Annotated in this window: 51 protein-coding genes and 3 pseudogenes (1 of these 54 cut by a window edge); 25 read left to right on the top strand and 29 right to left on the bottom strand. The window is 70.8% G+C overall.

Features of this window, described 5'->3' with window-relative positions; genetic code table 11:
- Positions 1-28 precede the first annotated feature (28 nt).
- Both SGFS_RS47770 and SGFS_RS47765 read right to left on the bottom strand, forming a co-directional pair.
- Positions 29-349 (bottom strand): hypothetical protein, encoded by a 321-nt coding sequence (locus SGFS_RS47770; RefSeq protein ID WP_286258946.1) that lies wholly within the window; start codon positions 347-349, stop codon positions 29-31.
- Entirely contained in the window at positions 346-1,794 is a 1,449-nt protein-coding gene (locus SGFS_RS47765; protein WP_286258945.1) for a dihydrolipoyl dehydrogenase family protein, read from the bottom strand. Before SGFS_RS47765 ends, SGFS_RS47770 begins: the two co-directional genes overlap by 4 nt.
- Before the next feature lie 126 nt (positions 1,795-1,920).
- Between SGFS_RS47765 and trxA the strand changes: the two genes are divergently transcribed.
- Positions 1,921-2,307: a thioredoxin gene (trxA, locus tag SGFS_RS47760; RefSeq protein WP_286258944.1), complete on the top strand. Its 387-nt coding sequence runs from the start codon at positions 1,921-1,923 to the stop codon at positions 2,305-2,307.
- Positions 2,308-2,371: 64 nt separating this feature from the next.
- On the opposite strand, the gene SGFS_RS47755 is transcribed toward trxA, so the two are convergent.
- The 3 genes from SGFS_RS47755 to SGFS_RS47745 form a co-directional block, all read right to left on the bottom strand.
- A complete protein-coding gene (locus tag SGFS_RS47755; protein WP_286260404.1) occupies positions 2,372-3,817 on the bottom strand; it encodes a benzaldehyde dehydrogenase in 1,446 nt (481 codons plus the stop codon).
- Positions 3,818-3,907: 90 nt separating this feature from the next.
- On the bottom strand, positions 3,908-5,086 hold the full coding sequence (locus SGFS_RS47750) for a 4-hydroxybenzoate 3-monooxygenase (RefSeq protein ID WP_286258943.1): 1,179 nt from the start codon (positions 5,084-5,086) through the stop codon (positions 3,908-3,910).
- 97 nt (positions 5,087-5,183) lie between these two features.
- Positions 5,184-6,227, bottom strand: a complete 1,044-nt coding sequence (locus SGFS_RS47745; RefSeq protein ID WP_286258942.1) for a LacI family DNA-binding transcriptional regulator — start codon at positions 6,225-6,227, stop codon at positions 5,184-5,186.
- Between the two features lie 918 nt (positions 6,228-7,145).
- On the opposite strand from SGFS_RS47745, the pseudogene SGFS_RS51580 reads away from it, so the two are divergent.
- The 5 genes and pseudogenes from SGFS_RS51580 to SGFS_RS47715 form a co-directional block, all read left to right on the top strand.
- Positions 7,146-7,241: pseudogene (locus SGFS_RS51580) on the top strand (hypothetical protein); the annotation flags it as partial.
- 327 nt (positions 7,242-7,568) lie between these two features.
- The gene (locus SGFS_RS47730) at positions 7,569-9,026 is read left to right on the top strand and encodes an amidase (RefSeq protein ID WP_434028246.1); all 1,458 of its coding nucleotides are present in this window, start codon (positions 7,569-7,571) and stop codon (positions 9,024-9,026) included.
- Positions 9,023-9,250: a hypothetical protein gene (locus SGFS_RS47725; RefSeq protein ID WP_286258940.1), complete on the top strand. Its 228-nt coding sequence runs from the start codon at positions 9,023-9,025 to the stop codon at positions 9,248-9,250. Before SGFS_RS47730 ends, SGFS_RS47725 begins: the two co-directional genes overlap by 4 nt.
- 133 nt (positions 9,251-9,383) lie before the next feature.
- Positions 9,384-10,787: a flotillin family protein gene (locus SGFS_RS47720; protein ID WP_286258939.1), complete on the top strand. Its 1,404-nt coding sequence runs from the start codon at positions 9,384-9,386 to the stop codon at positions 10,785-10,787.
- Positions 10,788-10,902: 115 nt separating this feature from the next.
- On the top strand, positions 10,903-11,349 hold the full coding sequence (locus SGFS_RS47715; protein ID WP_286258938.1) for a type II toxin-antitoxin system PemK/MazF family toxin: 447 nt from the start codon (positions 10,903-10,905) through the stop codon (positions 11,347-11,349).
- On the opposite strand, the gene SGFS_RS47710 is transcribed toward SGFS_RS47715, so the two are convergent.
- Complete coding sequence (locus tag SGFS_RS47710; protein ID WP_286258937.1) at positions 11,303-12,157, bottom strand: TIGR02452 family protein; 855 nt, start codon at positions 12,155-12,157, stop codon at positions 11,303-11,305. The genes SGFS_RS47715 and SGFS_RS47710 overlap by 47 nt on opposite strands.
- A gap of 312 nt (positions 12,158-12,469) precedes the next feature.
- Here SGFS_RS47710 and egtA point away from each other — a divergent pair, with 312 nt between their 5' ends.
- From egtA to SGFS_RS47685, 5 genes are all read left to right on the top strand, one after another.
- Entirely contained in the window at positions 12,470-13,744 is a 1,275-nt protein-coding gene (egtA, locus tag SGFS_RS47705; RefSeq protein WP_286258936.1) for an ergothioneine biosynthesis glutamate--cysteine ligase EgtA, read from the top strand.
- The gene (egtB, locus tag SGFS_RS47700; RefSeq protein WP_286258935.1) at positions 13,741-15,087 is read left to right on the top strand and encodes an ergothioneine biosynthesis protein EgtB; all 1,347 of its coding nucleotides are present in this window, start codon (positions 13,741-13,743) and stop codon (positions 15,085-15,087) included. Before egtA ends, egtB begins: the two co-directional genes overlap by 4 nt.
- On the top strand, positions 15,087-15,995 hold the full coding sequence (gene egtC / locus SGFS_RS47695) for an ergothioneine biosynthesis protein EgtC (protein ID WP_286258934.1): 909 nt from the start codon (positions 15,087-15,089) through the stop codon (positions 15,993-15,995). Before egtB ends, egtC begins: the two co-directional genes overlap by 1 nt.
- Positions 15,992-16,957, top strand: a complete 966-nt coding sequence (egtD, locus tag SGFS_RS47690; protein ID WP_286258933.1) for an L-histidine N(alpha)-methyltransferase — start codon at positions 15,992-15,994, stop codon at positions 16,955-16,957. The genes egtC and egtD overlap by 4 nt, the downstream gene beginning before the upstream one ends.
- 202 nt (positions 16,958-17,159) lie before the next feature.
- Positions 17,160-17,375 (top strand): dodecin, encoded by a 216-nt coding sequence (locus SGFS_RS47685; RefSeq protein ID WP_286258932.1) that lies wholly within the window; start codon positions 17,160-17,162, stop codon positions 17,373-17,375.
- Positions 17,376-17,396: 21 nt separating this feature from the next.
- Here SGFS_RS47685 and SGFS_RS47680 read toward each other — a convergent pair whose 3' ends face one another.
- Positions 17,397-17,885, bottom strand: a complete 489-nt coding sequence (locus SGFS_RS47680) for a phosphatase domain-containing protein (RefSeq protein ID WP_286258930.1) — start codon at positions 17,883-17,885, stop codon at positions 17,397-17,399.
- A gap of 128 nt (positions 17,886-18,013) precedes the next feature.
- Here SGFS_RS47680 and SGFS_RS47675 point away from each other — a divergent pair, with 128 nt between their 5' ends.
- The gene (locus tag SGFS_RS47675) at positions 18,014-19,120 is read left to right on the top strand and encodes an NAD(P)/FAD-dependent oxidoreductase (protein WP_286258929.1); all 1,107 of its coding nucleotides are present in this window, start codon (positions 18,014-18,016) and stop codon (positions 19,118-19,120) included.
- Between the two features lie 93 nt (positions 19,121-19,213).
- On the opposite strand, the gene SGFS_RS47670 is transcribed toward SGFS_RS47675, so the two are convergent.
- From SGFS_RS47670 to SGFS_RS47655, 4 genes are read right to left on the bottom strand one after another with little or no spacing between them, the layout of a single operon-like run.
- Entirely contained in the window at positions 19,214-19,882 is a 669-nt protein-coding gene (locus tag SGFS_RS47670) for a response regulator (protein ID WP_286258928.1), read from the bottom strand.
- 58 nt (positions 19,883-19,940) lie between these two features.
- The gene (locus SGFS_RS47665; protein ID WP_286258927.1) at positions 19,941-21,302 is read right to left on the bottom strand and encodes a sensor histidine kinase; all 1,362 of its coding nucleotides are present in this window, start codon (positions 21,300-21,302) and stop codon (positions 19,941-19,943) included.
- A 35-nt stretch (positions 21,303-21,337) separates the two neighbouring features.
- Entirely contained in the window at positions 21,338-22,165 is an 828-nt protein-coding gene (locus tag SGFS_RS47660) for an ABC transporter permease (RefSeq protein ID WP_286258926.1), read from the bottom strand.
- Positions 22,162-23,106 carry an ABC transporter ATP-binding protein gene (locus tag SGFS_RS47655; RefSeq protein ID WP_286258925.1) on the bottom strand — a complete coding sequence of 315 codons (945 nt, stop codon included), beginning with the start codon at positions 23,104-23,106 and terminating at the stop codon, positions 22,162-22,164. Before SGFS_RS47655 ends, SGFS_RS47660 begins: the two co-directional genes overlap by 4 nt.
- Positions 23,107-23,402: 296 nt before the next feature.
- On the opposite strand from SGFS_RS47655, the gene SGFS_RS47650 reads away from it, so the two are divergent.
- The gene (locus SGFS_RS47650; protein WP_286258924.1) at positions 23,403-24,011 is read left to right on the top strand and encodes a TetR/AcrR family transcriptional regulator; all 609 of its coding nucleotides are present in this window, start codon (positions 23,403-23,405) and stop codon (positions 24,009-24,011) included.
- An 87-nt stretch (positions 24,012-24,098) separates the two neighbouring features.
- Here the strand turns inward: SGFS_RS47650 and SGFS_RS47645 are convergent, their stop codons facing one another.
- Entirely contained in the window at positions 24,099-24,617 is a 519-nt protein-coding gene (locus SGFS_RS47645; RefSeq protein WP_286258923.1) for a MarR family winged helix-turn-helix transcriptional regulator, read from the bottom strand.
- Positions 24,618-24,768: 151 nt separating this feature from the next.
- Between SGFS_RS47645 and SGFS_RS47640 the strand changes: the two genes are divergently transcribed.
- The gene (locus SGFS_RS47640; protein WP_286258922.1) at positions 24,769-25,713 is read left to right on the top strand and encodes an alpha/beta hydrolase; all 945 of its coding nucleotides are present in this window, start codon (positions 24,769-24,771) and stop codon (positions 25,711-25,713) included.
- Positions 25,714-26,015: 302 nt separating this feature from the next.
- On the opposite strand, the pseudogene SGFS_RS47635 reads toward SGFS_RS47640, so the two are convergent.
- From SGFS_RS47635 to SGFS_RS47595, 9 genes and pseudogenes are all read right to left on the bottom strand, one after another.
- Positions 26,016-26,358: pseudogene (locus SGFS_RS47635) on the bottom strand (MFS transporter); the annotation flags it as partial.
- 154 nt (positions 26,359-26,512) lie between these two features.
- Complete coding sequence (locus tag SGFS_RS47630) at positions 26,513-27,463, bottom strand: catechol 2,3-dioxygenase (protein WP_286258921.1); 951 nt, start codon at positions 27,461-27,463, stop codon at positions 26,513-26,515.
- Between the two features lie 10 nt (positions 27,464-27,473).
- Positions 27,474-28,562, bottom strand: coding sequence for a 4-oxalomesaconate tautomerase (locus SGFS_RS47625; protein ID WP_286258919.1), 1,089 nt, complete (start codon positions 28,560-28,562; stop codon positions 27,474-27,476).
- Positions 28,559-29,269, bottom strand: a complete 711-nt coding sequence (locus SGFS_RS47620; protein ID WP_286258918.1) for a 4-carboxy-4-hydroxy-2-oxoadipate aldolase/oxaloacetate decarboxylase — start codon at positions 29,267-29,269, stop codon at positions 28,559-28,561. The genes SGFS_RS47625 and SGFS_RS47620 overlap by 4 nt, the downstream gene beginning before the upstream one ends.
- The gene (locus SGFS_RS47615; RefSeq protein ID WP_286258917.1) at positions 29,269-30,024 is read right to left on the bottom strand and encodes a PIG-L deacetylase family protein; all 756 of its coding nucleotides are present in this window, start codon (positions 30,022-30,024) and stop codon (positions 29,269-29,271) included. The genes SGFS_RS47620 and SGFS_RS47615 overlap by 1 nt, the downstream gene beginning before the upstream one ends.
- A gap of 81 nt (positions 30,025-30,105) precedes the next feature.
- A complete protein-coding gene (locus SGFS_RS47610) occupies positions 30,106-30,756 on the bottom strand; it encodes a GntR family transcriptional regulator (RefSeq protein ID WP_286258916.1) in 651 nt (216 codons plus the stop codon).
- A 109-nt stretch (positions 30,757-30,865) separates the two neighbouring features.
- Positions 30,866-32,476, bottom strand: a complete 1,611-nt coding sequence (locus tag SGFS_RS47605) for a CocE/NonD family hydrolase (RefSeq protein WP_286258915.1) — start codon at positions 32,474-32,476, stop codon at positions 30,866-30,868.
- Positions 32,473-33,111: a TetR/AcrR family transcriptional regulator gene (locus SGFS_RS47600; protein WP_286258914.1), complete on the bottom strand. Its 639-nt coding sequence runs from the start codon at positions 33,109-33,111 to the stop codon at positions 32,473-32,475. Before SGFS_RS47600 ends, SGFS_RS47605 begins: the two co-directional genes overlap by 4 nt.
- Before the next feature lie 102 nt (positions 33,112-33,213).
- Positions 33,214-34,125 (bottom strand): EamA family transporter, encoded by a 912-nt coding sequence (locus SGFS_RS47595; protein WP_286258912.1) that lies wholly within the window; start codon positions 34,123-34,125, stop codon positions 33,214-33,216.
- A gap of 68 nt (positions 34,126-34,193) precedes the next feature.
- Between SGFS_RS47595 and SGFS_RS47590 the strand changes: the two genes are divergently transcribed.
- Positions 34,194-35,129 (top strand): LysR family transcriptional regulator, encoded by a 936-nt coding sequence (locus tag SGFS_RS47590; protein WP_286258911.1) that lies wholly within the window; start codon positions 34,194-34,196, stop codon positions 35,127-35,129.
- 79 nt (positions 35,130-35,208) lie between these two features.
- Here the strand turns inward: SGFS_RS47590 and SGFS_RS47585 are convergent, their stop codons facing one another.
- Together SGFS_RS47585 and SGFS_RS47580 are read right to left on the bottom strand one after the other, a co-directional pair.
- A complete protein-coding gene (locus SGFS_RS47585; RefSeq protein WP_286258910.1) occupies positions 35,209-36,372 on the bottom strand; it encodes an NAD(P)/FAD-dependent oxidoreductase in 1,164 nt (387 codons plus the stop codon).
- Positions 36,369-36,566, bottom strand: coding sequence for a ferredoxin (locus tag SGFS_RS47580; RefSeq protein ID WP_286258909.1), 198 nt, complete (start codon positions 36,564-36,566; stop codon positions 36,369-36,371). Before SGFS_RS47580 ends, SGFS_RS47585 begins: the two co-directional genes overlap by 4 nt.
- Positions 36,567-36,620: 54 nt before the next feature.
- On the opposite strand from SGFS_RS47580, the gene SGFS_RS47575 reads away from it, so the two are divergent.
- Positions 36,621-36,851, top strand: coding sequence for a hypothetical protein (locus SGFS_RS47575; RefSeq protein WP_286258908.1), 231 nt, complete (start codon positions 36,621-36,623; stop codon positions 36,849-36,851).
- A gap of 301 nt (positions 36,852-37,152) precedes the next feature.
- On the opposite strand, the gene SGFS_RS47570 is transcribed toward SGFS_RS47575, so the two are convergent.
- Complete coding sequence (locus SGFS_RS47570) at positions 37,153-37,872, bottom strand: response regulator transcription factor (protein WP_286260402.1); 720 nt, start codon at positions 37,870-37,872, stop codon at positions 37,153-37,155.
- A 133-nt stretch (positions 37,873-38,005) separates the two neighbouring features.
- Complete coding sequence (locus SGFS_RS47565; protein ID WP_286258907.1) at positions 38,006-38,527, bottom strand: MarR family winged helix-turn-helix transcriptional regulator; 522 nt, start codon at positions 38,525-38,527, stop codon at positions 38,006-38,008.
- A 398-nt stretch (positions 38,528-38,925) separates the two neighbouring features.
- Here SGFS_RS47565 and SGFS_RS47560 point away from each other — a divergent pair, with 398 nt between their 5' ends.
- Entirely contained in the window at positions 38,926-39,885 is a 960-nt protein-coding gene (locus SGFS_RS47560; protein WP_286258906.1) for an SGNH/GDSL hydrolase family protein, read from the top strand.
- Positions 39,886-40,019: 134 nt separating this feature from the next.
- Entirely contained in the window at positions 40,020-41,072 is a 1,053-nt protein-coding gene (locus tag SGFS_RS47555; protein WP_286258904.1) for a zinc-dependent alcohol dehydrogenase, read from the top strand.
- Positions 41,073-41,144: 72 nt separating this feature from the next.
- Here the strand turns inward: SGFS_RS47555 and SGFS_RS47550 are convergent, their stop codons facing one another.
- The 4 genes from SGFS_RS47550 to SGFS_RS47535 all read right to left on the bottom strand — a co-directional run bounded on the left by SGFS_RS47550 (position 41,145) and on the right by SGFS_RS47535 (position 45,357).
- Complete coding sequence (locus tag SGFS_RS47550) at positions 41,145-41,789, bottom strand: response regulator (protein ID WP_286258903.1); 645 nt, start codon at positions 41,787-41,789, stop codon at positions 41,145-41,147.
- A gap of 94 nt (positions 41,790-41,883) precedes the next feature.
- Positions 41,884-43,071, bottom strand: coding sequence for a sensor histidine kinase (locus SGFS_RS47545; RefSeq protein ID WP_286258902.1), 1,188 nt, complete (start codon positions 43,069-43,071; stop codon positions 41,884-41,886).
- A 145-nt stretch (positions 43,072-43,216) separates the two neighbouring features.
- Positions 43,217-44,662, bottom strand: a complete 1,446-nt coding sequence (locus SGFS_RS47540; protein WP_286258901.1) for a sensor histidine kinase — start codon at positions 44,660-44,662, stop codon at positions 43,217-43,219.
- Positions 44,659-45,357 carry a response regulator transcription factor gene (locus SGFS_RS47535; RefSeq protein WP_286258899.1) on the bottom strand — a complete coding sequence of 233 codons (699 nt, stop codon included), beginning with the start codon at positions 45,355-45,357 and terminating at the stop codon, positions 44,659-44,661. The genes SGFS_RS47540 and SGFS_RS47535 overlap by 4 nt, the downstream gene beginning before the upstream one ends.
- Before the next feature lie 149 nt (positions 45,358-45,506).
- Between SGFS_RS47535 and SGFS_RS47530 the strand changes: the two genes are divergently transcribed.
- From SGFS_RS47530 to SGFS_RS47500, 7 genes and pseudogenes are all read left to right on the top strand, one after another.
- Positions 45,507-46,850, top strand: a complete 1,344-nt coding sequence (locus SGFS_RS47530; RefSeq protein WP_434028160.1) for a ferredoxin reductase family protein — start codon at positions 45,507-45,509, stop codon at positions 46,848-46,850.
- Positions 46,851-46,863: 13 nt separating this feature from the next.
- Positions 46,864-47,613, top strand: a complete 750-nt coding sequence (locus SGFS_RS47525) for an FMN-binding protein (protein ID WP_286258897.1) — start codon at positions 46,864-46,866, stop codon at positions 47,611-47,613.
- A gap of 2 nt (positions 47,614-47,615) precedes the next feature.
- Positions 47,616-48,338 carry an FAD:protein FMN transferase gene (locus SGFS_RS47520; RefSeq protein ID WP_286258896.1) on the top strand — a complete coding sequence of 241 codons (723 nt, stop codon included), beginning with the start codon at positions 47,616-47,618 and terminating at the stop codon, positions 48,336-48,338.
- A 168-nt stretch (positions 48,339-48,506) separates the two neighbouring features.
- Positions 48,507-49,709: pseudogene (locus SGFS_RS47515) on the top strand (SulP family inorganic anion transporter); the annotation flags it as partial.
- Between the two features lie 153 nt (positions 49,710-49,862).
- Complete coding sequence (locus SGFS_RS47510; RefSeq protein ID WP_286260401.1) at positions 49,863-50,258, top strand: STAS domain-containing protein; 396 nt, start codon at positions 49,863-49,865, stop codon at positions 50,256-50,258.
- A 42-nt stretch (positions 50,259-50,300) separates the two neighbouring features.
- On the top strand, positions 50,301-51,257 hold the full coding sequence (locus tag SGFS_RS47505; protein WP_286258895.1) for a GNAT family N-acetyltransferase: 957 nt from the start codon (positions 50,301-50,303) through the stop codon (positions 51,255-51,257).
- A gap of 255 nt (positions 51,258-51,512) precedes the next feature.
- A protein-coding gene (locus tag SGFS_RS47500) for a family 43 glycosylhydrolase (RefSeq protein ID WP_286258894.1) crosses the window boundary here: on the top strand, positions 51,513-56,479 show its 5' portion. It continues 241 nt past the right edge of the window; the window shows 4,967 of its 5,208 coding nt (coding positions 1-4,967); its start codon is at positions 51,513-51,515; its stop codon lies off the right edge, out of view.

The raw sequence follows: 56,479 nt of genomic DNA, 5'->3' as shown, positions 1-56,479 counted from the left end.
AGCCGCAGCCCCCGCTGAACGGCCATGTTCAGCAGCTCCTCGCCATCGGTGGCCTCGCCGCTTTCCAGCAGCCGTGCAGGGTCGCGTAACCGCGCCCGTGCATCGCCCCGAGCATCCACGACAGGTGTCTTCGCCGCTCCGGCGAGGCCGCCGCGTACGCCTTCTCGATGGCCTCGGCGAGATCCTCCGGCGCCTCCTCGACCAGCGCGCCCAGCGCGGGCCGCATGTCGCCCGTCGAGCCCAGCGCCTTGGCCAGTCGCTCCCCCGTGGCCCCGCATGGTTCCTCCCCTGACTGTCCGCCGTACGGCGGACAGTAGGTCACCGGCGCCCGCGCGGCCGAACGATTCACCCCCGGTACGCCTCCAGCAGCCGCAGCCACACCTCGCTGACCGTCGGGTAGGAGGGCACCGCGTGCCACAGGCGGTCGATCGGGACCTCTCCGGCGACGGCGATGGTGGCGGAGTGGAGGAGTTCGCCGACGCCGGGGCCGACGAAGGTGACGCCGCGCAGGATCTCTCGGTCCAGGTCGACGACCATGCGGGCGCGGCCCCGGTAGCCGTCGGCGTACAGGCCCGCCCCGGCGACGGAGGAGAACTCGACGTCGACGGCGCGGACCCGGTGGCCGGCCTGTTCCGCCTCTGCGAGGGAGAGGCCGACGGCTGCGGCCTCGGGGTCGGTGAAGACGACCTGGGGTACGGCCGCGTGGTCGGCGGTGGCCGCGTGGGCGCCCCACGGATCGCTCTCCAGCAGCGGGACACCGGCCGCGCGGGCGGCGATGGCGGCCCCGGCGATCCGGGCCTGGTACTTGCCCTGGTGGGTGAGGAGCGCCCGGTGGTTGGTGTCCCCGACCGCGTACAGCCAGTCGCTGCCGCTCACCCGGAGGCTGTCGTCGACTGGCAGCCACGAGCCGGGTTCCAGGCCGACCGTGTCAAGACCGAGGTCGTCGGTGCGCGGGGCGCGGCCGGTGGCGAAGAGGATCTCGTCGGCGCCGAAGCAGTCGCCGGTGTCGGTGAGCACCACCACGGAACCGCCCTCGCGCGACACGGCCGTCACCGAGGTCCCCAGGCGCACATCGGCGCCCGCCTCCGTGAGCGCCTCCGCGACCAGTTCCCCGGCGAAGGGCTCCATGCGGGGCAGCAGGCCCTTGCCCCGGACGAGGAGGGTGACGTGCGAGCCGAGGGCCTGCCAGGCGGTGGCCATCTCGACGGCGACCACACCGCCGCCGACCACGATCAGCCGGTCGGGAACCCTCTTCGCGCTGGTGGCCTCGCGGCTCGTCCACGGCTTGACCTGCGCGAGCCCCGGCAGGTCGGGCAGCTGCGCCCGGGTACCGGTGCTGATCACCACGGCGTGCCGCGCGGTGAGAACGCGGTTCTCGCCGTCGGGGCCGTCGACGGTGACCCGGCGTGTTCCGGCGATGCGTCCGTGGCCGCGGTAGAAGTCGGCGCCGACGCTCTGCAGCCAGGCGACCTGGCCGTCATCGTTCCAGTGAGCGGCCTTCTCGTCGCGCCGGGCGAGTACCGCGGCGGCGTCCAGCGGCCCCTGGACCAGGTGGGCCAGGCCGGGCAGGCGACCGGCGTCGGCGCGGGCGATGACCGGGCGCAGCAGGGCCTTGCTGGGCATGCACGCCCAGTACGAGCACTCGCCGCCGGCCAGCTCGCTCTCCACGACCGCGGTGGACAGCCCGGCGGCGCGGGTGCGGTCGGCGACGTTCTCCCCCACGGGTCCGGCGCCGATCACCACGACGTCGTACGCACCGGCTGTCGTCTCTTCGGAGCTTTCCGTATCCGTCATGGGGTCAGTCTGGTTGTTTGTGTGCGCAGGGGCCAAACGGGTACGCGCGCGGAATACGCCACCAGGGGGCGGCGTTGTGGACAGCGGCCGACCTGCCGGCCGAGACGAGGAAGAGGGATGCACGCCATGAGCAGCACCGTGGAGCTCACCAAGGAGAACTTCGACCAGACGGTCACGGACAACGAGTTCGTCCTGATCGACTTCTGGGCGTCCTGGTGCGGGCCGTGCCGTCAGTTCGCCCCGGTGTACGAGAAGGCGGCGGGCGACAACCCCGACCTGGTGTTCGGCAAGGTGGACACCGAGGCACAGCCGGAGCTGGCCGCGGCCTTCGGCATCCAGTCGATCCCGACGCTGATGATCGTCCGCGACCAGGTCGCCGTGTTCGCCCAGCCCGGGGCGCTGCCCGAGGCCGCCCTGACGGACGTCATCGGGCAGGCCCGCAAGCTGGACATGGACGAGGTCCGCAAGGCGGTCGCCGAGCAGCAGGCCCAGGCCGAGCAGAACGGCCAGTAGACCGGCCGCCGGGCCCGCCGGCGAACCCCCGGCGGACCTGCGGCGGACCTGCGGCTTCCGGCTTCTAGAACGGGTACGGCGCCACGTCTCCGCGGACCGTCGTCCAGCGCACCTCGGTGAAGGCCTCCAGGTTGGCCTCGCCGCCGAAGCGGGCGCCCGTGCCGGAGGCGGCGATCCCGCCGAAAGGCGCTACCGCCTCGTCGTTGACGGTCTGGTCGTTGATGTGCACGATCCCGGTGGGGATGCGCTCGGCCAGGTCGAGGCCCCGCGCCGCGTCCCCGGTGACGATGCCCAGCGACAGCCCGTACGGCCCGTCGGCGGCGAGCGCGGCGGCCTCGTCGAGCGTACGGAACGGCCGTACCGGCGCGACCGGTCCGAAGACCTCTTCCGCGTACGCGGGGGTGGCGTCGTCGACGCCGGCGAGGACCGTCGGCCGGTAGAACAGCCGCTCGTGGGTGCCGCCCGCCGCCAGTTTGGCGCCACTCGCCGTGCTGGCCTCCACCAGACCCCGGATCTTGGCGAGTTGGGAGTCGTCGATCACGGGGCCGAGGTGCACGTGCTCGCGGTGCGGGTCGCCGACGGCGAGCGAGTCGGCCTTCGCCGCGAGGCGTTCGACGTACTCCTCGTAGAGCGAGGCGTGGACGAGGTGGCGTCCCGTCGTCATGCAGATCTGGCCCTGGTGGAAGAAGGAGCCCCAGGCGGCCGTGGAGATCACGGCGTCGAGGTCGGCGTCCTCCAGCACGATCATCGCGGAGTTGCCTCCCAACTCCAGGTGCGCGCGCTTGAGATGGCGTCCGGCGGCCTCGCCGACCGCGCGTCCGGCGGCGGTCGACCCGGTGAAGGAGATCACCGGCACCAGCGGGTCGGCGACCAGGGCCGCCCCCACGTCCGGGCCGCCGGGCAGTATGTGCAGCAGGCCTTCGGGCAGCCCGGCCTCGGCGAACACGGCGGCCAGGGAGAGTCCGCCGCAGACGGCCGTGCGCGGGTCCGGCTTCAGGAGAACGCCGTTGCCGAGCGCGAGGGCCGGGGCGACGGAGCGGATGGAGAGGATCAGCGGGGCGTTGAACGGCGAGATCACGCCGACCACACCGGCCGGCACCCGGCGCGTGTACGACAGGCGGGGCGCCTCCGAGGGCAGCACCTGGCCGGCGGGGCGGGAGGCGAGCGCGGCGGCCTCGTAGCACTCCTGGGCGGCGACATGCAGTTCGAAGTCGGCCTTGCCCGAGATGGAGCCGGACTCGCGCACGATCCAGTCGTGCAGCTCCGCGGCGTGCTCGGCGAACAGGTCGCCCGCCTTGCGGAGGACGGCGGCGCGGGCGAAGTGCGGGATGCGCGCCCACTCGGCCTGCGCGGCGCGCGCGGCCCGGGCGGCCGTGCCCACGTCCTCGGGCGAGGCGAGCGTGACGGTGGCGAGCGTGTCGCCCGTGGCGGGCTCCGTCACCGTGTGCTCACCGCCCGACAGGGCCAGGGACGGTGAGTTCTGCCAGGTCTTCGGGTCGAGCAGGGGCATGACGGCGCTCCGATCGATCGTCACAGGTTCAGTCACCGACACGAGGCTCGCGAGTCGCGGCTCGCGGACCCCGGGGGCGCGTCCCGGGGTTCACAGCGCGAGGGGGAGTCCCGTGTAGTGGGCGGCCAGTTCGGCGGCCGCCGGGCGGGACGCCGCGATCCGGCGCAGCCGCGCGAGCTGCATCCGGTGGTCGAAGGCGTCCCCATCTGGTTGAGCGTGCAACATCCTAGTCATGTCATACGAGAAACGTGTCGCCTGCCACACCCTTTCCAGGCACAACTCCGAGTATCGGTCGAGGAGTTGGGGGTCGTTCTTGTCGTAGAACGCGATGAGGGCCCGGGCCAGGACCCGGACGTCCGAGACGGCGAGGTTGAGACCTTTCGCGCCTGTCGGCGGCACGATGTGGGCGGCGTCCCCGGCGAGCAGGAGCCTGCCGTGGCGCATCGGCTCGTGGACGTAACTCCGCATGCCTGTGACCGACTTGGCGGTGATGGGACCGCGTTCCAGGGTCCAGTCGGCGTCGATCGCGAATCGGGCGGCCAGCTCGTCCCAGACACGGTCGTCGGGCCAGTCGACCGGGGCGGTGCCGTTCGGGACCTGGAGGTAGAGCCGGGACACGGACGGCGAGCGCATGCTGTGCAGGGCGAAACCTCGTTCTCCGCGTGCGTAGATCAGCTCCTCGCAGGACGGCGGGACGTCGGCCAGGACGCCGAGCCAGGAGTACGGGAAGTCGTGCTCGTACACGCGGCGCGCCGAGGCGGGGACCACATGGCGGGAGATGCCGTGGAAACCGTCGCAGCCGACCACCCATTCGCAGGACAGCTCCTCCTGATAGCCGTCGTGGACGAAGTGCACGACCGGCGCCTCAGTGAGCGCGCCCCCGATCCCGTTGGCCTCCGCCTCGAAGAACAGCGGTGGCCCGTCGGCGAGTTGGAGGGCGACGAGGTCCTTCACGATCTCCGTCTGCGCGTAGATGGTGACCGTACGACCGCCGGTGAGGGCCGGGAAGTCGAGGTGGTGGCGTTCGCGGTCGAAGCGCAGCTCGATGCCGTGGTGGACCAGGCCCTCGACCTCCAGCCGCTCGGCGGCACCGCACTCCCGCAACGCGTCGACCGTGCCCTGCTCCAGCATTCCGGCACGCTGGCGGTGTTCCACGTAGGTGCGAGTCCGGCTCTCCAGGACGACGCAGTCGATGCCCGCCCGGTGCAGCAGCCGGGCGAGGAGGAGCCCGGCGGGACCACCGCCGATGATGCCGACCGTCGTGCGCATGGGGCGCCTCCCGAGGCGAGAACTATGTTTCCAGTGTCATCCGTTCCACCGCATCCGCACTTCGCAAGTCTGTGTTTCGTAGGCCTCTGGCGCCCGGTCAGCTGGATTCGCGGTGCATGACCGTCGCGCCGAGGACATCGTGCGTCGTGGGCGCGAGGCCGGGTTCGCGGACCGCGCGGTCCACCAGCTCGGCGAGGTCGCGACCGGCCGGCAGGTCCAGGTGGACCGTACTCAGGCGGGGCCGCAGCAGCCGGCCGAGCATCAGGTCGTCGGCACCGATCACGGCCGCCTCGTCCGGGATCCCGATGCCCTCGTCCTGCAGGGCCCGCATCACCAGCATCGCGTACTCGTCGTTGTACGCGAACACGGCGTCCAGGTCGAGCGAACGCCAGTTCGCGGCGAGACGGCCCGCGGCCTGCTCGTCGTAGGCGAGCGGCAGCTCGGTGACTGTCGCCTCCGTGCCGTTCACCGCACGCCGTATTCCCTCGAGGCGCGGCCGGGAGTAGATCCCGAGGCCCGGCTCCTGGGGCACGACGACGCCGATACGGCGGCGGCCGCGCTCGATCAGATGGCGGCCCGCGCTGTAGCCGACGCCGCCGTGGTCGAGGATCAGGACGTGGGCGCCGTCGACGGCCTCGGGGCTGAGCATGACCACGGCCCGGGCGCCGGAGCGCTTGAGCACCGCCACGCCCTCGGGGCCGAGCCCGCCGCTGGGCACGATCACCGCGACCGGGCGCAGCTCGGCCCAGGCCCTGGCGGCCTCGTCGCCCCGCAGACCGACACCGCCGTACTGCACGACGGTGTAGTCGAGGCGACTCAGCGCCCACTGGAGCTCGTTGAAGAACTGGCTGTAGAGCCCTCCGACGGCCACGTGCGGGGTCGGCATCAGCACCATGCGACTGTGGCCGGCGCGCAGGCTGCGGGCCGCCGCGTGCGGGACATAGCCGAGTTCTTTGGCGGCCTCGTGGACGCGGCGGCGCGTGGGCTCGCTGATGCGTACGGCACTCGTGTTGTTGAGGACGTAACTGACCGTCGCGCGCGAGACACCCGCCAGGCGGGCCACGTCGGCGCTCGTCGGTACGGATCGTTGCAGTGGCGAGGGCAGGGCTGACTCGCTCGGTACTTTCGGTATCTGCACCATGAGGACGGCATCTTTGCAGAACCTGTGCAGGGGGGTGGTGCCGGGGGAGTTTCAGCCATGCGGAGACTTGAATTCCAGCCACCGGGGAGTGGGCCAGGGCCGAGTGACGGGTGAGTTTTGATCGGCTCCTGTTGGGTTCCGTTCAGAATACGTACGGCCTGGCGATCAAATTCGGTCATCTCTGCGCCGGTGAACCGATCGGTCGGGACCGTAGCCGGTATGCCGTCGCCCGTTTCAACGGGGGTGGGCGGGTCGATCCGGGAAGATATGGGCGGTGGCCGAGGAGTGATGCTTGCGCCATCGGCGGTCGGTAAGTATCTGTGCGATCGCGTGTCGCGGGTGTGGAGGTGAGTGGGGAGCGACGGAGAGGGACGGTGCCGGCGTTCGTACGGCTGCGGGCCCGGTCGATTTCCGAGGGCTGCCGTGGCCTCGCGGAGCCACCCGCCGGACGGCGGGCCAACCACCGCCGTACGACGGCCTGCCGACGCGGGCCCGTGGTGCCGACCATCGGCGTACGAGCCGACGGCACGATGCCTGTGCGCGTCGGCGCGGCACCCGCCTGCGAGGAGAGGACAATGAGCATGGTCCCGCCCCCGTTCGACCCGGAGTTCGAAGCGGCGCTGGGGATGATCAAGGACATGCTGCCGCCGATGGGGACCCTGGACACGCTCGTGGCCATGCGCCAGGGTGCGGCCCTCTCCCACCTCGCGGAGTTGGACCTGACCACGGGCGGTGCCTTCGCCCTGGAGGACCGGCTGGTCCCGGGGCCCGAGGGCGCGCCGGAGATCTCGCTGCTGATCTGCCGCCCGCTCGCGCCGGCCGAGCGAGGCCCGCTGCCGGTGATCCACAACATCCCCGGGCTCCGAGCCACCCCCGGACGTCCGGGACGTGGAGACGGCGGCGCCGGACGCCCCCTGGATGCTCGCCACCCCACACGCCGTCGCCGGCACAGCGAGCCTGCGCGCGGCGGCCGCCGAGATCAACGTCCACCGCTCCACCCTCCAGGACCGCCTCACCCACGCCGAGACACTCCTCGGCTGGCCTGTACGGACCCCAGGGACGGCTTCCGCTCCATCCGGCCCTGACCGTGCGGCACTTGGCTCGTGGCTGACCCGGCCCCGGACCGAACACCTCGGGGCGGCTCCGGCGGCTCCGGCGGCTCCGGCGGCTCCGGGGCGAAAATGGGGTGCGGCCATGCGAGGCCCTGCCCCAGCGGCGCCTTCACCGCAACTCCGCGCCCCCGGCCAACCGCTCCCCCACCGGGGAAGTTCCCCTTCCCGTGCCGCAACCCCCGTACGGACGTTACCGTTCGGTAGACAACGTGCTGCGGAGGTGTCCCGTATGGCTCCCGACCGTTCCCCAGGTCTGGTGGAGAGTGCCCGTGCGCTGGCCGCCGGGGAGGTGACGTCACGGGCGCTCGTCGAGCGGGCGCTGACCCGGATCGAGGCGAGCCAGTCGACGGTCAACGCCTTTCGCCGGGTGCGGGCCGAGGCGGCGCTCGCGGAGGCCGACGCGGCGGACAAGGAGCTGGCGTCGGGCGGGCGGCGGCCACTGCTCGGGGTGCCCGTGGCGGTGAAGGACGACATGGACGTGGCGGGCGAGCCGACCGCGTTCGGCTGCCCCGGCGAGTTCCCCTCGGTCACGGAGGACGGCGAGGCGGTACGGCGGCTGCGCGCGGCCGGGGCGGTCGTCGTCGGCAAGACCAACACCTGTGAGCTGGGGCAGTGGCCGTTCACCGAGGGGCCCGCCTTCGGCGCCACCCGCAATCCGTGGCACCAGGGCCACACCCCCGGCGGTTCGTCGGGCGGTTCGGCGGCCGCCGTCGCGGCGGGCCTGGTACCGGCCGCACTGGGCTCGGACGGCGCCGGCTCGGTCCGTATCCCGGCCTCCTGGACACACCTCATCGGAGTGAAACCGCAGCGCGGCCGTATCTCGACCTGGCCGCTCGCGGAGTCCTTCCAGGGCATCACCGTGAACGGCACTCTCGCCCGCACGGTCGCCGACGCCGCACTCCTCCTGGACGTGGCGAGCGGCAACCACGAAGGCGATCTGCACCGCCCGCCCGCCGTCGACGCCTCCGCGGCCGTGGGGCGCGATCCCGGCCGCCTGAGAATCGCCCTCTCGCTCAAGCCACCGTTCACCGCGCTGCCCGCACGGCTCGATCCCCTCGTACGGGAACGGGTGCGCGCGGTGGCGGAGCGGCTCGCCGCGCTGGGGCACGAGGTCGAGGAGGCGGAGCCCCGGTACGGGCGGATCGGGCTGACGTTCGTCCCGCGCGCCACCGCCGGAATCGCCGAACGGGTCGGCGAGGTTCCGCAACGCCATCTGCTCGACCGGCGCACCCGCGACGCCGCCCGCCTCGGCCGGCTCCTGGGCGGCGCACCCCTGCGCCTGGCCCGCCGCGCCGAAGCCGCCCTGCACCAGCGTGTCGGGGCGCTCTTCACCTCGTACGACGTGCTGCTGGCACCGACCACCGCCGCTCCCCCGCCGCGTATCGGCGCCATGCTCGACCTCGGTGGTCTCGGCACCGATCGCGCGATGATCGCCGCCTGCCCGTACGCCTGGCCGTGGAACGTGCTCGGCTGGCCGGGGGTGAACGTCCCGGCGGGTTTCGTCGGCGACGGCCTGCCGGTGGGCGCCCAGTTGCTGGGACCGGCGAACAGTGAGCCTCTTCTCCTGTCCCTGGCCGCGCAGTTGGAGGCGGACCAGCGGTGGCACGAGCTGTGGCCGCCGTCGGCATCGGAGTCGAATTCAGCGGCGACACAAGGAGGTTCGGCCGATTCGGCCCGTACGCTGTGACCATGGACGATGACGTTTCGGTGGTCGGGCTCATGGGACGGGTGACCGGTGCGGTCGGTCCCGGGCTCGTCGGTGAGGTGATCGTCCGGGTGCGCGGCGGCGCCGAGCACTTCCTGGCGTATCCCGCCGCCGCGAAGGAGAGCATTTCGCCGGGCACGCTGGTGACGGTGTTGGAGTACCAGCCGCCACGCACGGTGTATGTCTCGGCGGCGTACGACAGTTGACGGCCCGTCGGGCCGGAGTGACGGTTCGCATCAAGACTGCAACAACGGCCCTCCTCCCTCTGTACCTATGGCCATGGCCGGGCGCACACTCCCGTTCATTCGGTGCCGAAAGGGGCACCTGGCCAAGGGGGGTATGCCGATGTTCGTCGGCATCGTCGCGGGCGGGGTCGTTGCCACCGTCCTCGTTCTGGTCGGACTGTTCAAACTGATGTGGCGCGTGGCGGAACCGAACGAGGCTCTCATCATCTCCGGTTCCAAGCACCGGACGGAGGGCCTCGAGCCGGGCATGGGGTTCCGTATCGTCACCGGGCGCGGGACGCTGGTGCTGCCCGGTATGCAGGCGGTGCGGAAGCTGTCGCTCGATCTCAACCAGACCGAGCTGGCCGTGGAGTGCGTGACCTTTCAGGGCATCCCGCTGAAGATCCGCGGCGTGGTCATCTTCAAGGTCGGCGACGACTTCGTGTCCATCGCCAACGCGGCCCGCCGCTTCCTCGACCAGCAGAAGCGGGTGTCGGAGCGGGTGCACAACGTCTTCGCCGGCCATCTGCGGTCCATCGTGGGCGGGTTGACGGTCGAGGACATGATCCGCGACCGCGAGAAGCTGACCGGGCAGACCCGGGCGGCGTGCGGTACGGAAATGGAGAAGCTCGGTCTCATCGTCGACTCGTTGCAGATCCACGAGATCGAGGACCCGACCGGCTACATCAAGAACCTGGCGATGCCGCACGCCGCGGCCGTCCAGCGGGACGCCCGGATCGCGCAGGCCGAGGCGAACCGCCTCGCCACCCAGGCCGAGCAGCAGGCCGCCGCGCGCATGGCCGAGGCCACCCGGGACAGCGAGATCCTGCAGGCCGGCTACCAGGCCGAGCGGGACAAGGCCGCCGCCGAGGCCAAGCAGGCCGGTCCGCTCGCCGAGGCAGGCGCCCGGCAGGAGGTCGTCGTCCAGGAGACCCGGGTCGCGGAGCTTGAGGCGTCCAGGCGCGAGCAGCAGCTCCAGGCGGACGTCCGCAAGCCCGCGGACGCCAAGGCCTATGAGAAGCGCACTCTCGCCGAGGCCGAACGCGATGCGCGTATCTCCGCCGCCCAGGCCAAGGCCCAGGAGACGGAGCTGGCGGCCGCCGCCGAGGCGACCGCGACCCGCGCCACGGGTGAGGCGGAGGCCGAGGCCCGCAAGGCGAAGGGACTGGCCGCCGCCGAGGCCTCACGGGCGAAGGGGCTCGCCGAGGCCGAGGGCATCAAGGCACGGGCCGCCGCGCTGGCGGAGAACCAGGAGGCGGTGATCGCGCAGCAACTCGCCGAACGGTGGCCGGAGATCGTCGAGGCGGGCGCGTCCGCGTTCGGCAACGTCGACAACATGGTTGTGCTGAACGGTGCCGACGGGATGGCGGACATGTTGGCGAAGGCGCTCACGATGGGCGGTGCGGGGTTGGGGCTGGCTCGGCAGATGCTGTCGTCCATGAACAATCAGAACGGGGAGGTCAACGGCCAGGTCAACGGGCAGGTCAAGCGGGAGATCCAGAAGGAGACTTCGCCGTAACTCCGACTCTCGGGTTGTCGGCTCCCGGGTCCTACGGGGTTGATCGCGCCCGGGCTGCGGAGCCGCACGCGATACCGTCCCGCGCCCCTTACGGGGCGCGGGTTAGCGTTGCCCCGTGACTTCCTACGCCGATCAAGAGATCCCCGGCCACTACGGCCCGTCCGCCACCACCGAGGCCGACCCCCGTGGGGTGGGGCGGGTGCGTACCGAGTACGCGCCCGCGCACGACGGTGATCCCGATCCCGGTGAGATCGTCTGGACCTGGGTGCCGTTCGAGGAGAACGACGGGCGGGGCAAGGACCGGCCCGTGCTCGTGGTCGCCCGGGAGGCCGCGGGCACGCTGCTCGCGGTGCAGTTGTCGAGCAAGCGGCACGACGGGGACCGCGAGTGGGTGCCGATCGGGAGCGGGCCGTGGGACCGGTCGGGGCGGGACTCATGGGTGGATGTGGACCGGGTGCTGCGGCTGCACGAGGCGGGGATGCGGCGCGAGGCGTGTGCCCTGGACCGGATGCGGTTCAACTCCGTGGTGCACCGGCTGAGGGAGCGGTACGGCTGGCATTGACGAACACCTGCTCGAAAGCACTCCGGACCACCGAGCCTCTCGTACGGTCCAGGATTCCGAACGTCACGTGCTCGAAGTACCCGGCGAAGCGGCCGCCCTCGCCCAGGAGTGCCCGGAACGCGCCCGCCACCTGAGTCGGGTCGTTGCCGAACACGCCGCAGCCCCACGCGCCCAGCACCAGGCGCCGGTAGCCGTGCGCCGCGGCCGTCTCCAGTACGCGTTCCGCGCGGACGGCGAGGGCGCGTGGGAGGTCGGGCGCGCGCTCCGGTGTCGTACGCAGGACGACCGACGCGTTCGGGGCGGCGGAGGTCAGGAATCCGGTGGTGTACGGCTCGTCGAGGAGTCGGCCGCGGTCGTCGCGGAAGACCGGCACGGCCGGTGAGTGGATGACACGGTCCGTGTAGAACGGGTCACGATGGGCTCGGTGGTGGTCGTAGAAGCCGCGGGCCTCCCGTACACAGGTGTAGAGCGCGGAGGCACGGCACAGGGCCTCCTCCTGGGCCTGGGCACCGTTCAGATAGCCGCCGCCGGGGTTGCGGGCGGAGGAGAAGTTCAGGACCGCGACCGGGGTCCCGCCCGTCAGTCGGCGGGCGGCTTCCAGGCTGCTCTCCCCCGTCACCTCGATCTCCGTCTCCACGGGGCCGACCTGCGGAATTCCGACCGGGTCCGGGCCGTACAGGCGGGTGCCGGCGCGGGCCGCAGCGACCTCGGCCGCGATGGAGACCTCTCGGCCGTCGGGCGCGCGGTAATACCCCGCCTCGACGATCTTCTCGGTCTCCTGTGCGATTCCCCGTAGGCGTGCGCTCATGCCGCCACCCCCGCATGCGCCACGAGCGCCGCCCGTGCGCGCTCCCCCGTCGTGCTCATGGACGCATCGTGGGTGATGCTGGTGAGTGACCGCAACGGAGTTTCGCCGTCCGTTCCCGACTGGATCTCGTCGGCCGTCCCGGCATGGCGAGGTGCCCGTAGATCCCGGAAACAAAGATTCCCGATCCATATCGCCCCGATATGCACCCTTGTGCGGAACGGGTCTAAGGGTTTTGGCTGGGACGAACACTGCCGGTCCACCCGATCAGGTAGGCGGACCGGCGGCATGGTGGAATCTCAGGAGGATCCCGACATGTCCGATTCCGCGAGTGGCTGTACGGAGCCCCGCTCCGGCGTCACCGAGGCCGAGGTGGAGGCCCTGGTCCGGGGCATCTGCTTCAAGACCGGCCCGCCCCGCACTCTAGGTGTCGAACTGGAATGGCACGTCCACGAGCTGCGCGAGCCGCGGCTCCCGGCACCACCCGAACGACGCGAAGCGGCCTATGCCGCACTGCGGACCCTGCCCCTGACCTCGGCGCTCACCGTGGAGCCCGGCGGTCAGCTGGAGCTCAGCTCAGCCCCGGCCGGCTCGCTGATGGAGTGCGTCGGATCCGTATCGGCCGATCTCACCGCCGTACGCGCGGCACTGCGCGAGGCGGACCTGGCCCTCAGCGGCTTCGGCCACGATCCCTGGAACCCCCCGGTCCGCTATCTCCACGAGCCCCGGTACGACGCGATGGAGGAGTACCTCGACCGCTTCGGCCCCGAGGGCCGCGCGATGATGTGTTCCTCCGCCTCCGTCCAGGTGTGCCTCGACGCCGGGTACGAGGAGCCGGGCCCCCTCGGCCATGAGCGGCGCTGGTGGCTCGCGCATCAGCTGGGCGCGGTGCTCGTGGCCGCGTTCGCGCACTCCCCGCTGGCCCTCGGCCGGCCCACCGGGTGGCGTTCGACGCGGCAGGCGCTGTGGGCCGCGATGGACCCCGGCCGCACGACCGCCCCGTCCGGCGACGGCGATCCGCGCGGCGCCTGGGCCCGGACCGTCCTGGACGCGCCGGTGATGTGCGTACGGGCGGACGAGGGCCCCTGGGGCGTCCCGCGCGGAATGACGTTCCGGGAGTGGATCGGATCCGACACCCCGCCGAGCCGCGCCGACCTCGACTACCACATGACGACCGTCTTCCCGCCGGTACGCCCGCGCGGCCACCTCGAGCTGCGCATGATCGACGCCCAGCCCGGTGAGGACGGGTGGATCGTGCCACTGGCCGTGGCGGTGGCGCTGTTCGAGGACGCGGAGGCCGCCGAGATCGCCTATCGGACCGTCAAGCCCCTTGCGGAGCGGGCCGGTTCGCAGCCCGCCCCCCGCAATCCGCTGTGGGTCGCGGCCGCCCGTTCGGGCCTCGCGGACCGCGAGCTGCGCGATGCGGCGGCCGTCTGCTTCGCCGCGGCCCTGGAGGCGCTGCCCCGGCTCGGCGCGAGCACCGCCGTACAGGACGCCGTCGCGGAGTACACCCAGCGATATGTGGCCCGGGGCCGCTGCCCCGCCGACGATCTGCTCGATCTGCACCATGGGAAGGACATCTCCGTATGACCGCGCCCGAGAACCCGGTTTCCGCGAGCTCGGCCGACCCCGACATACTCCGGGAGCGCGCTCTCGACGCCCTGACCAGGGCTCGTGCCCGCACCGCGCTCCTCACCTCCTGCGTCGACGAACCCGACCTCACCGCGCAGCACTCGCCGCTGATGTCCCCGCTGGTGTGGGACCTCGCCCACATCGGCAACCAGGAGGAGCTGTGGCTGCTGCGAAACGTCGCCGGGCGTGCGGCGATACGGCCCGAGATCGACGGGCTGTACGACGCGTTCGAGCATCCGCGCGCGGAGCGGCCCTCGCTGCCGCTGCTGCCGCCCGAGGAGGCCCGCCAGTATCTCGCCGAGGTCCGCGGCCGGGCCCTTGACGTGCTGGAGAGCACCGCTTTCCACGGCACGCGGCTCACCGAGGCGGGCTTCGCCTTCGGCATGATCGCCCAGCACGAACAGCAGCACGACGAGACAATGCTGATCACCCATCAGCTCCGCCGGGGCGCGGCGGTCCTGACCGCACCGGATCCCGCGCCGGTTCCGCCCTTCACCGGACCGGCCGAAGTCCTCGTCCCCGGTGGCCCGTTCACCATGGGGACGTCCGCCGAACCGTGGGCGCTGGACAACGAGCGGCCGGCCCATCGTCGTATCGTCCCGCCGTTCCACATCGACACGACTCCGGTGACGAACGCCGCGTACCAGGCGTTCATCGAGGACGGCGGCTACGACGACGAGCGCTGGTGGACCGCCGAGGGCTGGGCGCACATCCGGGCGCACGACATCCGGGCGCCCCTGTTCTGGCACTGCGACGCCGGGCAGTGGCTGCGGCGGCGCTTCGGCGTCACCGAGGTCGTCCCGCCCGACGAGCCGGTCCTGCATGTCTGCTGGTACGAGGCCGACGCGTACGCCCGCTGGGCCGGGCGCCGGCTGCCCACGGAGACCGAGTGGGAGAAGGCGGCCCGCCACGACCCGGTGACGGGCCGCTCGACGCGCTATCCGTGGGGCGACAGCGACCCGACACCGGAGAACGCCAATCTCGGCCAGCGCCATCTCCGCCCGGCCCCGGTCGGCAGCTATCCGGCGGGGGCGTCGCCGCTGGGTGTACGGCAGTTGATCGGCGATGTGTGGGAGTGGACGTCGAGCGACTTTCTGCCCTACCCGGGGTTCCGGGCGTTCCCGTACCCGGAGTACTCGGAGGTGTTCTTCGGCCCCGAGTACAAGGTGCTGCGCGGTGGTTCGTTCGCCGTGGACCCGGTGGCCTGCCGGGGCACGTTCCGCAACTGGGACTATCCGATCCGGCGACAGATCTTCTCCGGCTTCCGCACGGCACGCGACGCCTCCCCGGAGACTGTCTGATGTGCCGTCATGTGGCCTATCTGGGCCTGCGGTCGGCGCTCGGAAAGGTACTGGTGGCCCCTCCGTACAGCCTCTACCGGCAGTCGTGGGCCCCCCGGCGGCAGCGGTACGGGACCGTCAACGCCGACGGTTTCGGGGTCGGTTGGTACGCCGAGGGGGACCCGGTGCCGGGGCGGTACCGCCGGGCGGTGCCCATCTGGGGCGACCAGTCCTTCGCGGATCTCGCCCGGGTGGTCCACACCGGGGCGCTGCTGGCCGCCGTACGGGACGCCACGGTGGGGGGCGCGGACGGCGAGGCCGCGGCGGCGCCGTTCGCCGCCGGGCGCTGGCTGTTCAGCCACAACGGGGCCGTCGCCGGGTGGCCCCGCTCGCTGGCCCCGCTCGCCGAGGGCCTTCCGGCGGCGGAGCTGCTGTCTCTGGAGTCCCGCTGCGACTCCGCGCTCGTGTGGGCCCTGGTCCTGAACCGGCTGCGGGCCGGCGACGAGGAGGGCCGGGCGCTCTCCGACACGGTCCTGGAGGTCGCCCGGGCGGCCCCCGGGTCCCGGCTCAACCTGCTGCTCGTCAACGGCGAGACGATCACCGCGACGGCCTGGGGCGACACCCTGTGGTATCTCACCGAGCCCGGCAGCGGCACCGTCGTCGCCTCCGAGCCGTACGACGACGACCCGCACTGGACGGAGGTGCCGGACCGCACACTGCTCGTGGCGACCCGCACGGACGTACTGCTCACACCGCTCAAGGGGTGGGAGGACCTGGAGAGCCCGGCCCTGGGCCTCTCGGGGGCTCCGGCCCCGCACGACTCGGGGAGTCCGCCGCCGGGCCCGCCGGGGCAGCCTGCCGCCCCGCACGGTCTGGGGGATCCGATCGACGCCATGGCACCCGTACGACCGAAGGAGCCCCTCGCGTGAGCCCGTTCCTCCTCACCCGGACCCTGCCCGAGGACGCCACGGAGGCCGCGCTGCGCGCCGACGTCCTGCGGGGCCTCACCCGGACGCCGAAGACCCTGCCGCCGAAGTGGTTCTACGACGCCCACGGCAGTGAACTGTTCGAGAAGATCACCGAGTTGCCCGAGTACTACCCGACCCGGGCCGAGAGGGAGATTCTCATCCACCGGGCGGTTGACATCGCCGCGGCGACCGGTTCCCGGACGCTGGTCGAACTGGGCTCGGGTTCGTCGGACAAAACCCGGCATCTGCTGGACGCGATGCCCTCGCTGCACACGTACGTGCCGGTCGATGTGAGCGATAGCGCGCTGCGGCAGGCGGGAGAGGCGCTGATCGCCGAGCGGCCCGGGCTCGATGTCCATGCCCTGATCGCCGACTTCACCGGTGGACTCGCGCTGCCGGACACGCCCGGGCCGCGTCTGGTGGCGTTCCTGGGGGGCACGATCGGGAACCTGCCGCCCGCCGAGCGTGCCGTGTTCCTGGCCGGCGTACGGGCTCTGCTGTCGCCCGGGGACGCGTTGCTGCTCGGCACGGATCTGGTCAAGGACGAGTCGGTGCTGGTGGCGGCGTACGACGACATGGCCGGGGTGACGGCCGAGTTCAACAAGAACGTGCTTTCCGTGATCAACCGTGAGCTGGGCGCGGACTTCGACGCCGACGCGTTCACCCATGTCGCGCTGTGGGACGCGCGGCAGGAGTGGATCGAGATGCGGCTGCGGTCCGTGAGGGCCCAGGCCGTGAAGGTGCCCGCGCTGGATCTCGCGGTCGACTTCGCGGCCGGGGAGGAGTTGAGAACGGAGATCTCGGCGAAGTTCCGCAGGGACGGCATCGGGGGTGAACTGGCTTCCGCAGGGCTGGAATTGGCTCACTGGTGGACGGACCGGGGAGGACGGTTCGCGTTGTCGCTGAGTGTCGTGCGGGGGTAGACGGGGGAGGTGGGTGGCGGCAGGGCGCAGGCAGGTTTTCCGCCCCGCCGCCCCTACCCGTCCCATCCCTGGAGCTCCGCCCCGGACCCGCTTCTCGCACGGCCCAAATACCCCGTCGTCTCGCGCGCCGCCCCGCTCTGAGGCACCGTGGAATGACGTGTGGCACAACGGCCACGTCGGAGCGCACTCCAAGGAGAACCGCATGTCCGACCACACCTACCGGGTCACCGAGATCGTCGGCAGTTCGCACGAGAGCGTGGACCAGGCCGTCCGCAACGGCGTGGCCCGCGCCGCGCAGACCCTCCGCAACCTGGACTGGTTCGAGGTGACACAGGTCAGGGGGCACATCGAGGACGGCCAGATCGCCCACTACCAGGTCGGCCTGAAGCTCGGTTTCCGTCTGGAGGAGTCCGACTGACCCGCCGTACGCGTGACGGCCTCAGGTCCGCCCCTCCCCCTCCTGCGCCACCTTCAGCGCCGCGGACTCGGCGGCCCACCGCGCCCGTACGGCCCTGAAGCCCGCCCGCTCCGCGTCCGCGCACACCAACTCGTCGTCGTCCACGAGAACGCGGATCTCACGGGTGCGGGCCAGCCGTCGGAGGATCTCCAGCTTGGTGCTGCGGGCGGGCCGGCGGTCGTCGTTGCGCCGCATCCAGATCCGACCCTCGGGCAGCCCGTGCGCGGCGAGCCAGTCGACGGTGTCGCGGCGGCAGCGCTCGGGGCGCCCGGTCAGATACATGACCTCACACTCCTCGGCGCTCTCCAGCACCAACGCGATGCCCTCGGGCAGCGGCGGGTCCTGCGGCGCGGCCGCGAAGAACGCGTCCCAGTCGCGCGGCTTGCGCTCCAGGAACCGCTGCCGGTGCGCTGTGTCGGCGAGGGTGTTGTCCAGATCGAATACGGCGAGAGGCCGGTCGTTGTCGCTCACGGAACCACCCTAAGCAGCCCCCGACTCGCTTCGTCACTTCACACAACAAGCACAAAGCCCACCCTTCGCTTTAAGTTTCAAACGTTACGCTCATCATCTCTCCCCCCACCCAGCACAGGAGAATCGGTGTGCTTGACGGCGAAGTAATCGTGATCGGCGGCGGATACGGGGGCATCCGTCTGGCCAGGCAACTCGACGAGGTCGCACGGGTCACTCTCGTGGACCGCAAGGAGGTCTTCTTCCATCGCATCGCCGCGCTGCGCGCCGGGGTGCAGGAGGAGTGGACGACAGCGCCCTTCATCCCGTACGACCGGCTGCTGCGCAACGGCCGTGTCGTCGTGGGCAAGGCGGTCGGCATCGACACCCATGAGCGGGAGGTGCGACTGGCCACCGGCGAACGACTGCCCTACGACGTGGTGGTGATCGCCACCGGTGCCGACTACCCCGAGCCCGCCCGGTTCCTCGGCACCACCACCGAGGAGGCGGCCAAGACGTTCGCCGCGCATCAGGAGAACGTCGCCGCCGCCGACCATGTGCTGATCGTCGGCGGTGGGCCGGGCGGTGTGGAACTGTCCGCCGAGGTCCGGCTGGCCCGGCCGGACGCGCGGGTCACCCTCGCCCACGCCGGGTCCACGCTGCTCAACTCCACGGGCAGCAAGTGGGCCGGGCGGCGGGCACAGTCCTGGCTGGAGTCGCACGACGTGGAGGTGCGGCTGGACGCATTCATCTCCCCCGGGCCCGACTTCGGCACGTTCCGGGACGGCCGCGGCAACCTCATCGAGGCCGACCTCTCCTTCTGGGCCACCGGCACCACCCCGAACACGCTGTGGCTGCGGCTGTCCGGGCACGGCGCCTGGCTGAACGATGCCGGGCACATCAAGGTGGACCGGATGCTACGGGTCGACGGGCGGCTCGACGTGTTCGCGGTCGGTGACGTGAACGACGTCTCCGAGCTGAAGATTTCCCCCGTCGCGCTCGCCCAGGCGGACATCGCCGCCCACAACATCCGCGCCTACCTGGGCAGTTCGGGCAAGCATCGCAAGGAGCCGCGCCTGTACCGGCCGATCCAACGCACCCCGATGATCGTGCCGTTCGGACCGTCCGACGGACTCACGCTGATCCCCGTGCCGGGCGGCGAGACGGCCGTTCTCGGCGGGCGCACCAGCACACTCGCGAAGGCCAGGACGCTGATGACGCCGTACATGCGCAAGCAACTCGGATACGCCGCTTCCTGAGTCCCGGGCGACGTACGGCACGGCGGCCCCGGTGACTCTGCCTCGCGGCGAGCGACCGGGGCCGCCGTTCCCGCGTCCGCACTCCGCCCGTGCTCAGCTCTGCGGGCGGACCAGGCCGGCGTCGTACGCCACGATCACGGCCTGGATACGGTCGCGGGCACCGACTTTGGCAAGGACGCGGCCCACGTGCTTCTTCACCGTGGACTCGGTGAGAACGAGCCTCTCGGCGATCTCCGTGTTGGTCCAGCCCCGGCCGATGGCGACGAGAACCTCGTGCTCGCGTTCACTCAGCGACGCGAGCCTCGGGTCGGAGCGCGCGGCGGTGGCGGGCGGTGGCGTCGACTCGTGGATGTACGTGTCCAGCAGACGTCTCGTCAGGGTGGGGGCGACGACCGCCTCGCCGCTCGCCACGGCACGGATGCCCGCGATCAGTTCCTCCGGCCTGGCGTCCTTGAGCAGGAACCCGCTGGCCCCGGCGCGCAGTCCGGCGTACGCATACTCGTCGAGGTCGAAGGTGGTGACGATGAGAACGCGGCTCCGGCCGCCGGCGGCGACGATCCGCCGGGTGGCCTCGATGCCGTCCGTGCCGGGCATGCGGATGTCCATGAGGACGACGTCCGGCCGCAGTTCGGCGGCCATGCGCACGGCCTCGGCGCCGTGTTCGGCCTCGCCGACACAGGTCATGCCGGCAGTGCCCTTCAGCAGCATGCTGAAGCCGAGACGCTGCAGCGGCTGGTCGTCGGCGATGAGGACGGTGGTCATGCGGTCTGTTCCACCTGCGCTTTCCGTGCGTTCCGCGTCGTCTGCCGTGGCGTGAGGGTCACGAGGCCTGCTCCCCGTGGCTCGGGCCGGTAGCGGCGGGCGGTGCGTCGAGAAGGACGTTCACGATCCAGCCGCCCTCCGTGTCCGTGCCGCGCGGCCCGATGGTGACGGAGCCGTGGTACATGGCGGCCCGCTGCCGGATGCCGACGAGCCCGTGTCCCGACTCGCCCGCCACCGGCCGCCGCCCGCCCGTCCCGGTGTCGACGACGCGAACCCGGACCCGCCCGTCCGCGACGGTCACGTCGACCTCGGCCCGCGCGCCCGTGCCCGCGTGCTTGAGCGTGTTGGTGAGGGCCTCCTGGACAATCCGGTAGACCGTGAGCTGCACGCCGTCGCCGAGCGCCTCGGGGTCGCCCGTCGTCCGGTACGTCACCGCCAGGCCGGCCGCGCGGACCCGGGCCAGCAGCGCGTCCAGTTCGCCGATCCCGGGCTGTGGGCTGAGCTGCATCCGGTCCGCCCCCTCCGGGCGTTCGCGCAGTACGCCGAGGACACGGCGGAGTTCGCCCATGGCCTGGCGTCCCGTGTCGCCGATGAGCCGCAGGGCCTCGGCGGAATCGTCGTTCTTGCCTGTGGCGAGCGTCGCCGCACCGTCGGCGAGGCCGACCATCACGGAGAGGTTGTGCCCGACGATGTCGTGCATCTCCCGGGCGACCCGGGAGCGCTCGGCGGCGGCGGTGAGCCGTACCCGCTGGTCGCGCTCGATCTCGAGGCGCTCGGCGCGGTCCTCCAGCGCGGCCGTGTACAGCCTGCGCGTGCGGATGGCCAGGCCGAGGGCGATGGCCGCGATCGCGTTGCCCACCACCAGGGCCAGCACGACCACCGGGTTGTTGTCGACGGGGAGGAGGAAGTAGACGGCCACGGTCAGCTGGACGGTGAGCAGCCCGGCGGCCCAGGCCACGGTTCTGATCGAGCCGCGCAGCGCCAGGCTGTACAGCGCGATGGCCAGGCTGGCGCCCTCCTGCATCTGCACGCCCAGTGACCACTGGGCGAGTGCGAACAGCGCGATCACGAAGAAGGCGGCGGCCGGAGCGCGTCGGCGCCACCACAGCGGTACGACGAAGGCCGCGGCGAAGAACAGCTGTGCCACGAGCGGCAGCGAGGTCGGGTCCGTCATGTGGTCTCGGGGTCCCGGGGCCTGCCCGGTGACCAGCACGGGCACACTGAGCGCGGCCGCGAACAGGACGACGGCGGTGTCGAGCAGCCAGGGCCGCCTGCGGTCCAGGCGCCGCAGCCGGTTCTGGTCGTGCAGCATCCGATCCAGTACGGGGTGCACTGCGGCCGGGTCGAGGCCGGGGGACGGTGTCGTCGCCGTCCCCCGGTCCCGGTCGGTCCCGGCCTGCGCGCTGTCGCTGAGGCTCATCGGTCCCATTGTCGTCGACATCGTGGACAGGCAGGTCAGGCGTCCGTGCGGACCAGACGGTACGCCGCTCCGGCGAGGGTGAGCGCCACCCAGCCGGCAAGGACGGCGAGACCCGCGCCGGGGCTGAGCGAGTCGGAGGACTGGGTCAGGGAGTAGACGGCCTCGCCCGCGTTGCTCGGCAGATACGGGGTGATGTTGTCCGACCAGGAGTCGGGCAGCAGCGAGGTGAGGCCGGGCACGATCAGCAGGACACCGACGAGAACGGCGATGCCGCCCGCGGTGGAGCGGAGCAGCGCGCCCAGGGCAACGCCCGCGACACCGACCAGCCCGAGATAGGCGCCCGCGCCCAGGAGACTGCGGAGAACGCCGTCATCGTTCAGCGAGACCGCGATGTCCGTACCGTCCAGGCCGAGCCCGCCCACACCGAACGCGGCGAGCGCTCCCACGCCGGCGACGACCAGGGCGACGGCACCGAAAACGGCGCTCTTCGCCCACAGCACGGGCAGTCGTCTCGGTACGGCGGCCAGGGTGGAGCGGATCATGCCGGTGCTGTACTCGCTCGCGGAGACGAGTACACCGAGCACGCCGATGGCGAGCTGCGCCATGGTCAGGCCGGTCAGGGCCAGGCCGACTGCGTCGCTGTCGCCGCCGGGGGCGCCGGGTGGCCCGCCGGCAGCGGTGGCCGTCGCGTCGGGGTCGTACGCCGCCGAGGCGATCCCGCCGATCGCGACCAGCAGGACCAGGGCGACGGCCAGGGTGATCCAGCTGGAGCGCAGCGACCAGAACTTGGCCCACTCGGCGCGCAGGACGCGGAGGTTGCTCACCTTGTAGCGAGGGGCGGGGGCGACGGTGGTGGCGGTCATCGGACGGCAACCTTCCGGGAGGGGGCGGCGGGAGCGGTGGGTGCGCTCTGGTACTCCACCGCGTCGCGGGTGAGGTCCATGAACGCCTGCTCCAACGAGACGGCCTGCGGGGTGAGTTCGTAGAGCGGCACCCCGTGCTGCGCGGCGACGGCGCCGATGTGGCGGGCGTCGAGCCCGTGGACGAGGAGTTCCTCCGCGGCGGCGGAGGTGATGGTGATGTCCGGCCCGGCGAGCAGCGAGCGCAGCCGGGCGGGGTCGGTGGTGGCGACCTTCACCCCGCCGCCGCTGGCCTCCTGGACGAAGGCGTCGACGGTGGTGTCCGCGAGCAGCCGACCCCGGCCGATGATGACCAGGTGGTCGGCGATCAGCGCGGTCTCGCTCATCAGATGCGAGGAGAGGATGACGGCGCGGCCCTCGTCTGCCAGCTGGGTGAGCAGGTTGCGCACCCACAACACGCCTTCCGGGTCGAGGCCGTTGACCGGTTCGTCGAGCATCACGACGGCCGGGTCGCCGAGCAGGGCGGCCGCGATGCCGAGCCGCTGGCCCATGCCGAGCGAGAAGGCGCCGACCCGCTTCCGGGCCACGCTGCCGAGTCCGGCCAGCTCGATCACGTCGTCCACGCGGCGCCGCGGGATGCCGTGGGTGTGAGCCAGCGCCATGAGATGGCCGAAGGCGGTACGTCCGGGGTGCACCGACTTGGCCTCCAGCAGCGCGCCGATCTCCTGGAGCGGGGCCCGGTGGTCTGCGTAGCGGCGTCCGTTGACAAGGGCCGTGCCGCCCGTGGGGGCGTCCAGCCCGATGATCATGCGCATGGTGGTCGATTTTCCCGCGCCGTTGGGACCGAGAAAGCCGGTGACCTGGCCCGGCTTGACGGTGAAGTCCAGCCGGTCCACCACCGTCTTGTCCCCGTACCGCTTGGTCAGCTCCTGTACTTCGATCATGGGTCAGCTCATCCTGTCGCCTCGCGCCCGGGCCCGGCCGCTCCGTGGCCCGTGTCTTCAACCTAGGGATGTGGAGGGCTTCGATTCCGGTACCACGGGGTGCACTTCGGGGCGGCGGTGGTACCGCGGTACCAGTGCCGAGGGAGAACCGCGTTCTTACCGGTGGTGAGCGGAAGTCGTGGATACCGCGTCGGGGGTTCGGTGGAGCGTCGCAGCTCGTTACCAGCGCGGCCGACTGTCGTTCTGCACACGTGACCGTAGCTTCCCGAGAACAGCCGACCTGGCGCCGACGCGCTGTGGAACGATCGACCCGAGCCGCCACCCTCCGTGCCGAACAGCGCGTCCAGCGTTTTCTGGACGCGGCGCAGGAACTCATCGCGGAGAAGGAAACGACGGATTTCACCGTCCAAGAGGTCGTGGACCGCTCGAACCAGTCGCTGCGCAGCTTCTACCAGCACTTCGACGGCAAGCACGAACTGCTGCTCGCCCTGTTCGAGGACGCCCTCTCCGCTACGGCGACCGAGATCCGCCTGGCCACGGCCGATGTGGACCAGCCTTTGGAGCGCGTCCGGATCGCCGTCGAGATCCTCTTCGAGCAGTCCCGCCCCCGTCCCGGTTTGGAACGTCCGCTCTTCAGCGATTTCGCCCTGCGGTTGCAGATCGAGCACCCCGATCAGGTGGCGACCGCGCGCCTGCCGCTGCTCGCGGTCTTCACGGAGCTCCTGGCGGAGGCCACGAGCTCCGGTGTCATCCCCATCAACCGGCCCCGCAATCAGGCCTTTCTCGTCATCCAGACCATCACGTTCGCCGCCCGCGTGAACGATGTTGCCATCAACGGAGACGGCCACCGGGTCACCATCGACGAGGTGTGGCAGTTCTGCCTCGGCGGCATTTCGGGCGCCTGAGACCCCGGACGCAACGCAGCCCCGGACGCAAAGCAGCCCCGGCCCGTACAGCGGGCCGGGGCTGCTCGCGCACACCGTCGGAGGCGGTCAGCCGGCGGGCGCGGAAGCCTCGGGCTCCTGGTCCAGGTAGTCGTTGGCGTGGGCGAGGAAGTCGTCGACCATGCGGTGGAAGAGGCCGGCGAGCTGCCGGAGCTCTTCGGGTTCCCAGTCGGCGAGCGCCATCTGCATTCCGCGCACACCGGATTCCCGGATGCGGTCTATGGCCTGCTGCCCGACGGGGGTCAGCTCGATGCGCTGGGCGCGGCGGTCGTCGGGGTCGGGGACGCGGGTGACGTAACCGGACTTCTGCAGCTGCTGCACCTGGCGAGTGACGTGGGAGGCCTCGACGCCCAGGCGGTTGGCCAGCTCGCCGGGACGCAGCGGCTCGGAATCGGCGATCTGGCGGAGCAGCGCCACGGCGGCCCGGTCGAGCGGTACGCCCGCGAGGGCCATCAGGCGCTCGTGAGCCCGGGCCCTCGTACTGAGATAGGTGATGCGAGTGAGGGCTCGCTCGATCTCGACCACTTCCGGGGAGGCGGGATCGGAGAATGGCGGTGATGGGGACATGCAATCCACTTTACCATCTTGTTGCCTGACTCAAGTAAGTTCATTTCTCGTTTCATGGCCGCCGGCGCGCCGAGACGGTAAGATCACCCCCCAATCGGCAGGATTCCTGTTAATTGCATTTCTCAACAAAGGCGTGTGGAACGGAGCCCCCATGTCCCTTCTCGCCCAGCCCCCGGTGGCAGCCTTCGCAGCCAAGCTGATGCAACGCATGCTCGCCGTGGCGAGCCGAAGGGCAGGCGGGCGCGGCTCCATAGCGGCGTGGCATGCCCGGCTGCCCGAATTCACCTGCACCACGCGCGAGTTGACGATCCCGACCTCGGTCGCCCCGGCCCGCGCCGTGCTGTACCTGCCCGCCGAGACCGACGGCACTCCCCCGCCGATCCACGTCAACTTCCATGGTGGCGGCTACGTCATGGCGGAGACCGCGCTGGACGACTCGCTGTGCCGGGTCCTCGCCGTGGAGGCGGGCGTGGCCGTGCTGAACGTGGACTACGTCGTCGCACCCCAGCACCCCTTCCCGGCACCGCCCCACCAGGCCTTCGAGGTCGTCCGCTGGGCCGCCGAGCACGGCTCGGAGCACGGCTGGGACGGCGGCCGGCTCACCGTCGGCGGTCAGAGCGCCGGTGGCGGCCTGGCGGCGGCGGTGGCCCGCCAGTCCCTGGAGCAGGACGGCCCCTCGATCGCCCTCCAGGTCCTGCACTATCCGCCGCTCGACCTCGCCACGAACGCGCGGGACAAGAAGGCGGCCATCGCCAAGCCGATGCTGCGGCCATGGATGGGCGACATCTTCAACAGCGCGTACATCCCCGACCCGAAGCAGCGCGCCGACCGGCTCGCCTCCCCGGCCCTCCCGTCGGACACCGCGGACCTCACGGGGATCGCCCCGGCGGTCGTCATCACCGCCGAGTACGACCTTCTCAAGAACGAGGGCGTGCGTTACGCCGACCGGCTCCGCACGGCCGGGTCCCTGGTCGAGCACCACGACGTGACCGGCGCGGACCACGGCTACGACAACAACGACGAGGACAGGGCCCGCGAGGTGTATCTGCGGATCGCCGGGCATGTACGGCGGGCGGTCGACGCGAAGGCTTCCTGAGCGCGTTCGGGGACCTGGGGATCGGCCGCGCCGGCCGGCGCGGACCATGACGAGAACCGCGCTCTCCGAGACGACTCCGGCGGCGGGGCCGCCAGCCGCCCGCCGTGGAAACAGCCGCCCCCCTTGAAACGGCTTCGGGGCCGGACCCCGGTGTGGGCCCGGCCCCGATGTGCGCACTGTGGCGCGGCGCGTTCAGCCCGTCGCGGAAAGCGTCTTCTCCGGGCTGCTCTGCGGCGGCGTCTGCCGGGCCGTACGCACGGAGGCGATGCCGATGAAGACCATGGACGAGAGTCCGGCGAAGGCGTCCGGCCGAGGCCGAAGACACCGACGCTGTTCGCCATCGCACAGATGCCTGAGGCCAGCGAGAAGAGGGCCACTCAGGCGACCATCAGCTTCTGGCGGCCGATCCGGTCGGCGACCGTGCCTGCGGCCAGGGCACCGACGAGCATGCCGAAGGTGGCGTAGCTGCCCAGGTCACCGGCCTGGTCCGGGGTCAGACCGAGGGCCTTCTCCGCGAGCATGTGGGGCAGGACGGAGCCGTAGACGAACATGTCGAGACCGTCGAAGAACGCGGCCAGCCAGTCCGACGACCAGGGCGGCCAGTTTGCCGACGCGATCGGTCGCCGACGGGGAGGAGGGCGTCATTGTTTCACCTCTCGAACCAGGGGACGTGCGCCAGACGCTAGGACACCCTGAGAGAGTCAACGTTTTTATCAACAATCTCGGCAACAATTGAGCCGCGTCCGGCGCGACCCTGGAACGGACTCATTCGGAGCTGAGCAGAAGCTGAAAGAACCGCTCAGTCGACCGGCGGTGTGCCGTGCGTGTGGAACGACTCGATGGTCTTCAGGCCCCATGCCTGGCCTTTGGCACGCTCGGCCTGGGTCCAGGTGATGAGCGGCCAGTCCGGGGCCAGCACGAGCCGGGTGAGCGGGTTGCACAGCTCTATGCGGTTGCCGCCGGGCTCGTAGACGTAGAGGAAGAACGTCTGCTGGATGGCGTGCTTGTGCGGGCCGGTCTCGATGAACACGTCCTGGTCGAGGCAGAGGTCGGCAGCCCGCAGGATGTCCTCGCGCGTGTCGGTGGCGAACGCGATGTGGTGCAGGCGTCCTTGCGAGCCGGTCCAGTCCTCGGTGTAGACGACGTCGTACGACTTGTTGGTGAAGGTCAGCCACTGGGCGGCGACCCTTCCGGTGTCGAGAACGATCTGCTCGGTGGCGCGGGCGCCGAGCAGATCGCGGGTGAAAGCGGCGTTCTCCTCGACGTCGGAGGCGAGGAAGTTGACGTGGTCGAGGCGCCGTACGCCGACGCCGTGCCCCGGCTTGGCCTGGGGCTGGTTCTTCAGGCCGGGCCTGAGGTCGGCCGGTGCCTCGTACCACTCGCTCTCCCAGTAGAGGGCGACCTCGTGGCCGTCGGGGTCGGTGGTGACGTAGAGCGGGCCGATGCCCGGCTCGTCCTCGACCCAGCGGCCGGCGCGGCCCCTGCTCTCCAGCTCCTCGACCCTGCGCTGGAGGGCCTCCTCGCTGGAGGCGCGCAGGGCGGTGCGGCGGATGCCGTTGGTGGAGTGGGCGGTGAGGGTCAGGCTGTGGTGTTCGTAGTCGTCCCAGGTCCGCAAGTAGACCGAGCCGCCGAAGCGGCCGTTCTCGGTGAGGCCGAGGATCTCCGTGAAGAACCAGAGGCTGCGGTCGAGGTCGGGGGTGAGCAGTTCGACATGCCCGAGATGGGCGATGTCGCCGAGCGGCGGGGTCATCAGCGACTCCTCAGGAGTGAGATGCGAGTGCGGCGGGCCGGGGGAAGACCATGCCGTCGAAGATCTTGCGGGCGGTGCGTACGACGGCGGTGCGGCTCGCCGTGAGGGCACCGTCGGGGCCGCGGGCGACCTGGGTCTCGATGTCGAGGAAGCCGGTGGGGTGCTCGATCCGCAATCGGTCGCCTGCCGACGGGAGTCGGGCGATGCCCTCGCCGACGCCTCCGGCCACGCGGAGTCCCGCGGCGACGCTCGCGGCGCCCAGCACCCCGATGGAGGTGTGGCAACGGTCCGGGATGAAGGTGCGGGTGGTGACCGCGCCGCCGTCCCGGGGCGGCGCGAGCAGACTGAGTTTGGGCACCGTGGCGTGCTCGACGTCGCCGAGGCCCATCAGCCGACCTGCCTCCCGCCGGATCTCGCGCAACCGGCCGACGAGAGCCGCGTTCTCCTCCAGTTCCCCGGGCGACTCGTGGCCGGTGACCCCGAGTGAGGCGGCGGGGATGAGCACGGTCGGCATGCCGTTGTCGACGCAGGTCACTACGGTGCCCGCGACCAGGTCAAGGGCATTGCCGGTGGGCAGCAGCGGGCTTCCGCTCTGCGGGAACTCGATCACCACCGGCGCGGCCGTCCCCGGCACCCCGGAGATCTCGGCGTCCCCGGTGACCGCGACCCGGCCGCCGGGGGTGGGGAAGGTGGCGACCGCGAGGTCCCCGGTGTTGAGCATGCGGATGCGTACGGAGGTCTGCGGGTCGCCGGGGGCGACCAGCCCGCGTTCGACGGCGAACGGGCCGACGCCGGCGAGTAGGTTGCCGCAGTTCTGACGATCTGTCACTTCGCCCTGTCCGACACCGACTTGGAGGAACAGGTAGTCGACATGGGCCTCGGAGTCGGGCGAGGCCGACACCACGGCGACCTTGCTTGTCAGGGGGTGGGCGCCGCCCAGGCCGTCGATCTGGCTCGGGTCGGGGCTGCCCATGATCCGCAGCAGCAGCTCGTCGCGGGCGGCGGGTTCGGCGGGCAGGTCTCCGGCGAGGAAGTAGGCGCCCTTGGAGGTGCCGCCGCGCATCAGCGTGCAGCGCACTCCCTCGGGCCACCCCGTCACGGCCCCGCCTCCTCGCGGACGTACTCCTCGTAGGTCTGGTAGGTCACGCCGAGGCGTACGAGGGTCTCGCGCAACCCGTAGCGGTCCAGGCCGAGTTGGCCGTCGAGGAAGGCGGCACGAGAGGCTGCCTCTTTCTGCTCGCGGGCCTCCGCGGCCTCGGCCGCCCGGCGGGCCCGTTCGCGGGGGACGACCACCACGCCGTCGTCGTCGGCGAGGATCACATCGCCCGGGCGGACGGTCTGGCCGCCGATGACGACGGGGACGTTGACGGAGCCGCCGGTGGCCTTGACCGTGCCCTGCGCGCTGACGGCGGCGGACCAGGCCGGGAAGTCCATCGCGCGCAGTTCGGAGGTGTCGCGGACACCCGCGTCGATGACCAGGCCGCGCACACCACGCCGTTGGAGCGCGGTGGCGAACAGTTCGCCGAACATGCCGTCGGTGGAGGGCGAGGTGGTGGTGACGACGAGAATGTCGCTCTCGCCGCACTGCTCGACGGCCGCGTGGATCATGAGGTTGTCGCCGGGCCAGGACAGGACCGTGACGGCGGTGCCGACGATCCGGGTGTCACGCTGGATCGGGCGGAGGTGGGTGCCGAGCAGCCCGGTGCGGCCCATGGCCTCGTGCACGGTGGCGACGCCGTACCGGCCGAGCGCCTCGACGTCCTGCGCGTCCGCCTTCGGCGGGTCGGTGACGATCACGCCGCCCATCAGTCGAGCACCCCCGTGACCTGCGGGTAGGGGCGCATGTACGCCTCGGCCATGGTCTTGTGCGCAAGGCCCAGGTTGGGTCCGGCGTTGCGCTTGAGCTGGACGCCACGGCGTACGGCGAGGTCGGTGTAGTAGTCCCACAGGTGGCGCTGGGCGCCCAGGCACTCCATCGCCCTGCGCTTGGTGTCCCAGACCTCGGTGATGTCGAGCAGTACCTCGGGTTTGAAGCCGCACATCTCGGGCTGGTGGGGCTCGAAGAAGAAGACCGGCGGGGCGCCGATGATCTCGCCCTCGGACGGGTAGCCGATGGCCTGGGCGAGCACGCGCGCGTCCAGGGCCATACGGGCCGCCGCCGGGTGGTCGCCGTTGTACGGGTCCTCCAGCGTGTGGGTGAGGACGACATCCGGCTGGGCCGCGCGGTAGGCGGCGACCAGCCGGTCGGTGAGTTCGGGCGTGCCGATCAGCGGATAGTCGCCGGCGTCGAAGAAGACGACTTCGGCGCCGAGTGCGAGAGCCGCCTTCTCGGCCTCTTCCCTGCGGATCGCCTTGATCTCGTCCAGCTTCCGGCCCTCGCGCCAGGCTTTCGCGGACTCGCCGCGCTCGCCGAAGGTCAGACAGGCGATGGTGACCTTCTCACCCCGCATGGCGGCCAGTGCGATGGCACCGCCGGCCCGCCACACGAAGTCGCCCGCGTGGGCGGTGACGACAAGAGTCGATCGTGGTGGTGCGGCGGCGCGCGCCGTGCCGTCGGTCATGTGCTGCATCTCCTCGGTGAACAGGCCGGACAGGCTCCGACGAGCCTGTTGCCCCACCCCGGGAGCGCGCGGGCGAGAACGTTATTCGCGCAACGCGCCGATGACGCTCGTGAGGTGGGCGCGGACGGCCTCTTCGGCCGCCTGCGGGTCCCTCGCCGTGATCGTCTCGATCATGGCCAGGTGTTCACTCAGGGAGTGCTGGGGCCGTCCCGGCCGCAGTGCGAGCTGGAAACGGTGGCGTACCAGTTGGGCGTTGAGCCGCTCCAGCAGTTCCACCGCCACCTGCTGACCGGAGATCTCCCGGATGCGGGCGTGCAGTCGCTGGTTGAGCTCGGAGTACGTCACCGGTTCGCCGTCGGCGACGGCCTTGGTCATGGCGGTGCCGATGTCGGCCAGTTCGGCCAGTTCGTCGTCGGTGGCCAGGGTGGCCGCCTTCGCCGCGCACAGCCCTTCCAGGACCATGCGGCACTCGCTGATGGCGACCGCTTCCTCCACGGTCACCACCCGCACCCGCGAACCACGGTTGCGGATCCGCTCGACCAGTCCCTCGGCCTCCAGATCGATCAGTGCCGCGCGGATGCTGGCCCGTGTCACACCGAACTGCTCGGCGAGCTCGTTCTCCACCAGCCGCTGCGCCGGTGCCATGTCGCCGTGCAGAATCGCCTGCCGCAGCTTCGCGAGCGCGTGCTGTTTCGCCTGCTCGCCAGTGCCCGGACGGGCTTCGTTCGGCATGTGCCCTCCCTGAGTGAGTGCCTGTCGAACGTAAATCTAGGCCAACAAGATTGTCAACAATTTTGTTCTCATGAGATTCCCGCAGGTTCCGGCCTGTGTCACCTCACCTCTACGCCGTGGCGCGGACCGGCAGGAGCACCGCCGAGGCATGCGCCGGGTCGTGGTGAACCGTCTGGTCGGCCGCGCTGAGCGTGGTGGCGGTGGCGTGCGGCACCCCGGTGCCCGGGTTGCGGGCGTAGCGCGGGAAGGCGCCGCTGGAGACCTGGACCCGGATGCGGTGGCCGCGCTTGAACCGGTGCGCGGTCGGCCAGAGCCGGACCGTGGCGCGGCTGAGTGCGTCGGCGGCGGTGAGGCTGGTCAGGCCGTCGCAGACATTGGTCGAACGGCCGCCCGGGTCGACGTCGCAGAGCCGGACGAAGACATCGGCGTACGGCAGGCTGGAGCGGAAGAAGATCTCGGCGCCGACCTCCCCGATGACCTCGACGTCCTCCTCCAGTGCGGCGGTGGTGTACGTGAGCACGTCCGCACGGGCCTCCAGCGCGGTGTTGTCGACGGGGCCGGCGCCCGGCGGCATGGCCACGCCGCCGACGGAGGGGGTCGGGTCGGCCGGGTCGTAGCGGTAGGTGTCGGGGGCCGACTCGGTGGGCGGTTCGGTGGCCAGGGCGCCGCCGGGCTGGAGGTGGAAACGTCGTTCTTCGTAGCCCTTGGGCGGCCAGGACGCGAAGTCGCGCCAGGCCTCCTCGCCGGTCACGTACAGCCGCACGGGCGCGCGTTCCGGGGGCTGTTCGCCGCGGGCGTGGGCGAGTCCGAAGTCGACGGCCTCGCACACCAGCGTGTTGTCGAAGGTGGTGTGCGTCCAGGGCCCGACGGTCAGCCGGGCCGGGCGTCCCGCCTCCTGGAGGGCCTTGAAGTCCCGTAGTTGGCCGGGCAGGAAGATGTCGTACCAGCCGCCGATCGAGCTGACCGGGACGGTCACGCCGGCCACCCGCCGCCGGTGGTCCAGCGGTGCCCAGTGCGGGTCGTCGGCGTCGTGTTCGAAGATGTCCTGGAGGTACTGCGAGCGGTGGCCGAGGGCGGCGACGTCGGCTTCGGCGAGGGGAAGCGTGTCGAGGGCGCGGCGTATGCCTTTCAGTTCGAAGGGCTGACGGACCATCGAGAACGGACGTTCCTGTTTGGCGACCATGGCGCCCCAGCCGAACGGCGTCTGCAGCGACATCCCGTCCTTGCGCAGGAACTCCAAGGTCAGTGCGGACTCCGTCATGTGCGGGATCATCGCCTTGACCTCCGGCGGCAGCCTGTCGGCCACCGCCCATTGCACATATCCCATGTAGCTGGTGCCGACCAGCACGATCGAGCCGCCGAACCACGGCTGCTTCACCAGCCAGTCCAGGGTCGCGAGGCCGTCCTCGCGTTCCTGGCGCATGGGGTCGAAGGTACCGCCGGAGCCGAAGCCGCCCCGGGTGCTCTGGATGAGAACCTGATATCCGCGCTCGGCCAACGGCCTGACCGAGCCCAGGGCGACCACACCCCGTCTGCCGTACGGGCAGCGGATCAGTGCGGTAGGCAGGTTCTCTCCCCCGGCACGGGGTGTCCAGCGGTCGGCGAGCAGGTCGACGCCGTGGGGCATCGGCACCCGGAGGTCCCGATCGACGACGAGGTCGCGGGTGAGTGGCGGGGGCAGTTTCAGGGCGTGTTGAAGGAGATGGCTGCTCAGGTTCACCGGCGTCGCTCCTCTTGGTGGGGGGTGGTGGACCGGCCCATGGCGGCGGTGACGACGGGCGTCATCCGCATCAGCCGGTCGGTGAACGCCTCGGGGTCCAGCGGCTCCTCGCCCTCCACGATCCAGGTGTTGACGACGGCGGAGGCTCCGCCGGTGAGGAAGGTGGCGAGGTCGTCGACCAGTTCCGGGGCGAGGTGGTTGCCGTACTTCTGCCGTACGACCTCGCGGTTGACCGGGATGATCAGCTCGGTCAGCGTTTTGTTCAGGGCGAAGGCGCAGGAGCCGGTCAGCATGGGGCGGTAGAAGCCCCGGTGTTCCGCGAAGTGCCGGGCCATGGCGAGCACTCCGGCCCGCTCGGTCATGGTGTCCGGGTCGTATGCGGCGCCTTCCAGCAGTTCACGGCGGGCGAGATCCAGCGCCGCCTGGAGCAGCAGCGCGTCACGGTCGCCGAACTGCTGGTACAGCACCTGCCGGCTCACATCCGCGGCCTCGGCGATCTCGGAGACAGGGACGGCCGTCGTGCCCCGTTCGGTGACGAGGTCGATCGTGGCCCTCATCAGCGCGGACCGCGTTCGACGGACCCGCCGGTCCAGGGGTGGCGCGGGTGCCGACGACTCGGGGAACTCGAGCTTCATGACGAAGATAATGGACAGGTGTAAAGAAATGAGCAAGTGTCCATGAGGGGATCCGCCAGGTTGACCGGCGGCGCACAGTCCGGGTCACCCCTCGGGCCTGAGTCAGCGCCTGGGCACGAGCATGCTCATCGCGTTCGCCGCCACCACCGCTCCGATGGCGGCCCACTCGATCCGTCCGAGACCCTGGCCGAGCACGACCCACCCGACGAGGGCGGCGAGAACGGGGTTCACGCTCATGAAGAGCCCGAATGCCTGGGCCGGTACGCGGCGCAGGGTGAACATGTCAGCGAGATACGGCACCGCCGAGGCCAGTACCCCTGCGGCCACCGCGTAGCCCACAGCACCGACGGTCGGCGGCTGCCGGACCACGAGAACGACACCCACCGGCAGGAACACCAGCGCGGAGAGCCCGGCGGCGGCCGCGGAACCCTGCGCGCCGGGGACGCGGCGGCCGACCGTACGGTTGAGCAGGATGTACGCGGCCCAGCAGGCCGCGGCGAGGAGCCCCAGGCCCATACCGAGGTAGTCGGCGGAGGGTTGTGGACGCATCAGGGTGACGACGCCGGCCCCGGCGATCACCGCGCAGATCGCGTCCACCCGGCGGCGAGCGGCGGCCAGGGCGATGGTGAGCGGGCCGAGGAACTCCAGCGTCACCGCCAGCCCCAGGCCGATGCGGTCGACGGCGGTGTACAGGGACAGGTTCATCGTGCCGAACACCAGGGCGAGCAGCGCCACCGGCCCCCACTGCCGTGCGCTGAAGTCCCGCAGCCGGGGGCGGGCGACGGCCATGAGGACGATCGCGGCGACGTACTGGCGTACAGCGACCACGCCGACGGGTCCGAGCACCGGGAAGGCCAGCGCGCCCAGCGCCGCCCCGACCTGGTTGCACACCCCGCTGCCGACCATGGTGACCACACCGGCCAGTCGTGCGGCGCCGGGCTCCGGATCCCGGGCCGCGGGGACGGCCGAGGCCGGGGTGGCGGTGACCGTACGCGGTGCGGGGGCGGTTTCCATGGCTCGATCGTGCGGCCGTACAGCCCATGCGCAAAATGCATCAGCGGTTCGATCCATACGCTGGAGTCATGGATCCGAAGGACATCGATCACCCGGCCGGCGAGAACGACATTCCGATCGGCCCCGGGGAGGTCAAGGAGGTGGATGCCAAGGAGGTCGAGCTTCGGCAGTTGCGTTGCCTCGTCGCGATCGTCGACGAGGGCACGTTCACCGATGCCGCGATCGCGCTCGGTGTCTCCCAGGCGGCCGTCTCCCGCACGCTGGCCTCCCTCGAACGGACCCTGGGCGTACGGCTGTTGCGGCGGACCTCGCGCGAGGTGACACCGACGCCCACGGGCCTGCGGGCGGTGGCGCACGCCCGGCGCGTACTGGGCGAGGTGGAAGACCTGGTCAGGGAAGCGACGTCCGGCCATGTGCGGCTGCGGATCGGGTACGCCTGGGCGGCGCTCGGCAAGCACACGCTCGCCTTTCAGCGCCGTTGGAGTGCCGCGCGTCCCGGCGTCGATCTGCGGCTCGTGCGCGTCAACTCCACGACGGCCGGGCTGGCGGAGGGCACCTGCGACCTGTCGGTGGTGCGCCGCCCGCTGGACGACCGCCGGTTCGACTCCGCGATCGTCGGACTGGAGCGTCGGCTGTGCGCGATGGCCGCGGACGACCCGCTGGCCCGGCGCCGTTCGGTACGGCTCGCCGACATCGGCGCGCGCACGTTGCTCGTCGACCGCAGGACCGGCACCACGACCGCCGAGCTGTGGCCGCCCGACGCGCGTCCGGCGACCCAGGAGAGCCACGACGTCGACGACTGGCTCACCATGATCGCCACCGGCGGCTACATCGGCATGACCGCGGAGTCCACCGCCCACCAGTACCCGCGACCCGGCGTCGTCTATCGGCCCGTACGCGACGCCGAGCCCATCGCCGTGCGACTCGCCTGGTGGCGGGACGATCCCCATCCCGCCACCCAGCCCGCCATCGAACTGCTGACGGCGCTCTACCGCTCTGGCTGAACGACTGTCGGGCCGTCAGGCCACCAAGCCGCCAGGCCGTCAAGCCGTCAAGCCGTCAAGCCGTCAAGCCGTCAAGCCGTCAAGCCGTCACGGTCTCCCGCCAGACGGCGCCGGACGCGATGGCCTGGCGCCACTGCCGGATCGCCTTGGGCGGCATGCCGACCGCGAGGGCGCCGGTCACCTTCTCGCCGGTGCGGTAGACGGCCACGAACTTCCGCTCGGCCAGGTCGCCTTCCACAACGGCGACCTCGTCGTGGCCGCGCAGGTAGCCGTACGCCTGGATCTTCATGTCGTACTGGTCGGACCAGAAGTACGGCACCGGCGAGAACGGCTTTCGCGTCTGCGGGTCGAGGAGGTTGCGGGCCGCGGCCATGCCCTGTTCTGCGGCGTTGGTGCGGTGTTCGATGCGCATCGAGGTGCCGAACAGGGGGTTGTGCCAGCGGGCGACGTCACCGGCCGCATAGACGTTCCGCGCGGCCTCGCAGAACTGGTCGCACAGCACGCCGTCGCCCACGTTCAGGCCACTGTCCGCCAGCCATTCGGTGTTCGGCCGCGAACCGATGGCGACCAGCACCTCGTCGGCCTCGATCACCTCCCCGTCGGCGAGAAGAACCCCGTTCTCGGTCACCTCGGTGACGGTGACACCGGTGCGCAGGTTCACCCCGTGGTCGAGGTGGGTCCGGGACAGCACCGCGCCGACGTCCTCGCCGACCGCGTGGGCCAGCGGCACCGGCGCCGGTTCGAGGAGGGTGACCTTGGCCCCGAGGCGCCAGGCCACGGCCGCGGCCTCCGCGCCGAGGAACCCGGCTCCGACCACGACCAGCCGCCGCCCCGGCGTCAGCCGCTCCCGCAGCGCCAGGGTGTCGTCCAGCGTCCGCAGGACGTGCGCGCCCGCGCCGGGCAGCCGCCGGGGACGTACGCCGGTGGCGACGATCAGTCCGTCGTACGGCACCGTCGAGCCGCCGGCCAGCCGGACCTCGCGGGCTCCGAGGTCGAGGCCGGTTGCGGCGGTCCCGAGCCGTAGATCGAGGCCGAGCCCGCCTAGGTGGTCCGGCGTGCGCAGCGGCAGCCGGTCGGTGTCCCACTCGGCCGCGAGGATCTGCTTGGACAGCGGGGGCCGGTCGTACGGGGCGTGCGGCTCGTCGCCGACGAGGGTGAGGGTGCCGTCGTACCCCTCGCGTCGCAGCGTCTCGGCCGCCGCCAGTCCGGCGGCCGAGGCACCCACGACAGCGATCCGCCTCACTGCTGGACCAGGCGGATGGCGGCGGCGGGGCAGACCGCGATGGCTTCGTGCACGCCGTCCAGCAGGTCGTCGGCGGGGTGCTCCTCGATGAGGAAAGCGATGCCGTCCTCGTCACGCTGGTCGAACACCTCGGGGGACACCATCACACACTGTCCGGAGGCGACGCACTTCGGCTCGTCGAGTTCCACCTTCATGAGAATCTCCTTCTTCAGGTCGTTCTTGTGCTGTTGATGCGGCTGGCGAGGCTGATGGCGGCTGAAGTACTTGCTGCGGTTGCCTGGTTCGCGGGCTGGAAGTCGTCACCGGACGACGGGCAGTTCGTGGGTGCAGCCGAAGGCGACATGGCGGCGGGTGTCGAGCGTGATGTCGAGGCGGCCGAGGTCGGGGAACGCCTCGGGGTCGCGGTGGCCATGTCTCTCCTCGGTGGTGGGTACTGGCGGTGGGGGCGGAGCACCGGGGTCACGGGTTCGAACGCTTGATAAGCACATGCAAACAGAGCGGGCTGACTACTACCGGTCAGTTTCCTGACGAATTCCTGACATGACGCAGGTCACATGCCGCCCCGCCACCGGGCGACAGGGCGCCCCCCCCCCACCTTCCATCAACACGCTTTGACAGCATATGAGTTGACGTACAGCCAGTGGCCGAGAACGAGACGGTCCGGAACGGCGAAAAGACGGCTCCAGAACATTCCGGAGCCACCCACAGGAAACGTCCTGCGGCCCCACTCACCCCACGGCGCCAGAGGCACATTCGCATCGCGAATATCTCACAAGCGACTCACTCCCGCTCGGCCGATCTGCCGAGCCAGTAGCCGAAGCCCCGGCGGGTGTGGATCAGTGCCGGGCCCTCCCGGTCCACCTTGCGCCGCAGCCGGGAGACCAGTTGCTCGATGGCGTTGTCGCCGTGGAAGTCGCCCCACACGTAACGACCGATCTGCTCCTTCGACAACACCTTGTGCGCGTTGACGAGGAGGTAGCGCAGCAACCGGTACTCGGCGGGCGTGAGATGCAGGGCCTGCCCCGCGCGCAGAGCCTGACAGGCGGAGTCGTCGAGAGCGAGATCGCCGTAGCCGAGGCCGCTCTCCCGGCGGCCGGTGTTGGTGCCACGCAGCAACACCTGCGCCCTGGCGAGGACTTCGGCGATCCGGAAGGGCTTGGTGACATAGTCCTTCTCCCCCAGTCCCAGCTCGGGCAGGAGACGGCCCAGCGCGTCGCAGGCGGCGAGGAAGAGCACCGGCGGGCGCTGGATGACGCCCCGCTGCCCCCGGGTCAAGCGCTCCAGGTCCGGCAGCGTCAGATCGAGCACCACGAGGTCGAACCGGTGTGCGCCGAGCCGCGCCAGGGCCTCGGTGCCGGTGCCCACCGTGTCGATCCGGTACCCCGCCAACTCCAGAGTCGTGGACAGCAGTTCGGCGACTTCCGGGTCCTCGACAGCGAGGAGGACGCGCTGCCCCGCCCCGCGGGCGAGCGAGGGTTTCTCAGTGGCACTGCCGTACATGGTTAAGGCCATTCGTGTAGGGCTCATTCTTCGCGGAGGGACGGGGTGGTGCGGATGCCGGGCGGAGGGGGTGCGTCGAAGCGGCGGGCGCCGCCCGTGGATCGGCGTGTCCCGCGGAGCGGCTCCCGCGCTCTCAGACGGCGGGAGCGGGCGGGCCCGCATCGAGATCCTGGTTCTCGTCGGCGGAGAGGGACAGGAACAGCTCGACCATGCGGTCGAAGAGCGCGGCGAGTTGGCCGATCTCCTCCGGCGACCAGTCGGTGAGGGCCATTCTCATACCGAGCGCACCGGCTTCCCGGATGCGTTCCACGGCCCTCTGCCCGTCGGGCGTGAGCTGGACGCGCCGAGCCCGGCGGTCATGTGGGTCAAGAACCCGGGTGACATGCCCGGACCTCTGCAACTGCTGCACCTGGCGGGTGACATGGGAGGCCTCGACGCCCAGCCGCGCGGCCAACTCCCCCGGACGCAGCGGCTCGGAGTCGGCGACCTGCCGCAGCAGCGCCACGGCCGCCCGGTCCAGCGGCACGCCGGCGAGCGCCATCAGACGGTCGTGCTGCCGGGCCCGCGTACTCAGATACGTGATCTGGGTCAGGGCCCGTTCGATCTCGATCACTTCCGGGGAGGCGGGAACGGCCGCCGGCGGCGATGGGGACATGTGCATCACCCTACCTTCTCGTTGCCTAACTCAAGCAATCCCACTCGATTGCTTGACTCAAGTAAGTCACATGTGTTTGCCTAACTCAAGCAAGGCGACGCCCGCTCTTCCTTCCTATGGATCGGACGTACCGCCTTCGACAGGACCGGGGCCGGTCCGAGCGGAAGCGGCCCCTACGCGCCGAACCCGTGGGGACGGGGCCCGGCGCGGTCCGTGGCCCGGTGGCCGGAAACCTCCCCCCTTCCAGCCACCGGGCCCACGGACACCTTCACGACCCACCCAGCTCGACTGCCCCACCCGCCTTCCCCCGGCCGAGCGACCGACAGCACGACCGAGTCCGGCGCCCGCCGGACTCGCGCGCACCCGAGACGCGAGACGGAAGAAGACAGGACACACCGATGAGAACCTCTCTACGAGCCGGACTGGCCGGGGCGGCCGCGTGCGGCGTGCTGCTCACCGCGATCAGCGTCGGCCGGGGCGGTGACGGGGACGGCGGCAGCGGGAGCACGGACGGCTCGGCGCCGCCGAAGGGGCCGTACGTGGCCCTCGGCGACTCCTACACCGCAGGCCCGAAGATCCCCGGCCAGAACGGCACTCCCGGCGGCTGCGAACGCTCCGACCGCAACTACCCGGCCCTGGTCGCCGAGGAACTGAAGATCAAGGGCACCGATTTCCGTGACGTCAGCTGCAGCGGCGCCACCATCGGCGACCTGTCCGCGGCCCAGTCCACCGACGACGGCACCAACCCGGCCCAGTTCGACGCGCTCTCCGCCTCGACCCGGCTGGTCACGGTCGGCATCGGCGGCAACGACATCGGCTTCGCCTCCGTTATCAAGCGTTGTGTCACCTCCGGTGTGCTGTACGAGGTCACGGGCGGCGGCAAGGAGAACGCCGCTGACGCCCCGTGCAAGGAGCGTTACGTCTCCGGGGACACCGACGAGGTGCGGCAGAAGATCGACGCGGTGGACGAGAAGCTCGCTCTCGCGCTGGAAGAGGTCGGACGCCGGGCGCCCGAGGCGCGGGTCTACGTGGTCGGCTACCCGGCGATCCTGCCGTCCGACGGCGGCGACTGCGGCCGGGAAATGGCCCTCACCCCCGGTGACGTCGACTTCATCCGCGACAAGCAGCGCGAGCTGAACGCCATGCTGCGGCAGCGGGCCGAGGCCGCCGGGGCGCGGTATGTGGACACGTACACGCCGTCCGAGGGTCACGACGCCTGCTCCGCCGAGGACAGCCGCTGGATCGAGCCGCTCGTACCCCGCTCCCCCGCGGCCTCCGTGCACCCGAACGAGCGCGGGGAGCGCGGTATGGCCGACGCCGTCCTGCACGCCCTCGGGGCGCACCCACGCACCACCTGAACGGTGGCCGGGGCGCGGGAAGCGCCGCCCACGAACCCGGCGACACACCTTTTCCGTGCCTCACTGCCCACAGCTCCCAGCCTCACCGGATCAGCTCAAGCGGTTCCGATCACCCTCAGAAAGCGAGTCAGACCATGGCGACCATGAAGTCCGTGCACACCGGCGGCGTCGGCAGGATCGAGGTCGTGGACGTCGAGCGTCCCGTGCCCGGCCCCAAGGATGTCCTCATGCGCATCCGCGCCGGTGGCATCTGCGGCACCGACGTCACCTTCCTCCACATGGGCGGTATGCCCGCCCGTGCGCACCTGGGCGGCGAGATGGTTCCCGTTCCGCTGGGCCACGAGCCGGCCGGCGAGATCGTCGAGGTCGGTGCCGAGGTCAGCGACCTGAAGGTCGGCGACCGGGTGGTGGTCAATCCGCAGGACGCCCCGACCGGCATCATCGGCTGCGGCGGCAAGTACGGTGCCCTCAGCGAGTACCTGCTGATCGAGAACGCCGAGATCGGCAAGGGTGTGGCGGTCTTCCCCGAGACCGTGCCGTTCGCCGTGGCCTCCCTGAACGAGCCCATGGCCGTCGCCCGGCACTGCGTCAACCGTTCCGAGGCGAAGCCGGACGACCGGGTCGTCGTCTTCGGCGCCGGACCCATCGGCCTCGGCGCGGCCATCTGGCTCAAGCTGCGCGGTGTGCGGCACGTGGTGGTCGTCGACGTCATCCCCTCCCGGCTGGAGAAGGCACTGGCCGTGGGCGCGGACGCCGTCATCGACTCCGCCGAGGAGGATGTGGCCGCGCGGCTGACCGAGCTGCACGGGCAGGCGGCCAACGCGCTGGGCCAGCCCCGCCCGGGCACCGACATCTACATCGACGCGGCCGGTGTCGCGGCCGTCTTCAACACCGTGGTGGGGTCGGCGAAGTGGGGCGCCAAGCTGGTGATGGTGGCGGTGCAGAAGAAGGGCACGGAGATCGACCTCGGCGGCATGCTCCGCAGCGAGCTGACCCTGGTCGCCTCCCAGGGCTACCCCACCGAGATCTTCGAGGTCACCCCTGAACTCGTCGAGCACCACGAGCGCTTCGGCAAGCTCATCAGCCACACGGTGCCGTTCACCGAGGTCGAGCGCGCGTTCGAGCTGACGCTGACGCCTGGGGCGGCGGAGAAGGTCGTCGTGACCTTCGACCAGTACCCGTCCTGACGCGAGCGGGAGCCCGCCGCCGGCCGAGCCGGTGGCGGGCTCCCGCTCGCGTCAGGCCCGGACCTTCGATGCCTACGCGTTGTTCAGGTACGCCAGCACCGCCAGCACCCTGCGGTGGCCGCTGTCGCTGGTCGGCAGACCGAGTTTCAGGAAGACGTTGCCGATGTGCTTGCTGACCGCGCGTTCGGTGACGACAAGGGTCCTGGCGATGGTCGCGTTGTCGTGGCCCTCCGCCATCAGCTTCAGCACCTCACGCTCGCGCGGGGTCAGCGAGTCCAGCGGGGAGTCCTTGCGGCGGGTGAGCAGCTCGGTCACCACCTCCGGGTCGAGGGCGGTGCCTCCCGCCGCCACCCGGTCGAGCGCGTCGAGGAACTCGTCCACGCGGCCCACCCGGTCCTTCAGCAGATAGCCGACGCCGCTCGCCCCGCCGCCGAGCAGTTCGGCGGCGTAGGACTCCTCCACGTACTGCGAGAGGACCAGCACCGGCAGCCCGGGCATCTGCCGGCGGGCCTCCAGTGCGGCGCGCAGCCCCTCGTCGCGGAAGCCGGGCGGCATACGGACGTCGAGCACGGCGACATCGGGGCGGTGTTCCAGCAGTGCGGGGAGGACCTCGGGGCCACTGCCGGCGACGGCCGCCACCTCGTGCCCGGCGGAGGTCAGCAGCAGGACCAGGCCCTCCCGCAGCAGGGCGTTGTCCTCGGCGATCACCACACGCACGGCCGTCCCACCTCTGTCCCCTCGCGGCGGAGCCGCACCATGTCACAGAGCCGCTGTCGCGACGCCCCGGGTCCGTCTGCCGTATCCGATGCCGTCACCATACGCACGGCAGCTCGACCTCGATCATGGTGGGGCCCCCGACGGGGCTGGTGACGGTCAGGGTTCCGTCGAGTGCGGCGACCCGGCGGCGCATGCCGAGCAGTCCCGAGCCGCCCATCGCGGTCGCCGGACCGGGCGTGCCGGGAAGGTCCTCGGCGCCGCCGCGCCCGTCGTCGCGCACCAGCACCCGGACTCCCCGGCGGATGCGGGCGAGGGCGACCTCGGCGCGGTCGGATCCGCTGTGCTTGGCGGCGTTGGTGAGTGCCTCGGCGACGACGAAGTACGCGGCGGCCTCGACGGCGGCCGGGGGACGCGGCCCGTCGGCGTCCTCCAGCCCGTCGACGGACACGGTTGCCTGGATGCCGCTGCCGGCCGCCAACGCCCGTACCGCACCGGCCAGCCCACGGTCGGTCAGGATCGGCGGATGGATACCGCGTACGACATGCCGCAGCTCGGCCAGGGCGGCCTCAGCCTGCTCCTGCGCGTCGGCCAGGAGCTTGCGCGCACCTTCCGGGTCACGGTCGTAAGCCCGTTGCGCAAGACCGATCCGCATGGAGAGGGAGACCAGACGGGCCTGGGCGCCGTCGTGGAGGTCCCGTTCGATACGGCGCAGCTCCGCGCCGTGCGCGGCGATGGCGTCGGCGCGGGTCTCCGTCAGTTCCTGCACGCGCTCGGCGAGGCGGGCCTTCGGGGACGGCTTGAGCAGGGTCTCCGACCAGTGCGCGTCCAGGTCGGCCAGGCGGCTGACCAGCGGGAGTACGACCGCGGGCCGCCGCAGCAGCCCGGCCCACACACCGTCCACGAGCAGGCCCAGCGGCCAGAGCGGGACCATCAGGCACGGGAGCCAGCCGTAGACGTAGTAGGCGAGCATCCAGCGGGCGTCGGTGTGGGTGCCGGGATCGCGGACGGCGACGCGGACGCGTTCGCGCACCGTGCCGGTGATCGGCTCGTACGCCTCGGGGATGTCCCGGCCGGTCCAGGCGGCGACCTGCCGCCGTTTGGCCCCGGCGATCCTGCGGATCAGGATGACCGTCTCGGGCAGCATCCAGGCGCCGACGACCGCGACCGTGGCGACGGCGGTGATCAGCAGCACGGTGATGAAGATGTACAGCCCGAACGCCATCGCCGCGGCGATGATCAACTGGAGGGTGGCCCGCGCGGCCTGCCGCACCGTCTTGCCCATGGCGATCAGGCTAGGGCCTCCGCGTGACCCGGACGTACCAGCGAAGCGCAAAGAAACCGCAGGCCACGCGCGGCCTCACCGGTCGCGTAAGCCTCACCGGTCGCGTAAGCCCACCGGTCGCGCAAGCCTCACCGGTCCCGTGCGGCTACGCGATGAGTCGCCCCAACGGCAGTCTCACCGTGAAGGTCGTCTCGCCCGGCTCGCTGGTGAGTTCCACCGTGCCGCCGTGGGCGCGGACCAGGGAGCGGACGACCGCGAGCCCAAGGCCGCTGCCGCCGCGGTCGCGGCTGCGGGCCTTGTCGACACGGTAGAAGCGGTCGAAGACCTGGGCCTGGTCGGCGGCCGGGATCCCGGGACCCGAGTCGGAGACCCGCACCTCGGCCGTGCCGGAGGAGACGGCGACCGACACGGACACCTTCGTACCGGCCGGGGTGTGCACGGCGGCGTTGGCCAGGAGGTTGTCGAGGACCTGCCGTACCCGCAGGACGTCCAGGCGCAGCCGTACCGGGCGGGAGCCGGTCGTCACGGTCAGCGGATGGTCGGGGCGGCCGGCGCGGAAGGCGTCCGCCGCCTGCTGCACCAGCTCGACCAGGTCGGCCTCCTCGTGCCGCAGCGGGGTCTCCACGTCGGCGGCGTCCAGGCGGGCGAGCAGCAGCAGGTCGTCGAGGAGGACACCCATGCGGGCGGCTTCGGCGCGCAGCCGGGCCAGATGCTTGTCTCGTTCCTCGGGGCTGTGGGCGGCGGCGTACTGGAAGAGGTCGGCGTAACCGCGTACCGACATCAGGGGGGTGCGCAGTTCGTGGGAGGCGTCGGCGACGAAGCGGCGCAGGCGCTGTTCGGCCGCAGTGCGCACGGCGAGCGCGTCGTCGATGTGCTCCAGCATGGTGTTGAAGGCGGTGCGCAGTTCCTCCACCTCAAAGCCGCCGTCGCCGCCGTCGGCGCGCACCTGCAGCCGCGCCGAGTCCGTCAGGTCGTGCGAGGTGATGCCGCGGGCCGTGTGCGCCATGTCGCTCAGCGGCTTCAGTCCACGGCGCAGCATCTGCCGGCCGAAGACGACGAGCGCGGTCAGGGCGAGGACGAAGGTGACCACCTGGACGGCGATCAGCCGGCCCACGGTGTCCTCGATCTCGTCCATGGGCGCGGCGCTGACCAGGATCACTCCGGGCTCGACCTCGCAGGCGCGCATCCGGTACTGGCCCTGGCCCCTGAGGTGGCCGGTGCGCACGACCTCCGTGTCCGCCCTGGTCTGGGCGCGGGCCACGGCGGTGAAGTCGTCGATGTCCTTCGGTACGTCGGCGGCGTCCTCGGGTGTGCGAAGCACGGGGGCGCCGTTCGAGACGTCGTACACGGCGTAGTACCAGCCGTAGTACTTCTTGCCCTGCAGCGTGCCGTTGTCCGCGATGCTCTTGGACTGGGCGATCTGGGCGATCCTCAGCTGTTCGTTGAGCTGCGCCGACAGATAGTCCCGCATGTACATGGTCAGCGCGCTGCCGACGACGGCGAACACGACCAGCGCGAGGGCGCCCAGGCCCAGCGCGAGCCGGGTGCCCAGGCGCATCCCGCAGTAGACCTGTCGCAGCCGGCCGATCACTCGCTGGCCTGCCGGAGCACGTATCCGAACCCTCGTACGGTGTGGATGAGCGGTGCGATGCCGTCATCGATGCCGTCGAGCTTGCGGCGCAGCCGGCTGACGACCAGCTCGACCACGTTGGAGCGGCCGCCGAAGCCGTACTCCCAGACGTGGTCGAGGATCTGTGCCTTGGTGAGGACGGTGGGCGACTTGCGCATGAGGTAGCGCAGCACCTCGTACTCGGTGGGGGTGAGCGTGAGCAGTTTTTCGCCGCGGCGGACCTCGCGGGTGTCCTCGTCCATGGTCAGGTCCGCGACCTGGAGCACGGACCGCTGGAAGGAGGGCCCGGCGCTGCGGCGCAGCACCGTGCGCAGCCGGGCCATCAGCTCCTCCACGGCGAACGGCTTGACCAGATAGTCGTCACCGCCCCGGGTGAGTCCGGCGACCCGGTCGGCGACGCCGTCGCGGGCGGTGAGGAAGACCACGGGCACCATCGTGCCGGACTGGCGCAGCCGGTCGAGCACGCCGAATCCGTCGAGGCCTGGCAGCATCAGATCCAGCACCACGATGTCCGGGTGGAACTCTGCGGCCTGCCGCAGCGCGTCCTCTCCCGAGTACGCGGTGACCGCCTCCCAGCCCTCGTAGCGGGCCACTGTCGCCACGAGGTCGGCGATGGGCGGATCGTCGTCCACCACGAGAAGTCGCACTTTTTCCACGTGCTCATACTGCGTCACGTGGCGCTTCGCGCCATAGCCGCAGGGGGCTCGCCAGCAGATCGATAAACACTTGAAAGTTCATCGACAGTAAAACGACAGCCCATCCCGGAGAAGCTCGTACCCCGGACCCGATCAAGGAGCGACCACCCGTGACCACTGTCCAACAACCCCCCGCGGCGCCCAGTCGCCCGGGAGTGCGCCCCAAAGTGGTCGCCCGTAGCGGCCTCTACGCCGTACTGGCCGCCAATGTGGCGGTGGTGACCGTCTTCTTCGTCCAGGCGGGCTTCGCCTCGAACACCCTGATCGTGCTGGGCCGGCTGACCGGCCTGTACGGCGCGCTGCTGATGGCCTTCCAGCTGCTGCTGGTGGCCCGGCTGCCCTGGTTCGACCGGCGCATCGGCATGGACCGGCTGACCTCCTGGCACCGCTGGACCGGTTTCTCGGTGCTGTGGCTGCTGCTGACGCACGCCGTGTTCATCGTCTTCGGCTACGCCGATTCCTCCTCCCTGGACCCGGTCAACCAGTTGGTCGACCTCGCCGAGACCGTCGAGGGCGTACTGCGCGCGATCGTCGCCCTGGCCCTGATCATCGTGATCGGCGTGGTCTCGGCCAGGGCCGCCCGCCGCCGTCTGGCGTACGAGACGTGGCACTTCATCCACCTGTACACGTACGTTGCGGTGGTGCTGGCCTTCACTCACCAGGTCGCGGCGGGCACGACGTTCGCCTCGTCCGAGCCGGCGAAGACGTACTGGTACGGCGTATGGGGCTTCGCGCTCGCCGCGGTGTTCCTGGGCCGTCTCGTGCTGCCGCTGTGGCGGAACTGGCGTCACCAGCTGCGGGTGACGGCCGTCGTCCCCGAGGCCGACAACGTCGTGTCGATCTATATGACCGGCCGTGACCTGGACAAGATGCCCGCGCGGGCCGGCCAGTTCTTCATGTGGCGCTTCCTGACCCCGGACCGCTGGTGGCAGGCCAACCCGTTCTCCCTGTCGGCGGCGCCCGACGGCAGGCAGCTGCGGCTGACGGCGAAGGCCGCCGGTGACGGCAGCGCGGCCCTGAAGCATGTGAAGGTGGGCACGCGTGTGTTCGCCGAGGGCCCGTACGGCGCGTTCACCGCGATGCACCGCACCCGCCCGGAGTCCGTGCTGATCGCCGGTGGCGTGGGTGTCACCCCGATCCGGGCACTGCTGGAGGAGATAGACGGGCACGCCGTGATCCTCTACCGGGTGGCCACCGACCGGGACGCGGTCCTCTACGACGAACTGCGGGAGCTCGCCCACGCCAAGGGCTGCGAGCTGCACCTGGTGACCGGCCCGGTCAGCCCCGACAAGCTGGCGCCGAGCGAGCTGGTGCGGCTGGTGCCGGACATCAGGGAGCGGGACGTGTTCCTGTGCGGGCCGCCGCCGATGATGAACGCGGTGCTGGGCAACCTGCGTGAGCTGGACGTGCCCAAGCAGCAGATCCACTTCGAGCGCTTCAGCCTGGCCGGATGAGGAAGACGACACCGTGAAACGAGCCATACCTGTACTGGTCCTGAGCGCCGCCGCCCTCGTCCCCGTCTGGCGGTACACGCCGTCGACCGAGACGACGTCGAGCTCACAGGCCTCCGAATCCACCCCTTCGGCCTCCGCGTCCACCTCCACCGACGGTTCCACCGTCGTCAAGGGCACGGCCGTGGACACCGAGAAGGGCACCGTGCAGGTCCAGGTGACCTTCGTGGGCACCGAGATCACGGCTGTGAAGATGCTCCAGCAGCCGGACCATCCGCAGACGACGGCCGCGGTGCCGAAGCTGATCGAGGAGACGCTTCAGGCGCAGAGCGCCGAGATCGACACGGTCTCCGGCGCGACGATCACCAGCGACGGCTACCGGGAGTCCCTCCAGGCGGCGATCGACGCGAACGACGACTCGGCTTCGTCCTCGTCGTCCGACTCCTCCTCCGGCTCCTCTTCCGATTCCGGCTCGGACAAGGACTCGGACTCGGCGGCCTCCGCTTCGCAGACCGTCGACGGCACGGCGGTCGACACGTCGAAGGGCACCGTGCAGGTGCAGGTCACCTTCGAGGGCGACGAGATCAGCGCCGTGCAGATGCTGCAGCAGCCCAACCACCCGCAGACCACGGCCGCCGTACCGACGCTGATCGAGGAGACCCTCGCGGCGCAGAGCGCCGACATCGACACCGTCTCCGGCGCGACCATCACCAGCGACGGCTACCGGCAGTCCCTCCAGGCGGCGATCGACGCGAAGGGCGCCTGAGCGTGCGGTGGGTCGAGCAGGTGATGGGGTTCCCGGTCTCGCTGCGGGTGGACGACGAGGACGTACCCGAGACGTCGGCGGACGCGGTGTTCGCGTGGCTGAACGAGGTCGACGTCCGGTTCAGCCCGTTCAAGCCCGACAGCGAGGTCTCCCGCCTCGACCGGGGCGAGCTGGCGGCGAAGGATCTCAGCGCGGACCTCACGGAGGTGCTCGACCTGTGCGAGCGCTACCGGGTGGCGACGGGCGGCGCCTTCGACGTACGGCTGCCCGGTCGCGGTCTCGACCCGTGCGCGGTGGTGAAGGGCTGGTCGGTACAGCGGGCAGCGGAGCTGCTCACCGCGGCCGGGGCCCGGCGGTTCTGCCTGAACGCCGGTGGTGACGTGGTCGCCTCCGGCGGGCCCTGGCGGGTGGGCGTACGCCACCCCGAGCAGGCGGACAAGCTGTGTGTGGTGCTGCGCTTGACGGACGAGGCGGTCGCGACCTCCGCGCGCTACGAGCGCGGCGACCACATCATCGACGGCCGTACGGGCCGGCCCGCGACCGGGCTGCTCAGCCTGACCGTGGTGGCCCCGACCCTGACCGAGGCCGACTCGGTCGCCACGGCGGCCTTCGCGATGGGCGCCGAGGGCATCGAGTGGGCCTGTGGGCAGAAGGGCTGCGAGGTGTTCGCGGTCGACGCCGAGCGGCGGGTCTTCCGTACGCCGGGGTTGCCGGTGGCCGCCTGAGACCTGTGGCTGTGGAGAGGGCCGGGCAGCCGCTGCCCGGCCCTTCGCCGTCGTCCCCCTCCGCCTGCCGCCCGTGGCCTGCCGCCCGTCGCCCGTCGCCCGTCGCCCGTCGCCCGTCGCCCGTCGCCCGTCGCCCGTCGCCCGTCGCGGATCTTTCCCTTCCGATGGATGCTGGGATCACCGGGCGAGAGGAGACGTATGACCGGCGGCTCGGGCGGGCGTGGGCCGGGGTGGCGTCGTCTGGCTCCCGGGCTCGGCACCCTCCTGGGATACCGGCGGTCGTGGCTGCGCGGCGATCTGCTCGCCGGGGTGACGGTGGCCGCGTATCTGGTCCCGCAGGTGATGGCGTACGCGGTGGTGGCCGGGCTGCCGCCGGTGGTCGGGCTCTGGGCGATGCTGCCCGCGCTCGCCCTGTATCCCCTGCTCGGCTCGTCGCACGTGCTGTCGATCGGCCCGGAGTCGACGGCCGCGCTGATGACGGCGGCGGTGATCGGCCCACTCGCCGACGGTGACCCGAAGCGGTACGCCACGCTGGCGGCCGTCCTCGCGATCACGGTCGGGCTGCTGTGTCTGGTGGCCTGGGCCGTACGGCTGGGGTTCGTCGCCGATCTGCTCTCCCGGCCGGTCCTCATCGGCTATCTGGCCGGACTGGCAATGATCATGATCATGGACCAGCTGCCCAAGCTCACCGGAGTGACGATCGAGGGCTCGGAATTCTTCCCGAAGCTGTGGTCGTTCGTAGGGCACCTCGGGGACGCCCATGCGGCCACCCTCGTCCTCGCGGCGGTGGCCATCGCGTTCCTGTTCGGGCTGCCCCGGCTCTCCCGGGCGCTCCCGGGCGCGCTGCTCGCGGTCGTCCTCGGTACGGCGACGGTGGCCCTCTTCGATCTCGACGACCGCCATGGCGTCAGGACGATCGGCGAGGTGCCGTCCGGACTGCCTGGCTTCGCCGTGCCGGACCTCACCGAGCTGCCGCATCTGCTGCTGCCCGCCCTGGGTGTCCTCCTCGTCTGCTACACCGACGTCGTCCTCACGGCCCGTGCCTTCGCCGACCGCGAGGAGAAGAGCCGGGGGTCGACGCCAACCAGGAGTTCCTCGCTCTCGGCGCGGCCAGTCTGGGGGCGGGCGTGCTGCACGGGATGCCGGTGAGCAGCAGCGCCAGCCGTACCGCGGCTCGCCTCCTCTGCGGGCGCCCGCAGCCAGGTGTACGCGCTGGTCTCGGGCGTGGCGGTGCTCTGCGTCCTGCTGTTCCTCGGCTCGCTGCTGACCCGCACGCCGCAGGCCGTGCTGGGCGCGATCGTGGTCTACGCGGCCGTCCAGATGGTCGACCTCGCGGGCTTCCGCCGCCTGGCCTCCTTCCGCCGACGGGAACTGCTCCTGGCCCTCGGCTGCCTGGCGGGTGCGCTCGCCCTGGGCATCCTCTACGGCGTACTGATCGCCGTCGGGCTGTCGGTGGCCGAGCTGCTGACGCGGGCCGCCCGGCCGAACGACGCGGTCGAGGGCCTGGTGCCGGGGGTGGCGGGGATGCACGACGTGGACGACTACCCGGAGGCCCGTACGATCCCGGGGCTGCTCGTCTACCGCTACGACTCCCCTCTCTTCTTCGCCAACGCCGAGGACTTCCGGCGCCGGGCGCTGGCCGCCGTCGACGAGCAGGAAGTGCCGGTGCGCTGGTTCCTGCTCAACACCGAGGCCAATGTGGAGGTCGACATCACCGCCCTGGACGCTGTCGAGGAACTGCGCCGGGAGCTGATCGAACGCGACATCGTCTTCGCCCTCGCCCGGGTCAAGCAGGAACTGCGGGACGAGCTGGAGGCGTACGGGCTCGCGCAGCGGGTCGGCGACGAGCGGATCTTCCCCACGCTGCCGACCGCGGTGGCGGCGTACCGGGCGTGGAGCCGCGAGGCCGGATCGGCGTAAATGCCGTTGCGGTCCGGGTCTCAGGCACCCGACAGTGTGCGCATGAGCCCGCAGCCGCCCCTGACTCCCGGTCCGACCGTGCGCCCGGCGACCCTCGACGACGCGGCGGCGATCTGCGCCCTCATGGGCGAGGTGGACATGGCGGAGCTCGGTCGAGTCGACGCCCAACTCGACGAGGTTCAGGCCGACTTGAAGCACTCCGAGGTGGATCTGGAGCGCGACACCTGGCTGATGTTCGGCGGCGACCGGCTGATCGCCTACGGCCTGCTGTGGGACGAGTCCGGCGGTGAGCGGATCGATATGGACCACTATGTGCTGCCCGGCCGGTCAGTCGACGGACTGCGTCTGTTCGACCCGATGGAAGCGCGCGCCGTGGAGCGGGCGGCCGCCAACGGGGCGTCCCGGGCGGTGATCCATCTGTCTCTCAACACCACGCCCACGACGGACCTGGACGCGCTGCGCGGCCGCGGCTGGCGGCCGGTCCGCCGCTACAACTGCCTGCACCGCCCCCTGTCCGCCGCCGACCGGCCGCCCGTACCGCCGGCCGGCGTCACACTGCGCCCGTGCGCGACCGAGGCGGACCGCAGGAGCGCGCACGCCGTGCTCCAGGAGTCCTTCACCGACCACTTCGACTTCCAGCGGCGTACATACGAGCAGTGGCTGGACGACATCGACGCGGAGAACGCCGACTGGTCGCTGATCTGGATCGCCCGGGTCGACGGCCTCGGTGACGCGGCGGTCATGCGCACCCGCAACAACCGCGTCTCGATGGGCTGGATCTCCAACCTGGGCGTTCTGCGCGAGGCCCGGGGCCGGGGCCTCGGCAGCCTGCTGCTGCGCCACGCCTTCGGGCACTACACTGCGCTCGGGCGCGACCGCGTCGGCCTCGGTGTGGACACGGACAACAGCAGTGGCGCCCTCGCCCTGTACGCACGGCACGGCCTGAGCCTCGACTTCGCCGTCGACACCTGGGAACTGGTCCGGCCGACGGGAAAGTGATCCGCGTTCGCGAGTGGCTTGTCAACCCATCGCCGTATAACGGTTCTTGGGAGGTATCACCCCCATCCGTTCGACTGGTCGGACATTGTTCGATACCTCTTGACGCCTCACCACACGCCGATTGACACTCTCGCAACACGACGTCACACAGCCGAAACGGCGGAGCGCCCGGGGACGGGGCCCTTCGCCCTCGGCCCGCTTCCATTTTCCTTGTTCCGCCCTTTCATCAGCCGTGCTCTCAGCAGGGAACACCACATGACGTACATCGCAGGTCTGCGCGGCCGCGCGAGACGCGGGGCAGGCCGGCTCGCCGGGCTGACCGCCGCGTCACTGCTTCTGGGCCTCGCCGGCCCCGCCGCTCCCGCGCACGCGGACCAGAGCGCCGACATCACCGACGGCCTGGCCCTCTGGTACAAGCTCGACGCCACCTCCGGCACGACCGTCACCGACGCCTCCGGCAACGGCCGGGACGGCACGGTCAGCGGCACGGCGGGCTGGTCGGGCAGCGGCCAGGGCCTCGCCTTCAACGGTTCCGACACCTACATCAAGGTGCCGAACGACGTCATGAAGGGCATGGCCTCGATCAGCGTCTCCCTGGACGTCCTGATCGACGACGCGCAGAGCACCCCGTACTTCATCTACGGCTTCGGCAACACCAGCGGCGGCAACGGCAACGGGTACCTCTTCACCACCGGCAACGGACTGCGGACGTCCATCGCCACGGGCAACTGGTCGACCGAGCAGAACACCAGGCCCTCCGACTCGCACAACCTGACCCGTGGGGTGTGGAAGCAGCTCACCTACACGCAGACCGGCAACACGGGTGTGCTGTACGAGGACGGCGTGGAGGTCGGCCGCAACACGTCGGTCACCATCACCCCGGGTGCCATCGGCTCGGGCACCACAACCGCCAACTACATAGGCAAGTCGGTCTACACCGGCGACAAGCTCTTCAAGGGCAAGATCCGCGACTTCCGGATGTACAACCGGGCGCTCACCGGCTCCGAGGTCGAGCAGCTCTCGCTCCCCGTGGCCGCGCAGGGCGTCGCCGACGACAAGGTCGCTCTCACTCTCGGCGACACCAGCGGGGTGACCGCCGACCTGGATCTGCCGAAGACCGGCACGACCGGCGGTTCGTCGATCAGCTGGAAGAGCGACAACACCGATGTCGTCTCGGACTCCGGCAAGGTCACCCGCCCCGCCGCCGGTGAGCCGGACGGCCACGCCACGCTCACGGCGACCCTGAAGAAGGGCTCCGTCAGCGACACCAAGACCTTCGAGGTCACGGTCCTGCCCGCCTTCGACGACGCGACCGCCGCGAAGCAGGCCGCCGAGGCGCTGACCGTGCACAACCTCGACGACGTACGCGGAAACCTCACTCTCCCCGCCGACGGCGCCTTGGGCACGAAGGTCTCCTGGTCCTCGGCGAAGCCGGACGTCGTCTCCGCCGAGGGCGTGGTCCACCGCCCGGCGCACGGCGACGGCGGCACGACCGTCGAGCTGACCGCGACCGTCACCAAGGGCGACGCGAAGGCCACCCGCGACTTCACCGCGAAGGTCCCCGAGCTGCCCGAGAAGCAGGCTCTCAAGGGCTACATGTTCAGCTACTTCACCGGCGAGGGCACCTCGGACGGCGAGCAGCTCTACGCGGCCCTCAGCAAGGGCAACGACCCGCTCAAGTGGCGTGAGCTGAACGACGGAAAGCCCGTTCTCACCTCCACCCTCGGCGAGAAGGGACTGCGCGACCCGTTCATCATCCGCTCCCCGGAGGGCGACAAGTTCTACCAGATCGCCACCGACCTGCGGATCTACGGCAACGGTGACTGGGACCGCTCACAGCGCTCCGGCAGCAAGTCCATCATGGTCTGGGAGTCCACCGACCTGGTGAACTGGACCAACCAGCGCCTGGTCAAGGTCTCCCCCGACTCGGCCGGCAACACCTGGGCCCCCGAGGCGTACTACGACGAGAAGCTCGGCGAGTACGTGGTCTTCTGGGCGTCGAAGCTGTACGACAACGAGGCGCACTCCGGCGACACGTACAACCGGATGATGTACGCGACGACCCGCGACTTCTACACCTTCAGCGAGCCCAAGGTCTGGGTCGACCGCGGCTACTCGGTCATCGACTCCACGGTCATCCAGCACGACGGCACCTACTTCCGCCTCTCCAAGGACGAGCGGAACAACACCTCCTCCACGCCCAACAGCAAGTTCATCTTCGAGGAGAAGAGCGACTCCCTGCGCAACCTGTCGTGGGACGCGGTCGCCGAGGGCATCGGCAAGGGCACGATGAGCGCCGCCGAGGGCCCGCTGGTGTTCAAGTCGAACACCGAGGAGAAGTGGTACGCGTTCCTGGACGAGTTCGGCGGGCGCGGCTACATCCCCTTCGAGACGACCGATCTCGCCTCGGGCACCTGGACCCCGTCGTCCTCGTACGACCTGCCGTCCAAGCCCCGCCACGGCACGGTGCTGCCGGTGACGCAGGCCGAGTACGACCGGCTGCTGAACACCTACCAGCCCGACCAGATCGTGAAGAGCGCCGAGGACGTCAAGGTCGAGACGCGCATCGGTGACGCCCCGGTGCTGCCCGCCACGGTCATCGCCGAGTACGCGGACGGTGCGAAGCGCCCCGTCTCGGTCACCTGGGAGGACGTGCCGGCGTCGAAGTACGCGCAGGCCGGCACCTTCACGGTCGAAGGCACCCTGTCGGGCGACGCCACGATCGACGTACACGCCGAGGTCACGGTCTCGGAAGAGGGACCGGACATCCCGGCGGACCTGGTCCTGCACTACGGCTTCGACGAGACCGGCGGCAGCATCGCCCGTGACTCCAGCGGCCACGGCTACCACGGCACCTACGTCCGCACGCCCGACTTCGGGACCGGCGTGGACGGCGGCTCGTTCAAGATGTCCGGCGGCTCCAGCAGCTCCGACTCGCCGTACGTGAAGATCCCCAACGGGGTGCTGAAGGACGCGGGCAGCGTCACCGTCTCCACGTACGTCAAGTGGAAGGGCGGCAACAACTTCCAGTGGCTGTTCGGGCTCGGTCCCGACAGCAACAAGTACCTCTTCGCCACTCCCTCCAACGGTGGCGGCAAGCTGTTCTCCGCGATCACCAAGGCCACCTGGTCCGGTGAGAAGCAGATGATCGGCGGCTCGCAACTCACCGCCGGTGAGTGGAAGCACATCACCGTCACGCTGAACGGCTCCACCGAGACGGCGATCCTCTACGTGGACGGCGCAGAGACGGCCCGCGTGAACGGTGTCACCGTCAAGCCGTCCGAGCTGTACGACTCGGCGAAGGACTACTCCGGCTACATCGGCAAGTCCCTGTACTCCCCGGACCCGTACTTCGGCGGCGAGGTCGACGACTTCCGGATCTACAACCGGGCCCTCACGCCCGCGGAGGTCCTGGAGCTCGCCGGCAACACCACGGGCATCGCGGTGGCGACCCACCCGGCGCTCAAGGTGGACGCGATCGTCAACGACAAGGACAGCAAGGTCGTCCTGCCGCTGACCGAGGGCAGTGACATCACCGCCCTGGCCCCGGAGTTCACCCTCGCCCACGGCGCGACGATCAGCCCCGCCTCCGGCACCCTGCACGACTTCACCGAGCCGGTGAAGTACGAGGTCACCGGTTCGGACGGCAAGAAGCGCACCTGGACGGTCTCGGCACTGGTCATGAAGAGCCCGGTTCTCCCCGGTCTCAACGCCGACCCGAACATCGTCCGCTTCGGCGACACCTTCTACATGTACCCGACCACCGACGGCTTCGAGGGCTGGAGCGGCACGCAGTTCAAGGCGTACTCCTCCACCGACCTGGTCCACTGGAAGGACCACGGCGTCATCCTCGACCTCGGGCCGGACGTCTCCTGGGCGGACAGCAGGGCCTGGGCGCCGACGATCGCCGAGAAGAACGGCAAGTACTACTTCTACTTCTGCGCCGACGCGAACATCGGTGTCGCGGTCTCCGACTCGCCCACCGGCCCGTTCAAGGACGCCCTGGACAAGCCACTGCTCAAGGCGGGCCAGTACAGCGGCCAGATGATCGACCCGGCGACCTTCACGGACGACGACGGCCAGACGTACCTGTACTGGGGCAACGGCCACGCCTATGTGGTCCCGCTGAACGACGACATGGTCTCCTTCGACGCCTCGAAGGTCACCGACATCACCCCCAGCGGCTACAACGAGGGCACCTTCGTCATCAAGCGCAAGGGCACCTACTACTTCATGTGGTCGGAGAACGACACACGTGACGAGAACTACCGGGTCGCCTACGCCACCGGCTCCTCGCCCACCGGTCCCTGGACCAAGCGCGGAGTGATCCTGGAGAAGGACCTTTCCCTCGGTATCAAGGGCCCCGGCCACCACTCGGTGGTCCACGTCCCGAACACCGACGACTGGTACATCGCCTACCACCGCTTCGCCATCCCCGGCGGTGACGGCACCCACCGTGAAACCACCATCGACAAGCTGGAGTTCGACGCCGACGGCCTGATCAAGAACGTCGTTCCCACCCTGGAGAGCATCGATCCCGTCACCATCGTCCACGCCGGTCCGAACGCCGCGGGCAAGGAGGGCGACAAGCTCCAGCTGAACGGCACGCTCTCGGGCGCCGGCAGCCCCAAGTGGACGGTCGAGGAGGGTGCGCCCTGTGCCTTCACCGACGCCAAGTCGGCGAAGACCACGCTCGTCTGCACCGACAACGGCACCTACAAGGTGACCCTGACCGGCGGCCGCAGCACCGACACGGCGACGGTCACCGTCACCAACGCGGCCCCGAAGATCACCTCCGTCACCGGTCCGAAGGCCCCGGTGTCGGTGGGCAAGGTCGCGACGGTCACCGCCAAGTTCGGCGACCCCGGCACCAGTGACACCCACACCTGCAAGGTCGACTGGAAGGACGGCACCAAGGCGACGGCCGGCACGGTCGAGGACAAGGTCTGCCGCGCCGCGCACACCTACAAGAAGGCCGGTATCCGCCGACCGGTGATCACGGTCACCGACGACGACGGCGCCTCGGTGAGCACCACGCTCCCCGAGCTGATCGTCTACGACCGCGCGGCGGGCCCCGCGGCCGGCACCGGCACCTTCACCTCTCCGAAGGGCGCCTACACGGCCGACGCCAAGCTGACCGGGAAAGCGGCGTTCTCCTTCTCCGCCAAGTACGGCAAGCGTGACACCGTGCCGTCCGGGAAGGCCGCTCTCGACTTCGGCGG

Origin of the sequence: Streptomyces graminofaciens, assembly GCF_030294945.1 — a bacterium.
Taxonomy (GTDB): Bacteria; Actinomycetota; Actinomycetes; order Streptomycetales; family Streptomycetaceae; genus Streptomyces; species Streptomyces graminofaciens.
This window is presented reverse-complemented; position numbering and strand designations above follow the sequence as displayed.

Bases quoted from the DNA above. Each gene is read 5' to 3' on its own strand.
- SGFS_RS47660 (WP_286258926.1), bottom strand. From the start codon at position 22,165: ATGACCGCCACCACCGTCGCCCCCGCCCCTCGCTACAAGGTGAGCAAC.
- egtC (WP_286258934.1), top strand. From the start codon at position 15,087: ATGTGCCGTCATGTGGCCTATCTGGGCCTGCGGTCGGCGCTCGGAAAG.
- SGFS_RS47615 (WP_286258917.1), bottom strand. From the start codon at position 30,024: ATGACCGACGGCACGGCGCGCGCCGCCGCACCACCACGATCGACTCTT.
- SGFS_RS47645 (WP_286258923.1), bottom strand. From the start codon at position 24,617: ATGTCCCCATCACCGCCATTCTCCGATCCCGCCTCCCCGGAAGTGGTC.
- SGFS_RS47710 (WP_286258937.1), bottom strand. From the start codon at position 12,157: ATGAGCGCACGCCTACGGGGAATCGCACAGGAGACCGAGAAGATCGTC.
- SGFS_RS47730 (WP_434028246.1), top strand. From the start codon at position 7,569: ATGGCTCCCGACCGTTCCCCAGGTCTGGTGGAGAGTGCCCGTGCGCTG.
- SGFS_RS47510 (WP_286260401.1), top strand. From the start codon at position 49,863: ATGCACGACGTGGACGACTACCCGGAGGCCCGTACGATCCCGGGGCTG.
- SGFS_RS47505 (WP_286258895.1), top strand. From the start codon at position 50,301: ATGAGCCCGCAGCCGCCCCTGACTCCCGGTCCGACCGTGCGCCCGGCG.
- SGFS_RS47620 (WP_286258918.1), bottom strand. From the start codon at position 29,269: ATGGGCGGCGTGATCGTCACCGACCCGCCGAAGGCGGACGCGCAGGAC.
- SGFS_RS47750 (WP_286258943.1), bottom strand. From the start codon at position 5,086: ATGCGCACGACGGTCGGCATCATCGGCGGTGGTCCCGCCGGGCTCCTC.
- SGFS_RS47765 (WP_286258945.1), bottom strand. From the start codon at position 1,794: ATGACGGATACGGAAAGCTCCGAAGAGACGACAGCCGGTGCGTACGAC.
- SGFS_RS47595 (WP_286258912.1), bottom strand. From the start codon at position 34,125: ATGGAAACCGCCCCCGCACCGCGTACGGTCACCGCCACCCCGGCCTCG.
- SGFS_RS47575 (WP_286258908.1), top strand. From the start codon at position 36,621: ATGGCGGCTGAAGTACTTGCTGCGGTTGCCTGGTTCGCGGGCTGGAAG.
- SGFS_RS47685 (WP_286258932.1), top strand. From the start codon at position 17,160: ATGTCCGACCACACCTACCGGGTCACCGAGATCGTCGGCAGTTCGCAC.
- SGFS_RS47745 (WP_286258942.1), bottom strand. From the start codon at position 6,227: ATGGTGCAGATACCGAAAGTACCGAGCGAGTCAGCCCTGCCCTCGCCA.
- SGFS_RS47670 (WP_286258928.1), bottom strand. From the start codon at position 19,882: ATGACCACCGTCCTCATCGCCGACGACCAGCCGCTGCAGCGTCTCGGC.
- SGFS_RS47555 (WP_286258904.1), top strand. From the start codon at position 40,020: ATGGCGACCATGAAGTCCGTGCACACCGGCGGCGTCGGCAGGATCGAG.
- SGFS_RS47630 (WP_286258921.1), bottom strand. From the start codon at position 27,463: ATGACCCCGCCGCTCGGCGACATCGCCCATCTCGGGCATGTCGAACTG.
- egtA (WP_286258936.1), top strand. From the start codon at position 12,470: ATGTCCGATTCCGCGAGTGGCTGTACGGAGCCCCGCTCCGGCGTCACC.
- SGFS_RS47560 (WP_286258906.1), top strand. From the start codon at position 38,926: ATGAGAACCTCTCTACGAGCCGGACTGGCCGGGGCGGCCGCGTGCGGC.
- SGFS_RS47565 (WP_286258907.1), bottom strand. From the start codon at position 38,527: ATGTCCCCATCGCCGCCGGCGGCCGTTCCCGCCTCCCCGGAAGTGATC.
- SGFS_RS47665 (WP_286258927.1), bottom strand. From the start codon at position 21,302: ATGAGCCTCAGCGACAGCGCGCAGGCCGGGACCGACCGGGACCGGGGG.
- SGFS_RS47720 (WP_286258939.1), top strand. From the start codon at position 9,384: ATGCCGATGTTCGTCGGCATCGTCGCGGGCGGGGTCGTTGCCACCGTC.
- SGFS_RS47640 (WP_286258922.1), top strand. From the start codon at position 24,769: ATGTCCCTTCTCGCCCAGCCCCCGGTGGCAGCCTTCGCAGCCAAGCTG.
- SGFS_RS47610 (WP_286258916.1), bottom strand. From the start codon at position 30,756: ATGCCGAACGAAGCCCGTCCGGGCACTGGCGAGCAGGCGAAACAGCAC.
- SGFS_RS47570 (WP_286260402.1), bottom strand. From the start codon at position 37,872: ATGTACGGCAGTGCCACTGAGAAACCCTCGCTCGCCCGCGGGGCGGGG.
- SGFS_RS47655 (WP_286258925.1), bottom strand. From the start codon at position 23,106: ATGATCGAAGTACAGGAGCTGACCAAGCGGTACGGGGACAAGACGGTG.
- SGFS_RS47600 (WP_286258914.1), bottom strand. From the start codon at position 33,111: ATGAAGCTCGAGTTCCCCGAGTCGTCGGCACCCGCGCCACCCCTGGAC.
- SGFS_RS47545 (WP_286258902.1), bottom strand. From the start codon at position 43,071: ATGGGCAAGACGGTGCGGCAGGCCGCGCGGGCCACCCTCCAGTTGATC.
- SGFS_RS47755 (WP_286260404.1), bottom strand. From the start codon at position 3,817: ATGCCCCTGCTCGACCCGAAGACCTGGCAGAACTCACCGTCCCTGGCC.
- egtB (WP_286258935.1), top strand. From the start codon at position 13,741: ATGACCGCGCCCGAGAACCCGGTTTCCGCGAGCTCGGCCGACCCCGAC.
- trxA (WP_286258944.1), top strand. From the start codon at position 1,921: ATGAGCAGCACCGTGGAGCTCACCAAGGAGAACTTCGACCAGACGGTC.
- SGFS_RS47580 (WP_286258909.1), bottom strand. From the start codon at position 36,566: ATGAAGGTGGAACTCGACGAGCCGAAGTGCGTCGCCTCCGGACAGTGT.
- SGFS_RS47590 (WP_286258911.1), top strand. From the start codon at position 34,194: ATGGATCCGAAGGACATCGATCACCCGGCCGGCGAGAACGACATTCCG.